At 59.8% G+C, this 57048-nt stretch carries 52 protein-coding genes and 1 tRNA gene (2 of these 53 running past the window's edge); 21 read left to right on the forward strand and 32 right to left on the reverse strand.

All coding sequences use genetic code 11. The annotated features are described in order from the left end of the window. From ltaE to lptF, 4 genes are all read right to left on the reverse strand, one after another. Positions 1–1009, reverse strand: partial view of a low-specificity L-threonine aldolase gene (gene ltaE / locus AC4HNJ_RS15505; protein ID WP_490480496.1) — the 5' portion only. 8 nt of this gene lie to the left of the window's left edge; only the first 1009 of its 1017 coding nucleotides appear in the window; the start codon lies at positions 1007–1009; the stop codon falls past the left edge of the window. 93 nt (positions 1010–1102) lie between these two features. Further along, positions 1103–1549, reverse strand: coding sequence for a putative toxin-antitoxin system toxin component, PIN family (locus AC4HNJ_RS15510; RefSeq protein ID WP_490480497.1), 447 nt, complete (start codon positions 1547–1549; stop codon positions 1103–1105). Further along, on the reverse strand, positions 1542–2633 hold the full coding sequence (gene lptG / locus AC4HNJ_RS15515; RefSeq protein WP_490480498.1) for an LPS export ABC transporter permease LptG: 1092 nt from the start codon (positions 2631–2633) through the stop codon (positions 1542–1544). Before lptG ends, AC4HNJ_RS15510 begins: the two co-directional genes overlap by 8 nt. Then, positions 2633–3736, reverse strand: coding sequence for an LPS export ABC transporter permease LptF (gene lptF, locus AC4HNJ_RS15520; protein ID WP_490480600.1), 1104 nt, complete (start codon positions 3734–3736; stop codon positions 2633–2635). The genes lptG and lptF overlap by 1 nt, the downstream gene beginning before the upstream one ends. A 96-nt stretch (positions 3737–3832) precedes the next feature. On the opposite strand from lptF, the gene AC4HNJ_RS15525 reads away from it, so the two are divergent. Together AC4HNJ_RS15525 and AC4HNJ_RS15530 are read left to right on the forward strand one after the other, a co-directional pair. Further along, the gene (locus AC4HNJ_RS15525; RefSeq protein ID WP_490480499.1) at positions 3833–5320 is read left to right on the forward strand and encodes a leucyl aminopeptidase; all 1488 of its coding nucleotides are present in this window, start codon (positions 3833–3835) and stop codon (positions 5318–5320) included. Between the two features lie 121 nt (positions 5321–5441). Continuing rightward, positions 5442–5864 carry a DNA polymerase III subunit chi gene (locus tag AC4HNJ_RS15530; protein WP_490480500.1) on the forward strand — a complete coding sequence of 141 codons (423 nt, stop codon included), beginning with the start codon at positions 5442–5444 and terminating at the stop codon, positions 5862–5864. Positions 5865–5869: 5 nt separating this feature from the next. Here AC4HNJ_RS15530 and AC4HNJ_RS15535 read toward each other — a convergent pair whose 3' ends face one another. Beyond that, on the reverse strand, positions 5870–9475 hold the full coding sequence (locus tag AC4HNJ_RS15535; protein WP_490480501.1) for a hybrid sensor histidine kinase/response regulator: 3606 nt from the start codon (positions 9473–9475) through the stop codon (positions 5870–5872). Positions 9476–9657: 182 nt separating this feature from the next. Here AC4HNJ_RS15535 and AC4HNJ_RS15540 point away from each other — a divergent pair, with 182 nt between their 5' ends. The 3 genes from AC4HNJ_RS15540 to AC4HNJ_RS15550 are packed head-to-tail and all read left to right on the forward strand — an operon-like array spanning position 9658 to position 11413. After that, positions 9658–10278 (forward strand): YceI family protein, encoded by a 621-nt coding sequence (locus AC4HNJ_RS15540; RefSeq protein ID WP_490480502.1) that lies wholly within the window; start codon positions 9658–9660, stop codon positions 10276–10278. Beyond that, entirely contained in the window at positions 10275–10856 is a 582-nt protein-coding gene (locus tag AC4HNJ_RS15545) for a cytochrome b (RefSeq protein ID WP_490480503.1), read from the forward strand. Before AC4HNJ_RS15540 ends, AC4HNJ_RS15545 begins: the two co-directional genes overlap by 4 nt. Further along, the gene (locus AC4HNJ_RS15550; protein ID WP_490480504.1) at positions 10853–11413 is read left to right on the forward strand and encodes a YceI family protein; all 561 of its coding nucleotides are present in this window, start codon (positions 10853–10855) and stop codon (positions 11411–11413) included. Before AC4HNJ_RS15545 ends, AC4HNJ_RS15550 begins: the two co-directional genes overlap by 4 nt. 89 nt (positions 11414–11502) lie before the next feature. Here AC4HNJ_RS15550 and AC4HNJ_RS15555 read toward each other — a convergent pair whose 3' ends face one another. Continuing rightward, on the reverse strand, positions 11503–11736 hold the full coding sequence (locus AC4HNJ_RS15555) for a glutaredoxin family protein (RefSeq protein ID WP_490480601.1): 234 nt from the start codon (positions 11734–11736) through the stop codon (positions 11503–11505). Between the two features lie 76 nt (positions 11737–11812). On the opposite strand from AC4HNJ_RS15555, the gene AC4HNJ_RS15560 reads away from it, so the two are divergent. Then, entirely contained in the window at positions 11813–13195 is a 1383-nt protein-coding gene (locus AC4HNJ_RS15560; protein WP_490480505.1) for an L-serine ammonia-lyase, read from the forward strand. Positions 13196–13421: 226 nt separating this feature from the next. Here the strand turns inward: AC4HNJ_RS15560 and AC4HNJ_RS15565 are convergent, their stop codons facing one another. The 5 genes from AC4HNJ_RS15565 to AC4HNJ_RS15585 form a co-directional block, all read right to left on the reverse strand. Beyond that, complete coding sequence (locus tag AC4HNJ_RS15565; protein WP_490480602.1) at positions 13422–14717, reverse strand: sensor histidine kinase; 1296 nt, start codon at positions 14715–14717, stop codon at positions 13422–13424. Continuing rightward, positions 14701–15387, reverse strand: a complete 687-nt coding sequence (locus tag AC4HNJ_RS15570) for a response regulator transcription factor (RefSeq protein ID WP_115494911.1) — start codon at positions 15385–15387, stop codon at positions 14701–14703. The genes AC4HNJ_RS15565 and AC4HNJ_RS15570 overlap by 17 nt, the downstream gene beginning before the upstream one ends. Before the next feature lie 342 nt (positions 15388–15729). Further along, positions 15730–16617, reverse strand: a complete 888-nt coding sequence (gene rimK / locus AC4HNJ_RS15575) for a 30S ribosomal protein S6--L-glutamate ligase (protein WP_490480506.1) — start codon at positions 16615–16617, stop codon at positions 15730–15732. Then, positions 16614–17063, reverse strand: coding sequence for an ATP-dependent zinc protease family protein (locus AC4HNJ_RS15580; protein WP_490480507.1), 450 nt, complete (start codon positions 17061–17063; stop codon positions 16614–16616). Before AC4HNJ_RS15580 ends, rimK begins: the two co-directional genes overlap by 4 nt. Before the next feature lie 56 nt (positions 17064–17119). After that, positions 17120–17193: transfer RNA gene (locus tag AC4HNJ_RS15585), tRNA-Gly, on the reverse strand. A gap of 223 nt (positions 17194–17416) precedes the next feature. Between AC4HNJ_RS15585 and AC4HNJ_RS15590 the strand changes: the two genes are divergently transcribed. From AC4HNJ_RS15590 to tviB, 6 genes are all read left to right on the forward strand, one after another. Further along, on the forward strand, positions 17417–19420 hold the full coding sequence (locus AC4HNJ_RS15590; RefSeq protein ID WP_490480508.1) for a DUF6600 domain-containing protein: 2004 nt from the start codon (positions 17417–17419) through the stop codon (positions 19418–19420). Between the two features lie 52 nt (positions 19421–19472). After that, positions 19473–19673, forward strand: a complete 201-nt coding sequence (thiS, locus tag AC4HNJ_RS15595; RefSeq protein ID WP_490480509.1) for a sulfur carrier protein ThiS — start codon at positions 19473–19475, stop codon at positions 19671–19673. Between the two features lie 46 nt (positions 19674–19719). Beyond that, on the forward strand, positions 19720–20520 hold the full coding sequence (locus tag AC4HNJ_RS15600; RefSeq protein ID WP_490480510.1) for a thiazole synthase: 801 nt from the start codon (positions 19720–19722) through the stop codon (positions 20518–20520). A gap of 172 nt (positions 20521–20692) precedes the next feature. Beyond that, the gene (gene trmB / locus AC4HNJ_RS15605) at positions 20693–21397 is read left to right on the forward strand and encodes a tRNA (guanosine(46)-N7)-methyltransferase TrmB (RefSeq protein ID WP_490480511.1); all 705 of its coding nucleotides are present in this window, start codon (positions 20693–20695) and stop codon (positions 21395–21397) included. A gap of 172 nt (positions 21398–21569) precedes the next feature. Next, complete coding sequence (locus AC4HNJ_RS15610) at positions 21570–23387, forward strand: SLC13 family permease (RefSeq protein WP_490480603.1); 1818 nt, start codon at positions 21570–21572, stop codon at positions 23385–23387. Positions 23388–23575: 188 nt separating this feature from the next. Further along, positions 23576–24859: a Vi polysaccharide biosynthesis UDP-N-acetylglucosamine C-6 dehydrogenase TviB gene (gene tviB, locus AC4HNJ_RS15615; RefSeq protein ID WP_490480512.1), complete on the forward strand. Its 1284-nt coding sequence runs from the start codon at positions 23576–23578 to the stop codon at positions 24857–24859. 48 nt (positions 24860–24907) lie between these two features. Here the strand turns inward: tviB and AC4HNJ_RS15620 are convergent, their stop codons facing one another. After that, complete coding sequence (locus AC4HNJ_RS15620; RefSeq protein ID WP_490480513.1) at positions 24908–25270, reverse strand: Rieske (2Fe-2S) protein; 363 nt, start codon at positions 25268–25270, stop codon at positions 24908–24910. Positions 25271–25346: 76 nt separating this feature from the next. On the opposite strand from AC4HNJ_RS15620, the gene AC4HNJ_RS15625 reads away from it, so the two are divergent. From AC4HNJ_RS15625 to yedA, 3 genes are all read left to right on the forward strand, one after another. Next, positions 25347–25622, forward strand: coding sequence for a hypothetical protein (locus tag AC4HNJ_RS15625; protein ID WP_490480514.1), 276 nt, complete (start codon positions 25347–25349; stop codon positions 25620–25622). Positions 25623–25693: 71 nt separating this feature from the next. Beyond that, on the forward strand, positions 25694–26587 hold the full coding sequence (locus AC4HNJ_RS15630; RefSeq protein WP_490480515.1) for a methylated-DNA--[protein]-cysteine S-methyltransferase: 894 nt from the start codon (positions 25694–25696) through the stop codon (positions 26585–26587). A gap of 150 nt (positions 26588–26737) precedes the next feature. Beyond that, the gene (yedA, locus tag AC4HNJ_RS15635) at positions 26738–27655 is read left to right on the forward strand and encodes a drug/metabolite exporter YedA (protein WP_490480516.1); all 918 of its coding nucleotides are present in this window, start codon (positions 26738–26740) and stop codon (positions 27653–27655) included. A 41-nt stretch (positions 27656–27696) separates the two neighbouring features. On the opposite strand, the gene AC4HNJ_RS15640 is transcribed toward yedA, so the two are convergent. Genes AC4HNJ_RS15640 through AC4HNJ_RS15655 form a run of 4 tightly spaced genes read right to left on the reverse strand, consistent with a single transcriptional unit; the run spans position 27697 to position 32184 of the window. Continuing rightward, positions 27697–29016 (reverse strand): ABC transporter permease, encoded by a 1320-nt coding sequence (locus AC4HNJ_RS15640; protein WP_490480517.1) that lies wholly within the window; start codon positions 29014–29016, stop codon positions 27697–27699. An 11-nt stretch (positions 29017–29027) separates the two neighbouring features. Beyond that, positions 29028–30191, reverse strand: coding sequence for an ABC transporter permease (locus AC4HNJ_RS15645; RefSeq protein ID WP_490480518.1), 1164 nt, complete (start codon positions 30189–30191; stop codon positions 29028–29030). A gap of 10 nt (positions 30192–30201) precedes the next feature. Beyond that, positions 30202–30888, reverse strand: coding sequence for an ABC transporter ATP-binding protein (locus AC4HNJ_RS15650; protein ID WP_490480519.1), 687 nt, complete (start codon positions 30886–30888; stop codon positions 30202–30204). A gap of 60 nt (positions 30889–30948) precedes the next feature. Further along, on the reverse strand, positions 30949–32184 hold the full coding sequence (locus tag AC4HNJ_RS15655) for an efflux RND transporter periplasmic adaptor subunit (RefSeq protein WP_490480520.1): 1236 nt from the start codon (positions 32182–32184) through the stop codon (positions 30949–30951). Positions 32185–32425: 241 nt separating this feature from the next. Between AC4HNJ_RS15655 and AC4HNJ_RS15660 the strand changes: the two genes are divergently transcribed. From AC4HNJ_RS15660 to AC4HNJ_RS15670, 3 genes are all read left to right on the forward strand, one after another. Further along, positions 32426–33112 carry a fumarylacetoacetate hydrolase family protein gene (locus AC4HNJ_RS15660; RefSeq protein WP_490480521.1) on the forward strand — a complete coding sequence of 229 codons (687 nt, stop codon included), beginning with the start codon at positions 32426–32428 and terminating at the stop codon, positions 33110–33112. A 62-nt stretch (positions 33113–33174) separates the two neighbouring features. Further along, a complete protein-coding gene (mscL, locus tag AC4HNJ_RS15665) occupies positions 33175–33573 on the forward strand; it encodes a large-conductance mechanosensitive channel protein MscL (protein ID WP_490480522.1) in 399 nt (132 codons plus the stop codon). Positions 33574–33688: 115 nt separating this feature from the next. Continuing rightward, complete coding sequence (locus AC4HNJ_RS15670; RefSeq protein ID WP_490480523.1) at positions 33689–35134, forward strand: M20/M25/M40 family metallo-hydrolase; 1446 nt, start codon at positions 33689–33691, stop codon at positions 35132–35134. 52 nt (positions 35135–35186) lie between these two features. On the opposite strand, the gene AC4HNJ_RS15675 is transcribed toward AC4HNJ_RS15670, so the two are convergent. After that, complete coding sequence (locus tag AC4HNJ_RS15675; RefSeq protein ID WP_490480524.1) at positions 35187–35663, reverse strand: MarR family winged helix-turn-helix transcriptional regulator; 477 nt, start codon at positions 35661–35663, stop codon at positions 35187–35189. Between the two features lie 57 nt (positions 35664–35720). On the opposite strand from AC4HNJ_RS15675, the gene AC4HNJ_RS15680 reads away from it, so the two are divergent. Next, a complete protein-coding gene (locus tag AC4HNJ_RS15680; protein ID WP_490480525.1) occupies positions 35721–36242 on the forward strand; it encodes an O-acetyl-ADP-ribose deacetylase in 522 nt (173 codons plus the stop codon). Here the strand turns inward: AC4HNJ_RS15680 and AC4HNJ_RS15685 are convergent. The 11 genes from AC4HNJ_RS15685 to AC4HNJ_RS15735 form a co-directional block, all read right to left on the reverse strand. Continuing rightward, the gene (locus tag AC4HNJ_RS15685; protein WP_490480526.1) at positions 36229–37956 is read right to left on the reverse strand and encodes a BatD family protein; all 1728 of its coding nucleotides are present in this window, start codon (positions 37954–37956) and stop codon (positions 36229–36231) included. The genes AC4HNJ_RS15680 and AC4HNJ_RS15685 overlap by 14 nt on opposite strands. Then, complete coding sequence (locus AC4HNJ_RS15690; RefSeq protein WP_490480527.1) at positions 37953–39890, reverse strand: tetratricopeptide repeat protein; 1938 nt, start codon at positions 39888–39890, stop codon at positions 37953–37955. Before AC4HNJ_RS15690 ends, AC4HNJ_RS15685 begins: the two co-directional genes overlap by 4 nt. After that, complete coding sequence (locus tag AC4HNJ_RS15695) at positions 39883–40863, reverse strand: VWA domain-containing protein (protein WP_490480528.1); 981 nt, start codon at positions 40861–40863, stop codon at positions 39883–39885. The genes AC4HNJ_RS15690 and AC4HNJ_RS15695 overlap by 8 nt, the downstream gene beginning before the upstream one ends. Next, positions 40856–41365: a DUF4381 domain-containing protein gene (locus tag AC4HNJ_RS15700; protein WP_490480529.1), complete on the reverse strand. Its 510-nt coding sequence runs from the start codon at positions 41363–41365 to the stop codon at positions 40856–40858. The genes AC4HNJ_RS15695 and AC4HNJ_RS15700 overlap by 8 nt, the downstream gene beginning before the upstream one ends. Then, positions 41362–42285, reverse strand: a complete 924-nt coding sequence (locus tag AC4HNJ_RS15705) for a DUF58 domain-containing protein (RefSeq protein ID WP_490480530.1) — start codon at positions 42283–42285, stop codon at positions 41362–41364. The genes AC4HNJ_RS15700 and AC4HNJ_RS15705 overlap by 4 nt, the downstream gene beginning before the upstream one ends. Positions 42286–42290: 5 nt before the next feature. Further along, on the reverse strand, positions 42291–43286 hold the full coding sequence (locus tag AC4HNJ_RS15710; protein ID WP_490480531.1) for an AAA family ATPase: 996 nt from the start codon (positions 43284–43286) through the stop codon (positions 42291–42293). 125 nt (positions 43287–43411) lie between these two features. Further along, positions 43412–45550 carry a type IV pilus secretin PilQ gene (locus tag AC4HNJ_RS15715; protein ID WP_490480532.1) on the reverse strand — a complete coding sequence of 713 codons (2139 nt, stop codon included), beginning with the start codon at positions 45548–45550 and terminating at the stop codon, positions 43412–43414. Between the two features lie 55 nt (positions 45551–45605). Further along, on the reverse strand, positions 45606–46139 hold the full coding sequence (locus tag AC4HNJ_RS15720) for a pilus assembly protein PilP (protein WP_490480533.1): 534 nt from the start codon (positions 46137–46139) through the stop codon (positions 45606–45608). After that, the gene (locus tag AC4HNJ_RS15725) at positions 46136–46801 is read right to left on the reverse strand and encodes a type IV pilus inner membrane component PilO (RefSeq protein WP_490480534.1); all 666 of its coding nucleotides are present in this window, start codon (positions 46799–46801) and stop codon (positions 46136–46138) included. Before AC4HNJ_RS15725 ends, AC4HNJ_RS15720 begins: the two co-directional genes overlap by 4 nt. Next, positions 46801–47514, reverse strand: a complete 714-nt coding sequence (locus AC4HNJ_RS15730; protein WP_490480535.1) for a PilN domain-containing protein — start codon at positions 47512–47514, stop codon at positions 46801–46803. The genes AC4HNJ_RS15725 and AC4HNJ_RS15730 overlap by 1 nt, the downstream gene beginning before the upstream one ends. Next, positions 47514–48572 (reverse strand): pilus assembly protein PilM, encoded by a 1059-nt coding sequence (locus tag AC4HNJ_RS15735; protein WP_490480536.1) that lies wholly within the window; start codon positions 48570–48572, stop codon positions 47514–47516. The genes AC4HNJ_RS15730 and AC4HNJ_RS15735 overlap by 1 nt, the downstream gene beginning before the upstream one ends. 248 nt (positions 48573–48820) lie before the next feature. Here AC4HNJ_RS15735 and AC4HNJ_RS15740 point away from each other — a divergent pair, with 248 nt between their 5' ends. Both AC4HNJ_RS15740 and AC4HNJ_RS15745 read left to right on the forward strand, forming a co-directional pair. Beyond that, positions 48821–51352, forward strand: coding sequence for a penicillin-binding protein 1A (locus AC4HNJ_RS15740; RefSeq protein ID WP_490480537.1), 2532 nt, complete (start codon positions 48821–48823; stop codon positions 51350–51352). A gap of 45 nt (positions 51353–51397) precedes the next feature. Continuing rightward, positions 51398–52075, forward strand: a complete 678-nt coding sequence (locus tag AC4HNJ_RS15745) for a hypothetical protein (protein WP_490480538.1) — start codon at positions 51398–51400, stop codon at positions 52073–52075. 181 nt (positions 52076–52256) lie between these two features. On the opposite strand, the gene AC4HNJ_RS15750 is transcribed toward AC4HNJ_RS15745, so the two are convergent. The 4 genes from AC4HNJ_RS15750 to recG form a co-directional block, all read right to left on the reverse strand. Continuing rightward, on the reverse strand, positions 52257–53552 hold the full coding sequence (locus AC4HNJ_RS15750; protein WP_490480539.1) for a citrate synthase: 1296 nt from the start codon (positions 53550–53552) through the stop codon (positions 52257–52259). Between the two features lie 235 nt (positions 53553–53787). Next, positions 53788–54033, reverse strand: a complete 246-nt coding sequence (locus tag AC4HNJ_RS15755) for a type B 50S ribosomal protein L31 (RefSeq protein WP_490480540.1) — start codon at positions 54031–54033, stop codon at positions 53788–53790. An 82-nt stretch (positions 54034–54115) separates the two neighbouring features. Then, positions 54116–55057 (reverse strand): nucleoside hydrolase, encoded by a 942-nt coding sequence (locus AC4HNJ_RS15760; protein ID WP_490480541.1) that lies wholly within the window; start codon positions 55055–55057, stop codon positions 54116–54118. A 33-nt stretch (positions 55058–55090) separates the two neighbouring features. After that, positions 55091–57048 carry the 3' portion of an ATP-dependent DNA helicase RecG gene (gene recG / locus AC4HNJ_RS15765; RefSeq protein WP_490480542.1) on the reverse strand. 157 nt of this gene lie beyond the right edge of the window, so the window shows 1958 of its 2115 coding nt (coding positions 158–2115); its start codon lies off the right edge, out of view; the stop codon is at positions 55091–55093.

Genomic DNA, 57048 nt, shown 5'->3' on the forward strand with positions numbered 1-57048 from the left:
TGAAGAAGGTCTTGAATGCTTCGATCACGCGTTCCACGCCAGCGTCATCCACATCCAGATGCGTGACCAGCCGCAATGTCGGCAAATAGCCAATGCTGATGCGGATCGATGCGTTACGCAGATGAGCATCCAATTCGCGCAAGCGTTCCGCCGGTACGTCGATGAACACCATATTGGTGTGCTGCCCGAGCAAACTGACGCCGGGAATGCCAAGCAAGCCGCCCGCCAAGCGCTTGGCCCGCGTGTGGTCATCCGCCAGCCGTGCCACGTGGTGATCCAGCGCATGAAGACATGCAGCGGCCAGCATGCCTGCCTGACGCCAACCGCCCCCCGCCACCTTGCGCCAGCGCCGCGCTTTGTCGATCAGATCCGCCGAACCGACCAGCACCGAGCCCACCGGGGCACCGAGTCCCTTGGACAGACAAACTGACACGCTGTCGAAATGCAACGCGATGTCGCGCACCGGCACGCCACTCGCTATGGCAGCGTTGTACAGCCGCGCTCCGTCCAAATGCAGCGCGAGACCGCGCTCACGCGCGAAGTCTCGCGCTGCACGCAAATAGCCGAGTGGCAACACGCGCCCATGCCAGGTGTTTTCCAAGGCAAACAAACGCGTACGTGCAAAATGCGGATCAATCGGCTTAATCGCCGCCGCGACCTTGTCCAGCGGCAACGTGCCGTCTATGTCGTGAGCAATCGGTTGCGGCTGGATCGAACCCAGTACGGCGGCGCCGCCGCCTTCGAATTTGTAGGTGTGCGCATCGGCACCGACGAGGTATTCATCGCCGCGCTCGCAATGCGACATCAAGGCAAGCAAGTTCGATTGCGTGCCGGAAGGCACAAACAGCCCGGCCTCAAAGCCAAGATCGTTCGCAAGCTGGCGTTGCAATGCATTGACGGTCGGATCTTCGCCATAGACATCATCGCCGACGTCGGCGTCCAGCATTGCCTCGCGCATTGCGCGTGTTGGCTTGGTTACCGTATCGCTGCGCAGATCAACCCAATGCATGACTTACCCCCGGTGCTGAAAAAATGGGAAACGACACTTTGCCGAATCGGACCGATGATCGGCAAGCCGAACAAGCGCTCCGAATGAATCGTCCTAGCTTATGGCGTCCTCCCATAACGCCGGCGGCAGGATCGCAAAGAGACCATCGCGCCGCGTACGCCGGGCAAGCCGCAGCAATGCATCGTCCCGGGTAAGCAATGCAACTGCACTGGACTGACAGGCCAGCTCAAGGAATTTTTGATCATCGCGATCCTGGCAACGCGGAAGCGCCACTCCCAGGGGACGCATTGCCATCTCGTCCAGGCAACGCACGTGGGTATCAAAAACACGGGCAGCCTGTCTTTGCTGCTCTGAACTCAACTTGAGCCGGGAATATGACAACACCGCTTGCCACTCGGAACGGCAGTCTTCCCGTGTAACAAGTTCGATCTCGCCCGCGACGGCAGCCCCTAATAGTGAAGTGCAGCGAGGATCGTCGAACACGAACATATCCAGGCACACGTTGGTGTCTGGAACAAAGCGGCACGCGCCATCATGCATTTTTGCGGAAGTAGAACCACGCCAGGGATACCAATAGCAACGCCGGCAGCACGTTTGCCATCAAAGGCGGCATGCCATACACCGTGCCGAAGCTCACAATGGCCTTTTGCACAAAATACCAGCTGATGGCGATGATCATGCCCATGAAAATGCGTTTGCCCAAACCGCCCGAGCGCAGCGCGCCAAACGCGAACGGCATGGTGCACAACACCAGCACCAGCACGTTGAAGGGATACATCACGCGCCCCCAGAACGGCGTTTCATAAGGCCGCGTGTTCTCGCCGTTCTTGCGCTTGTACGCGATGATGTGGCGCAAATCGCGCATGGCAAGATATTGCGGCTGCACCAGCGACTGCTGCAGCACCTCCGGATCGAGCTTGGAATCCCAGCGCTCGCTCGCGGATGTCTGGCTGTGCACGCCGCTGCTGTCCAGCGTTGTGGTGCGCACATGATCCATGACCCATTGTTTACCCACCTGCTCGGCCGTACGCGCCTGATCGAAACGGCTCAGTTGTTGACCGTCCGGCGTGAGTGTAAACACGCGCACGTCGATCAATTGCACGAGGGAATGATTGTCGGCGGTATGCTTGGCGTTGATGATGCGATCACCATCACGCGCCCACAGACCACTGCTGGTAAGACCGAGGTTGCCGCCGGAACGCAATCGCAACTGCAAGGCCTGCGCCTGCTGATCACCCCATGGTCCGACCGTCTCGCCCATGATCACCACGCCGACCACCAGCACGGCGACCACGCCAACCGCCGACACGGCGATGCGCAACCGTGACATGCCCGCCGCACGCAGCGCCGTGAGTTCGCCAGTGGATGCCAGACCGCCGAGGCCAAGCAGACCTCCGATCAATGCCGCAAAACTGAACATCTCGTACATGCGGCGCGGAATGGTCACCACGATGTAGAAGATGGCGTTGCTGAGCGTGTAGCCGTTGCGGCCGATGAAACCTAGCTGCCGCACGAACTGCATCATGGCATCCAGACCGATCAGCACCAGCCATACCAGCAGCATCGAACCAAGTACCGTGACGCCGATCAGCCAATCCACCCGCTTGACGCGCAAGCTTGCCATCAGGCCCTCGCTTTGCGCGGCGCGCGCGCAATGTACTGGCTGCGGAAATTCCAGGCGGCAATGGCAAACAGGCAGAAGCTGAGCAGCCACATCGGTGTCGCATGATGCCAATGTCCCTTGGCGAGCTGACCGCGACACAACGCTAGCAGGTTGTAATACAGAAAAAAGCCGAGCACGGCGATCAGCATGCGTCCATAACGGGGTTCACGCGGACTTTGTTTCGACAAAGGCAACGCCAGCATCAGGAGTGCAAGCGTCATCAGCGGCACCACCGTGCGCCAGGCAAACTCGGCGCGCGCATCGGGCGTGTTGGTATGCATCAAGGCGATCATGTCCAGATTGTGGATCGGATCCGATTCGTCGTCCGACTGGATCACCGAAAGCGCACTGTCGTTGCGTTCGTACTGCATGCGGCGCCAGTTATCGGCACCCAGCGGAATTTCGTATTGCCAACCGTCGTAAAGCGCCAGATAGCGGTTGCTGTTGTCGCTATTTGAATACAGTTGTCCGTGCATGCCAGTCGCCATCTTCATCACCAGGCTGCCATCCTTGTTGGTGCGTTCGGCAGCGATGAAGGTATGGCCGAGCCGCTGGCCGTCGCGGCTCAAGGTGTCGACCAGAATGATGCCGCCCTTGCCCGGCAATTCCGTAAAACGTCCTGCATCGAGTCCGGCGGCGATCACCGAACGATTGGCCGCCGCGACCAGGCTGTCGGATGTACGTGAAGCCAGCGGCCCCAGCCACATCGACACCATGCTGACCAGGACGATCATGACGGTCGCGATGATGACCATCGGCCGCACCAGTCCTCCCATGCCCATGCCGGATGAGGAAAGCACATGCATCTCACTCTCGCGATACATACGCCCGAACGATTGCAACACGCCCAGGAAGCCCGCCAGCGGCAACATGTTCGATAGCGTGTCGACCATGTTGAGGCCAAGCACCTGGAACATGACGCTGGCAGGAAAACTGCCCTTGGCGACTTGCTCGAGCACGTGCGCAAACGACGTGCCGGCCATGATGACCAGCAGCACGATCACAGTAGCGCCTATGGTTTGACCCAGTTCGCGCAGGAAGTACCGGTCCAGGATGCTTAGCATGCGATAGAATGACAAGTTCCATGCCTCTCCAGCCGCGGGAGGCAAACTCCTAGTCTAGCCGGTTCGACGCACGCCGGCTCCCGCAGGAACTTGACGATGACGCTTCAATTCAGCCTCGGCTCCGCCGCCCCCGAAACTGCCGACAGCCCATGCGTGGTCGTGGGCGTCTACGAAAATGGTTTGCTCACCAGCGCAGCAGCACGCGTGGACAGCGCTGCTCACGGGGTGATCAAGCGCCAGGTGGAAAGCGGCGATATCAGCGGCAAGGCCTGCACAAGCACCGTCTTGTTCACCCCTGAGGGCGTCCAGGCCAAGCGTGTGCTGGTGGTCGGCCTGGGTTCGCAGAAGACGTTCGACGCCGCGCGTTTCCAGAAAGTGAATCTTGAGGCGGCACGTGCGCTTACGCGTTTGCCGATCGACAGCGCCGTCTCGTTCCTCACCGAAGTAGACGTTCCCGGACACGACGCTGGATGGCGAGCACGCACGGCGGCTCTCGCCACCGACCATGCCACCTATCGCTACACCACTACGTTCAAGCCGCGCGAAAAGAGCGCTCACCCCGAACTGAGCAGCGTTACGTTCAGCGGCGACGAACAGGCGCAGCTTGGCATCGAGCAGGCGCGCGGAATCGCCGAAGGCGTGCGCTTCGCGCGCGAACTTGCGAACCTGCCTCCGAATATCTGCACGCCGGCCTACATCGCCGAACAAGCGATGACGTTTGCCCACAGCCAGGAGCAGGTCAGCGGCAAGGTGCTCGATCACGAAGAGATGGCTGCGCTCGGTTTTGGCTCATTGCTCGCCGTCGGCCGCGGTTCGGCCAACAAGCCCAAGTTGATCGTGCTCGAATACAAAGGTGGCACGGAAGATCAAAAGCCCTACGCCTTCGTCGGCAAGGGCATCACCTTCGATACCGGCGGCATCAGCCTCAAGCCTGGTCCGGGCATGGAAGAAATGAAATTCGACATGGGCGGCGCAGCCGGCGTGCTCGGCGCTTTTGTCTCGGCGGTAAAGATGGGTTTGAAGCTCAACCTCGTCTGCGTCGTACCGGCCGCCGAAAACATGCCCGATGGCGACAGCTACCGGCCCAGCGATGTGCTGACCAGCTTGTCGGGCATCACCATCGAAGTGTTGAACACCGATGCCGAAGGGCGCCTGATCTTGTGCGACGCGCTCACCTATACCGCCCAGACGTTCCAGCCACAGGTGATGATCGACGCAGCGACCCTGACCGGCGCATGCGTCATCGCCTTGGGCAAACATGCCAGCGGCTTGATGAGCAAGCATGACGATCTCGCCGAGGAACTGCTGAGAGCCGGCGAGCATGCGCTAGACCGCGCGTGGCGCCTGCCGCTTTGGGACGACTATCAAGCCCAGCTCGAATCCGGCTTCGCCGATGTCGCCAACATCGGCGGCAAGAATGCCGGTGCAATCACGGCCGGGTGCTTCCTGTCGCGCTTTACTGAAGGTCAGCGCTGGGCGCACCTCGACATCGCGGGTACGGCATGGGATGAGGGCCGCAAGGGATTGGCAACCGGTCGGCCGGTGCCTTTGCTGGCGCAATGGCTGATCGACCGCGCGGGTTGAACATGTTCCAAGCGCTGACGACGGAAGGCAGCGTGCGCGCATTATGCTCATCGCGCTCACGCTTTCGGCATCCAAGCGGTAAGCCAGTCTTCCGGCGACCGCTTCGGCCCCGGTGAGCCGTATGCCCCGTGCCGATTTTTATCTCATCGATAAACCGCGCTTTCGCGAACAACCGTTGCTGCTGGTATGCGAACTCGCGCGCAAGGCGTTCGCCGCCCAGCAACCCACGCTTATTCTTTCGCGCGACTTCGCGCAGGCCGAGGCCATCGACGAGCTGTTGTGGTCGTTCGACGAGGACGCGTATATCCCGCATCAGCTTGCCGGCGACGATGACGACGAACATACGTCCGTGCTGATCGCACCACCCGGCGTCGATACGTCTATACGCCCGCTAACGATCAATCTGCGCGAAGAATGTCCCGGGCAGTATGGAGAACGCGTGCTGGAAGTCGTTGCGGCCGACCCCGCCGAACGCGACGGATCACGCGTGCGCTGGCGCGAATATCAGCGGCTGGGCTTTCAGGTCAACAAATATGACATGTAACCCGGCTACGCCGTGTGCACTGCAGGCCGCATAGCCCGTGCAGCCTGCAAGGCCGAGGACAGCTCGGCACCGGTGATCGGCTTGTGCAGGAACCCGTCCACACCGGCCTCACGGCCACGCATGACGGCTTCCTCCCGGCCACGCGTGGTCATAGCGACGATCAGCAAATGTTCGCCGGGGCTTTCACCGTAACGGATCAACTGGGCAACCTGAAATCCGTCGATGCCAGGCAGATCGACATCCAGCAACATCACATCGCACGGCCCCGTCGTCAGCTCGGCAAGCGCATTCAAGCCATGGCTCGCACAACGCACACGATGTCCCTGATGCTCCAACATCCCGCGAATGGCATTCGCTGACGTGTCATCGCTTTCCACCAACAACACGTCCATGGCCTGCCCGCTCCAGGCGCGCGAATCGCCCAGCGTGGTATCGATGGCTTTCAGGACAGCCTGCAAAGGGATGCGCACTCGAAACGTGCTGCCCTCGCCCAGAGCCGATTCCAGCGTCATGGCACCACCCATCAGACCGACAAGCTCGTTGCAGATCGACAGACCCAGGCCACTACCAATGCTGCGTTGAGGCCCATCGTCTTGCTCGAAGCGGCGGAACAGACGGACACGGCTGGTTTCTGAAATTCCCGGACCGGTGTCGGACACCTCCACCGCTAACAGGCCATCGCCCCAGCCGACATGGATGCGCACGCCACCATGTTCGGTGAACTTGACCGCGTTGTTCACAAGATTGAAGAGCACCTGGCGAATACGCAACGCATCACCTACCAATGATGCCGGCACGCCCTCGTCGATGCTCAGATCCAGCGAGATCCCTTTGCCCTGCGCTGCGTTTTTCTGCAGGTAGACCACATCCTGCAGCAGCGACGGCAAATCGAAAGGCGCCAGTTCCAGCATCAGCCTGCCTGCTTCGATGCGCGCCAAATCCAAGGCATCGCTCAAGAGCTTCAGCAGAACGTGACTGGCGCGCTGTATGGATTCAGCGTATTCGCGCTGCAGCTCGCTCAACGGTGTCGCCAGCAACAGTTCGGCCATGCCCATCACGCCCGTCATGGGGGTGCGGATCTCATGGCTGAGCGTCGCCAGGAACTGACTCTTGGCCGCACTCGCCTGCTCCGCCACCTGATGACGTTGCTCGACCAATTGGATGCGATGGCGATGCGCCATCCGGCGGCGCCAAGCCAGCAGCGCCAGGAACGCCAGCAATGCGGCGCACACTGCGTAAAGCAGCCATGCCCACCATCGCAACCACGGCGGCGCCTGCACGGTAATGCGCCATGGAGCAGCCAACTGCACCCACCCGCCATCGGCCCCACGCGCCTTGATCTCAAGGCTGTAATCGCCGCTGCCCAGCCCGGCAAATTCGCGCTCGCCATGATTGTCCCGATCAACCCAATCGGAATCGAAACCGTCAAGGCGGAACCGATACTGGTTGGCCAGCGGGTTGACATAGGAAAACACGCGCGCCTGGATATGCAGCTGGCTATCCCGCCAGCCGATTTTAATCGGCTGATGATTCAGCGATAGATTCCGTTCGACGCCATTTCGCTGCACGGTGATTTGCGTAATGGACACCTGCGGCTTAACAGCCGGCATATCAATCTTGTCCGGATTGAAGCCGATGACACCGCCCACCGTGGCGGCATAGAGGTAGCCATTGGGAAGAAGGGCGTATCCGCGGCTGAACTCGCCATTGGTCAAGCCGCTCTGCATGCTGATCGCATGAAAATGGCCATTGCCGGGATCGAAGCGCCACAGTCCGTCGATGCTGAAGATCCATATACGCCCCAAGCAATCGACATCCAGATCCACCGCTTGCAGCGAAGGCCAGCCGTTATCGACACCCACGGTGCGATCCAGCGCCAAGCCATCGCCGTGCAGGTGGTAATGGCTGAGCCCATCATCGGTAACCAGCCATATGCCCGTGCGATCGAAGTCAAAGGCGTGGACGGATTTGCCCACCGGCACACCGGGAACCATGACGAAACGGTCGCGCGAACGATCGAGCCACATGAGGCCACCGTCGCTCGCATACCAGAATGTGCCTTTGTGCAGCGTCATTTCGCTGCCCCACATCACCTTCTCATTAGGCTTGTCCATGGCGACTTCAGAAATCGCCAGCGTGTCCGGATCGATGCGAAAAATGCCGTGACCAAAAGTACGTGCATACATCTTGCCGTCCAGCCCCGGCTCCACTTCCAGCGGCCGTCCCAGCCGCGTCATCTGCGGATCGACCTGTCTAAGGCGATCGTGCACATAGTCATACCGGTAGAGCGCTCCCTGCATGGCAATCCAGAGGCGCTGATGATCGTCTTCGGTCATGCCTTGCACGCGTCCACGCAAACCGCTGACTACGTGCTCGACCTTGCCCGTAACTGGATCGAGGCGGTCGATGCGGCCATCCCGCTCGCCCACCCATACATGGCGACCGTCCCGCCCTTGAGCCATGGTCGTGGCCATGGAGTCGCGCAGGCTGTCCGGATCATCGGGTATATGCGTAAAACGGCTGAAGTTGTTCCAACCCGGCGCCAGGTAAGCCACACCGCCATCAATCAGCGTCACCCACAGTCCACCTTCCCGATCGACCAGCATCTGCCACACCCAGGTACCCGGCAAGTCGCCATACAGCATCGGCTGGTTGGTCAAGGAGGTGACAGGACCCTTGGGGCGCGTCTGCAAGTACATGCCCTGTTGTGTACCGATCCAGAGGTGACCAGTTGTGTCCCTGATACTGGCCATTACGTTGGTGTCATGCGGAATCACCGACGCGCCGAACAATCGCGCCAATCCATCGCTGCCGACGACCAACAACCCCCGATCGGTGGCGATGCGTACCTCATCGCCATTACCCTCGATGCGCCATGCATTCATGGATTGATTCGGATCCGCCGGCTGGATGCGATCAAACGTGCCGTCCGTATTGCGACGGAACACGCCTCGATCGGAACCGATCCATAGCCGCCCTTGTGGATCGACATACAGGGCACCCACTGTGCCGAAATCGCCGGGATACAGTCCGATCAGGGGATTGACCACGTGCTCGAAACCATGCCCGTCAGGCTGCATGCGATCGAGGCCTACGCTGGTACCCACCCAGATTGAACCATCAGGGGTCTGTGCGATCACCCACACACGATCGCTGGCCAGACTTTGAAGATCGGAGGGATCGTGCCCCCAATGCGTGAACTTTCGAGTGACGGGGTCGTAGCGATTCAGTCCTGCATCCAATCCGCCGGCCCAGATCTTTCCCTTGCTACCCACGATCAGGGAAGAGATCTCGTTGCTGTACAGCGAATCGGGATCGTCCTCGACGTGCCGGAACACCTGGAAATGCAGCCCGTCGAAACGAGCGATGCCCCCCTTGGTGCCAAACCACATCGCTCCATCATGGTCCTGCGCCACCGCATAGACGGCACTGCTCGGCAAACCATCTTCCATGCCGTAGCGACGGAATTGAGGGGTAGGCAACGGCGCGGCATCGGGGGCATCAACCGCAGCCCGAGGCGTCGGGGCGGAGGCCACGGATGCCGAAGGTGCAGGCCCGCTGGGCATGGAAATACCCAGCAGGAAGGCCAGCCCCAACCAAGAAACCGCCACAATGGCCCCCCAAGGCACGTCAAGCGGGGCGGTACCCTACTGCGCCCCACGCGAGGATGCATCATGCCAAATCCCCACGACAACCGCATGTCTCTCGTGAAACAGCGTCGTTCTGTCCGGGCAACGATCCGTTCCCTCCCTTGCGCTGGCGACCCCGGCACGTTTCCGCCAGACTGCCGGGCATGAATCGCTGGCCTCTTCGCTTATTTCTGGCGTTATGCATGGTGGGCGTGTCGCTGACACAATCCGCCCGTGCCGCTGTCGATACCTACCGATACGATCCGGTGCACAGCCAAATTGTCTTCAGCATCGACCATGACGGTTTCTCCCGGCCATTCGGGCGATTGCATATCGCACACGGATGGATTCGTTTCGATCCTGACGACTGGTCTCAATCCAGCACGGAACTGGATATCGCCCTGGATCGCCTCGACATGGGCGATACAGCCTGGAATCAGGCTGTATGCAAAGCCTCGCTGCTGGACTGCAAGACATATCCGACGGCACATTTCGTCAGCACATCGGTGGAGCGCAAGGATGCGACGCATGGGGTGCTGCATGGCGTGTTGACGCTGCATGGCGTGAAACAGCCGCTGGACATCGCTTTCCGCGTCAATCGGATCGGCAAAACCATTTATGGGCTGCATACCATCGCGGGGTTTTCCGCTACTGCCATGCTCGACCGCACTGCCTTCGGCATCAAGAGCTTTCCTCGCGCGATCGGCCATGACGTGGCGGTCTGGCTGGAACTCGAAGGTATTCGCGACAGTCAGATGCCCACCAACGACAAGGAGCATCCATGAGTTTGCGTAGCGACAAGCATCAGTGGGGAGCCGTCAGCAAATGGTTTCACTGGATCGTTGCCTTGGGGATTCTCGGCAACGGCATCTGGGGCTTGCTGATGACGGAGATGTCCCCCTCGATGAGCAAGATCAACATCTATGCGCTGCATAAGTCGATCGGCCTGACCATTCTGGCGCTATTCGCATTACGGCTTGCCTGGCGCCTGTACGATGGCGCGCCGCCGGATGAACCCGCTCCGCGCTGGCAACGCATCGTGGCGCACGCCACTCACGTCTTGCTCTATGGCTTCATCCTCGCGCTTCCCTTGACCGGCTGGTGGTTCAATTCGCTGCATGGCTACCCGCTGCAGTGGTTCAAACTCTTCAATCTTCCTGCCCTCGCCGCGAAAAATGACGACATGGCGCGCATCGCCCATGCAGTGCATGAATATCTGTTTTACCTGTTGCTGCTGGTGCTTATCGGTCATGTCGGTGCAGCGCTGAAACATCACGTTTTCGACCGCGACAACGTGTTGCGCCGCATGCTGCCGTTTGGTCGCGTGCAGCAGAAAAAAACACCCTCTGGAGAGCTTTCATGACCTTCCGCACCCGTTTCGTCGCTTGTGCCTTGCTGCTGACGCTTGCCGTGCCATGTGTCGCCATGGCTACTGACTACACGCTGCAGCCCGCTAGCACCCTGGGATTTTCCAGCAGCTTCCAGGGCAGCAGCTTCGATGGGCACTTCGGCAAGTGGACGGCGGCCATCAGCTACGACCCCGCCAAGCTCTCCACCTCAAAATTCGATGTGACAGTCGACTTATCCAGCGTCAAGACCGGCGATTCCGATCGTGACAGTGCCTTGCCCGGTACTGACTTCTTCGATGTCGCGAAATATCCGCAAGCGCACTTCGTGACGACTGCCTTTCATCAGCAAGGCAGCCAGGTGATCGCCGATGGCGTGTTGACCCTGCGCGGAGTGACCAAGCCGGTGAGCTTGAACGTGGTCTTCAAGCCACAAGCTGGTGGCGCCACGCTGGATGTGAATGGCACCGTCAAGCGGCTCGATTTCGGCGTGGGCGGCGGCCAATATGCCGACACGTCGGTGATCGGACCTGACGTGAAAGTCACCGCACATCTGTTGCTCAAAGCAAAATAAGCTGCAGACAGAAGCAATTCGCGAGCGCTGGCTTCGAAGGTCTGCGTCAGCTCATTCGATGGCGGCGCTCGCAATCGGTGTTGTATCTGTCACGCTGCACTCATCCACCGCGCCACGGCTGCTACATCAAAAGGCCAATCCAGCTCCCGTCCCCTGCTCACATCGCGCAAGACCGGTACGCGCGTGCCGTAACGCTGCGCCAGTTCCTCGCTATCGTCGATCCAAACGCTGTCAAAATCGGGCACGCGCGCTTGCGCCAGCACGGCTAGCGCCTGGTCGCAAAGATGACAGTAATCGCGTTGATAAAGCACAAAATCAGCCATACGTGCGCGCACAGCATGCCCTTGGTGAGATGCCCGCGTAGAATAGCGAGTTCGCTCCCTTTACCGTAGAACCTCCATGGCTGTCAGCGCTTTTGACATTTTCAAGATCGGCATCGGGCCGTCCTCCTCCCATACGGTGGGACCCATGCGAGCCGCCGCCCGCTTTTCCGAACGCTGGCTGGAAGAAAAAGGCGTGCTCGATCGGGTCGATCGCGTGCGCGCGGAACTTTATGGCTCCCTGGCGATGACTGGGCGCGGGCACGGCACAGACAAGGCGGTGCTGCTCGGCTTCGAAGGCGAGCATCCGGATACGGTCGATCCCGACCATATTCCCGACCTCCTGAAACGCGTGCGGACGAGTCATCGCATTCGCGTCCTCGGCAAACACGAAATCGACTTCGACGAAAAACGCGACCTGGTTTTCAATAAGCGCCAAAAGCTTCCGTTCCATACCAACGGCATGCGCTTCACTGCCTACGATGCCGACGGCAATGAACTCGCCACGCGTGATTATTATTCCGTCGGTGGCGGTTTCGTCGTAAACCACGACGAAGCAGCGGAAGACCGCATCGTCGCCGATACCACTGAGCAGCCTTATCCTTTTGCCACGGGGCAACAGCTGCTTGCGCTGTGCGAGCAATACAGCATGACCATCGCGCAGCTCATGCTGGAAAACGAAAAGGTTTGGCGCAGCGAAGCGGACGTGCGCGTAGGGCTGCTGAATATCTGGAAAGCCATGCAAGGCTGCGTCGAGCGCGGCTTGCGCTCCCCGGGTGTATTACCCGGCGGCCTCAAGGTGGCACGCCGAGCGCCTGCCATGGCTGCGGAATTGCGTAACCAGCCAGAAGCATCGCTCAAGGATCCACTCACCATTCTCGATTGGGTGAATCTCTACGCCTTGGCAGTCAACGAAGAGAATGCCGCTGGCGGACGCGTCGTTACCGCTCCGACCAACGGTGCCGCCGGCATCGTGCCGGCCGTGCTGCACTACTATCATCGCTTTTGCCCGAAATCCGACGAAAACGGGATCGTCGATTTTCTGCTTACCGCAGCAGCCATCGGCATCCTCTACAAGGAAAATGCCTCGATTTCAGGCGCCGAAGTGGGTTGCCAGGGCGAGGTGGGCGTGGCGTGCTCGATGGCGGCAGGCGGCCTTACCGCGGCATTGGGCGGCAGTGTGTGGCAAATCGAAAACGCTGCCGAAATCGGCATGGAACACAACCTCGGATTAACCTGCGACCCGATCGGCGGCCTGGTGCAAATTCCCTGCATCGAACGCAATGCCATGGGCTCGGTCAAGGCCATCAATGCAAGCCGCATGGCACTGCGCAGCGACGGCAAGCATCGCGTTTCGCTGGACAAAGTAATCAAGACCATGCGCGATACCGGTCGCGACATGAAAGACAAGTACAAGGAAACATCACGCGGCGGCCTGGCCGTGAACGTCATCGAATGCTGATGCGTCTTCTCTAGGCTCATCCAACAATCATAGCCAGCGAAAGAACAGCGCATGGCGATGACAAACGCTTCTTATGTTCGTCATTCCCGCGAAAGCGGAAATCTGCTTGTATCGATTGGCTGCTTGCGCGCAAGCAGCCAATCATAAAAATCCGAGCGCGATGGTGCGCGGCATACAGCATGCGACGAGCAGCACCTTCTTCCAAGCAGCGTCTGAACGTGAAGCATCAAGCGCTGCTGCGGTCGAAAACAATACTGGCGATCGCGCCATTCGCATCCGTGCGCGGCCTGATCGAAACATCCCAGCCGTACAATTCGCAAAGACGCCGCACGATGGCCAGTCCGAGGCCGGCGCCACTTCCCCCGGCACCTTCACCGCGTACACCACGCTGAAATAGACGCTCTGCATCTTCTGGCTTGATGCCGGGGCCTGTATCGATGATGTCGATACGTCCTTTCTCCACCAGCACCGTCACGCGGCCCTCCAGCGTGTATTTGATGGCGTTGCCGATCAGATTGGTCAACGCCACCGACAAGACCGATGCCGGCGCATTGACGGTTATCTGGCTTTCCTGGAGCAGTTCGATTTCGATCGGCTTATCGCGCATCTGCGGGCGCTGACTTTCGATCACGTCGGCAGCCACCTTGGCGACCTCCGTCGTTTCGCCGCGAGTGGGCCCGCGACGTTCCGCGCGGGACAGCAACAATAGCGCCTCAATCAACTCGGTCGCCTGGCGCGAGGCGCGTTCAATACGCTTGAGGCGTTCGCGCAACTTGTCGGTGAGATCAGGCGAGCCTTGCAGCAGCTCGGTCGTGCTGGCGATCACGGCCAGCGGCGTGCGCAATTCATGACTTACGTCGGAGTTGAATTCGCGATCACGCTCGACCATCGCCGTGAGACGTGCCGAATACTCGTCGAGCGCCTGCGCCAGTTCGCCTACTTCATCGTCTGCAAAATGAGGAGCGAGCGGCTCGGCCCGGCCTGCCTTGCGAAAATCACGCAGTCTCTGCGCAAGCTCGCTCACTGGCTTGAGCACTTTCCGTGACAACCATAGGCCGATGGCGAGCGAGAGCAGGCTGAAAAGAATCACCGCAGCGCTCAGCGCCGTGATCAACTGCCGCTTGCCCAGATCCTCTCGGCTGATGTCATAGCGCTCGAATCCAATGATGCCGTCCTTGCGGCGTACCGCCAGCTTGTAGTGCTTGGTATGCCCGCTCGCATCGACCTCGTACATGTCATGCACGCCGGTATCCAGGTTTTGCCAGGCAAGCGGCATCTTGTACAGCGTGCGATCGCTCTTGATCCACGCTTCGAGCAACTCCGAATTGTATTGCTGGTTTGGATGGGCAATGACGCTATCGACGGCCTGGTCGATATCGTTTTGCACCGCCGCCGCGACTAATTGATCCTCGACTTTGGCGCGCACATACAGTGACGCCGCGGCAAACAACGCGCTCAGGCCAAATCCGAACAGCGCGAACGAAACAATCAGGCGGAACCGCAGCTTACGCCTGGACTGCATCCGGATCGACCATTCGGTAACCAATGCCATGGCGAGTGTGGATCAAAGCCTTCTCGAAAGGCTTGTCGATCGCCGCGCGTAATCCGTGGATATGCACGCGCAAGCTGTCGCTGTCAGGCAACTCTTCGCCCCACACTTTCTGTTCCAGGTCCTGGCGCGTGACGACAGACGGACTGGCTTCCATCAATGCCTGCAGCAATTTCAATCCGATCGGATTGAGCTGGATGGACTTGCCATCCCGAGTTACCGTCAACGTATCCAGGTTGTAGGTGAGATCGGCCACTTTCAGTACCCGGCTCTGCGGACCTTTGCCGCGGCGTGCCAGCACTTCCAGACGGGCCGCCAGTTCCTGCAGCGCGAACGGCTTGGTCATGTAATCGTCAGCACCCGATTCGAACCCCGTGAGCTTCTGTTCGAGCGCATCGCGTGCGGTCAGCATCAGCACGGGGGTTTGCTTATGCGCTTCATGGCGCAACTTGCGGGCGACGTCCAGGCCATCCATGCCCGGGAGGGTCAAATCGAGCACGATGACATCAAAATCATGCACGACGGCCAGATGCAGGCCGGTCACTCCATCTCCCGCAAAATCGACCACATGACCCCGATCTTCGAGGTAATCGCCGATATTGGTGGCAATATCGCTGTTATCTTCAATGACTAGAACGCGCATGCGCTTCTCCGCTACGCAGCCGGAACACGCCGGCGGTGTTTCAAGCTTAACGAGTGAAGGCCGCAAATGTTAAGCGCCACGCTGAACGCCCATCGCCGCCTCTGATTTTCGGGCAAAGAAAAGCCCGGATACCGCGACCATGCGTCGCCGCACCCGGGCTGAAGCTACTGCCCCGATACCGTCGTCTGCTGTCGCCCTTGCGATTGAAGTAGCGAGCAAACAAACAGTGGGGCCTTTATAGGGGTGGGGGGGTTACGCCGCAGTTAACCCGTACTCACTGCCAGGTTAATGAGCCTCGCACGTGCGTCGCGGCTATGTGAAGCCGTGATACAACGCAGCTCCTTATCGTGCAGGTTTGCCGGCGTTACGCTCCAGATGCTGGATGATGCACGCGGACACATTCACCCCCGTTGCCGCCTCGATACCCTCCAGCCCTGGCGATGCATTGACCTCCAACACCAGCGGACCACGGTTGGAACGCAGAACGTCCACGCCGGCAATGCCCAGCCCGAGCGCATCAGCCGCCCTCACCGCAATGCGTTTCTCGGCCGGCGTCAGTTTGGCTGCGATGGCCGTGCCACCCCGATGCAGATTGGCGCGGAATTCACCCGCGACCGCTTCACGCTGCATCGCAGCGACCACCTGACCGCCCACGACGAAGCAACGCAGGTCACTCCCCTTGGCTTCGGCAATAAACTCCTGCACCAGGAAGTTGGCGTACAGGCCACGGAATGCCTCCACCACGCTTTGCGACGCACTGCGTTTTTCGGCCAGCACCACACCGGTGCCCTGACTTCCCTCGTTGAGTTTGATGACATGCGGAGGATCGCCGAGCAGATCCAGCACGTCGGTCGTGTCATCCGGATTGTCGCCAAATACCGTCACCGGCATATCCAGCCCCTTTGCCGCCAGAATCTGCAGGCATCGCAACTTGTCGCGTGCGCGCAATACCGCATCGGACGAATTGGGGGTGTATACACCCATCATTTCCAGCTGGCGCAACACCGCGGTGCCGTAAAACGTGCTCGACGTACCGATGCGCGGGATTGCCGCGTCGATGTCATGCAAGGCTTTGCCCTTGTAGCGGATTTCCACTTCGCCAGGGGCGATCCGCACATAACAGCGCAAGGGATCGAGCACGCGCACCACATGACCGCGCTCGCGCGCCACTTCCACCAGACGCTGGGTGGAATACAGCCGCGCATTACGCGAAAGAATGGCAATTTTCATGGTCTGTCCATCATCGGCGCAGGCCTGGAAAGGGTGTAGGAAAGGGCGGGATCCACTGCGAATCGCCCGACCAAGGCCGTGCGCCCCAACAACATGGGAAATAGCATGTGCCGGCGATCCGTCAGATTTATGTCAACCTCGAAGCGCTGGCCGGCCAGCATCACCTCGGTACGGATAAACCACCGTTCGCTGCGACCACCACCTGTGTCGACCACTATGCGCCGGTCCAATGCAGGTGCTTCGCATTGCACCTGTCGCGCTGATCGGCGACCGAGCCCTACCATGAAACGCAGCCATGTCTGGCCATCGCGCACGAAAGTCTCCAGTTCGTCCACATGCAACGAACTGCTGCGAGCACCGGTGTCGAGCTTTGCCTTGAGCGCAGAAATACCGAACTGAGGCAACGCCAGCCGTTCCCGCCAACCGAGGGTAATCACGTCCGCCATGTCAGCAGCTCACGCTGTCGGGTTTGGAATTCTCGGTGGGGACCGGGGAGGGGAAATGGAGCGGGTGAAGGGAATCGAACCCTCGTCAGTAGCTTGGGAAGCTACAGCTCTACCATTGAGCTACACCCGCATCGCCGGACGATGGTAACCGGCGGCCCCGGCTTTTGGAATCCTGTTGCTGCAAGCCATGGCAACGCCGAGTGAATCCTAGATAGCGGCCACCTGAATTGCTCCGGATTCAACCTTTGCGGTCCATGTCCGCACAGACACAACGCGCTCATAATCGGGCCGCCACTCCTCCCCACTTCAACGGAAGCGCGACCGCTTTCGCGCCTTACAGCAAGGAGAGAATCATGCGCGTGCCTGAGAATGCCGTCTCCTTTTCGCGCTGCTGGCGGTTGCTATGGATTGTGGCACTCATGCTTTTCGTCGGGCTGGCCTATGCTCAGGATGAAAGCAGCCAAGGCGATGCCGGCGATCCACCCGCTCGCGTTGCCCGGCTTTCGTATGCGTCTGGCGATCTCGGCTTGATGCCGGCCGGCAGCACAGAATGGAGCGCTGCCGATGTCAATCGGCCGCTTACCAATGGGGACAAGTTATCCAGTGGCGCTGATTCACGAGCCGAACTCGAATTAGGCGGGGCCTCGCTACGGCTGAGCGGCCAAAGTGATATCGGAGTGCTCAATCTCAACGCCGACATTGGCCAGTTTGAGCTCACCCAAGGAACGGTGAGCTTGACGGTACGAAGCCTTGACGAGGGCTCGAGCTACGAGATCGACACCCCAACACTGGCTCTAGTGATCAGTCAGCCCGGCACGTTCCGGATAGACGTACCCACCGATGGCAGCTCCACCACCGTTACGGTGTTCGATGGCGGCGCGACGGTTTACGGCGAAAACCATGCCCAGCGGGAAGTATTCAGTGGCCGCAGCTATCAGTTCGCCAACGCGTCGTTGAATAACGTCATGGTGAGCGACATCGAAGGCCGCGATGCGTTCGATGCCTGGTGCAGTGAACGCGATGCTCAATACGCAAGCGCGAACCAGGTCGATTACGTGCCGGATGCGGTCGTCGGCGCGCAGGATTTGAACCAGTACGGCGATTGGCAAGTGGACGATGACTATGGCCCCGTCTGGTATCCCGACAACGTAGTTGCGGGATGGGCGCCGTACCGTTTCGGACACTGGGTGTGGATTGCCCCATGGGGCTGGACCTGGGTGGATGGACTGCCATGGGGTTTTGCGCCTTACCACTACGGTCGATGGATCTTCGTGCGCGGAAGATGGGGATGGATACCCGGGCCGCCGCATGTCCGTCCGATCTATGCGCCAGCCCTGGTAGCTTTCGTCGGCCTGGGCGCTGGTGGCCCGGTCGGGTGGTTTCCGCTCGGCCCGCATGAGGTCTACAACCCTTGGTATCGCGCCTCACGCCGTTACTACACCAACGTCAACCTCACCAACATCGCGATCGGCCGTCGCTATAACCGTGCCACCGTCATCGGGCATATCAATGGCCAATACAACTTTTACCGCGCCGGGCGTCCCATCACCGGTGTGACCTATGCCAATCGGAATTTGCCACATGCCTTCACCGCTGTTTCCGCGCAAGCGTTCGCCAGCGCGCGGAATGTGCAAAGCAGCCAGATACGCCTCACTCCGAGACAGATGGCCGCTGCCCCGGTCGCTGCATCGGCTGTGCCGCAGCGACCGTCCACGGCAAGCTTTGGGCGGCCGCGCAGCGTGAATGCACGCCCACTTCCCGCGGCGGGATTCAACCGCCCGGTAGTCGCGGCGAGAGCACCTGCTCCTGCGGCTCGAGCCGAAGGCGGCCTTCATACAAACCAGCCTGCATCCCACGTACGAGTACTCGACCTAGGCGTGCGTGGCTCATCCGCGCCAAACATTGTTTCGGGACATGCAATGCCGCAGACGCAGCGGCTGCCGCAGACGCCCTCCCGCGCTACAGCACCGCCGACCCTGCCCCGGGTGCCGCACTTCGAGTCCGCGCAACAAATTCATCCGGTGGAATCGTCTCCACGCTATGCACAGCCACAGCCGCAAGCGCGACCGAATCCCTCCGAGGAAGAACGATTACGGCAAGAACCCATCAACGAGCAGCAACGCTTCAATGCCGCTGAGCGATCGCACGAATACGTGCCCGAGCAGCCTCGCACCTCTATGCCTGCTCAACGCGCCCCCATCTCCAACCCTTCTTACCACCCCACGCCGTACCGGTACGAACAAGCGCAGCCCTATGCCCATCCGCCTGCCGGACATCCTGGGCAGGCACCTCATCCCCCAAGCGCGCCGCACCCCCACGGCTACGCACCACCGGCCAAAACCGACAATCAACACTGATCGTGAGGCGAGGCCCGGCCAATCGCCGGGCCTCTGCCGTTACAATGGATGGATGCATATCACCCTCAATGGTCATCCGCACGATTGCGCGGACAACATCAGCGTTTCCCAATTGCTAAACGACGCGGGATACGCAGGCCGGCGGGTTGCCGTCGAGGTCAATCACGAAATCGTGCCGCGCAGCCTGCATGATGGACATGCGCTGCGCGAGGGCGATCATGTGGAAATCGTGCATGCCATCGGCGGCGGTTGATCGCTTCCTTCTCCATTCCAAAGCACCCGCGGTCGCAGCTTCTGCCATGAATATCAAAACCTCCGACACTACCGATTCCCTGATCATCGCCGGCAAGCCTTACGGTTCACGCCTGCTGACCGGCACCGGCAAATACAAAGATCTCGACGAGACGCGCCGGGCTACCCTCGCCGCCGGGGCGCAGATCGTTACCGCCGCCATCCGGCGCGTCAATCTCGGCCAGGATCCGAACGCACCGAATCTGCTCGACGCGCTGCCGCCGAAGGAGTTCACCCTGCTGCCCAATACGGCCGGCTGCTACAACGCCACGGATGCTGTGCGTACCTGCAAACTGGCACGCGAGCTATTGGATGGCCATAAGTTGGTGAAGCTGGAAGTGCTCGGTGACGAACGCACCTTGTTCCCCGATGTCGTGGAAACCCTCAAGGCTGCCGAGCAACTGGTGGCGGATGGATTCGAGGTGATGGTCTATACCAGCGATGACCCCATCCTCGCCAAAAAACTTGAGGAGATCGGCTGCGTCGCTGTCATGCCACTGGCGGCCCCGATCGGCTCCGGCCTTGGGATCCAGAATCGTTACAACTTGCTGGAAATCATCGAGAACGCAAAGGTGCCGATCATCGTCGATGCCGGCGTGGGAACCGCTTCCGACGCTGCCATCGCGATGGAACTGGGCTGCGATGGGGTACTGATGAACACGGCCATCGCTGGCGCCAAGGATCCGGTCTTGATGGCGCATGCGATGAAACTTGCCATCGAGGCAGGCCGCGCCGCCTTTCGCGCCGGACGCATTCCACGCAAGCGTTTTGCATCGGCGTCCAGCCCCATCGACGGTACCATTGGCTGAAAAAGGTGAGTCTCTCGCAGAGAGAGCCTTGCCCTTACCTTCCTCCGGATATCGGGCAACTCACGGTCAAAGCGACCTTGAGCGCCCTGACAAAGCCACGCCTCGGCGTGTTCTCTTACGCCGGAACATCTGTCACCCACCCGCTCTCGGAAAGGTGCGCGTAACGACTCGCATGACCCATTCATCTGACAACGACACCCATCTTCGCCGTATCCGCAGCTTCGTGTTGCGGGAAGGCCGCATGACACCCGCGCAGCAACGTGCGTTCGAATCACACTGGGCACGCTTCGGCATCGATTTCACCGGCACGCTGCAGGATTTCGACGTGCATTTCGGACGCCACGCACCACGCGTGATGGAGATCGGTTTCGGTAACGGCGAAGCGCTCGCCTGGGCCAGCGAGCACGATCCGGTTCGCGATTACCTTGGCGTCGAGGTACACGGCCCCGGCGTTGGACGGCTGATGAACGCACTGGCTGCGCGTAACGCCACCCATGTCCGCCTCTATAAACATGACGCTGTGGAAGTACTGGAACGTGAAATCCCGCCTGGGCATCTTGCGGAAGTACGTATCTGGTTTCCCGACCCCTGGCATAAGAAGCGTCACAACAAGCGCCGCATCATTCAACCCGAATTCGTCGGTTTGGTCGCCAAGCATGTAGCGCCGGGCGGTCTCCTGCATCTGGCTACCGATTGGGGACCCTATGCGCAGCACATGCTTGAGGTCATGGAATCCGCTCCAGCATGGCGCAACGCCGTAGGCCCCGGCCAATATGCCGAGAAACCGGATTGGCGCATCGAAACGCATTTCGAGCGCCGTGGCATGAAGCTGGGGCATGGCGTCTGGGATCTGCTCTATCGCCGAACCGACCCATAGCGTTCCTGCGGCAAATGCGGGAACGGTTCACCAGTACGCCATAGCTGCCCCTTATACTTCCAGGCCAAACAGGGAAGAGCCATCGCGTGAAGCAACCGCTGTCCAATCGCCGCCAGCCTTGCCCGCCTTCCGATAGGGGCGACCCCTAGTGGCGCTTACCCTCACCCCGGAAATGATCCTTGTGCTTGGGCTGGTGTGTTTCACCATGCTTATGCTGGTGTTTGAGTGGATCCGCGCCGATATGGTGGCGCTGCTGGTGGTGGTAGTGATCGGGCTCACTGGCCTGATTCCATCCGACCGTGTCTTCAACGGTTTTGCCGGTAACGCGGTGATCGCCATCATCGCGATCATGATCATGGGTGCCGGGTTGGATCGGGCAGGCGTACTGGCCCTTACCGCACAGTTCGTGATGCGCATGGCTCGTGGCAAGGAATCACGCCTTGGGGTCGTGATCAATTCGGTCACCAGCCTGTTCAGCGCGGTGATTCCGAGCCAGGCGCTCGCCGCACTCATGATCCCGGTCACCAGCCGTCTCTCCGCACGTACGGGCGTGCCGATCTCGCGTCTGCTGCTGCCGATGGCGTTCTGCATTCTCACCGCCACCAACACCACGCTGATCGCGAACTCGCCGCTGATCGTTCTCAATGACCTGATCGCCAGCGCCAACGCCAACCTGCCTCCTGGCGCGCAGACCGTGCCGAAGTTTGGCCTTTTCAGCGTAACGCCGGTGGGCCTGGCGCTGGCCGTGGCCGGCGTCCTGTTCTTTTATTTCTTCACCAACAAGCTGTTGCCGGATCGGGAGGACGAACGGCAAAAAGTGACTCCCGGCCGCACCGAAAGCTACTTCGCCGAGACCTATGGCATCGTCGGGGAAACCGCCGAGCTGACAGTCACGGCAGAAAGTCCGCTGGTCGGCATGAGTATCGGCGAAGTCGAGCAATTGCATGGTGCGCCGCTGATCCTGGCGATCAAGAGTGGTAACGATGCGCGCATGGCACCCCCAGCCGATCAGGTGATCTGGGTGGGTTCGGTGCTTGGCGTGCTGGGGCCGCGCGAAGAAGTGAACCGCTTTGCCAACAACCAGCTGTGCCGGGTTTCGCCGCGCATGCGTCAATTAGGTGATTTGTTCAATCCGACTCGCGCAGGTATTTCCGAGGCGGTGATCCCGCCCAGTTCACGCTTCCTCAAACAATCGGTAGGCGAGCTTCGCTTGCGCAAACGCTATGGCATCTCGGTGCTTGCGATCACGCGCGGCGATCAGGTCTATCGCGACGATCTGCGCTCGGTGAGCCTGCGTACCGGCGACACGCTGGTGCTTCACTCCAGTTGGAAAGCCTTACAGGAAGCCTCCGAAGAAAAGGATCTGGTCGTTGTCACCGACATCCCGCGTGAAGAGCAGCGCCCGAACAAAATCTGGCAGGCCGTAGGTTTCTTTCTGCTGGCAAAAGGCCTGGCACTCTTCACCAACCTGGACCTTTCCATCGCCATGATGACGGGCGCGATCGGCATGCTGCTCAGCGGCGTGCTGAACATGGACGAGGCTTACAAGGCGGTGAACTGGAAAACGATTTTTGTCACCGCCTGCCTCATTCCATTGGGTTGGTCGATGGATTCCACCGGTACTGCCGCGTGGGTGGCGCAGGAAGTGCTACTGCATCTTGGACATGCGTCGCCCTGGATCCTGCAGACCTCGCTCGCGATTCTCACGCTGCTGTTCTCGCAGGTCATGTCGAACGTAGGCGCCACGGTGATGATGGTGCCGGTGGCGATCAGCGTGGCGGTTGCCACCGGCGGCAATCCCTCTGCTTATGCCCTGATTGTCGCGGTCTCGTCGTCCAACACTTTTCTGTTGAGCTCCGGCCACCCGGCCCTGATGATGGTGACCGGCCCCGGCGACTACAGCAGCAGAGACTTTCTGCGCGCGGGTGTGCCGCTGACGTTTATCGTGCTGGTGATCACCCTGGTGGTCATCAATCTCATGTTCCGCTAGTGGCTTGTGCTGAGATGGGGAAACATCTTGCTAGGTATGCCTGTTGTCCTTCATCCCACAAGAGGACTTTCAACATCGGAGCGCGTCCCGCAACCCTTCCTTTTGCTTCCACGTCAAAGCGCCGTCTGGATTTCCGCCTGCACGGGATTGACGACTTCGCCTCAACCTTCTGACCAGGCGGGACATCTGTGACCACGCACCCTCGGGATCCTCGTCTTGCGATTATCGGACTGGGTTATGTCGGCCTGCCGCTTGCCGTGGAGTTCGGGCGTTTTTTCGATACGCTCGGCTACGACATCGACGCCACACGCGTGGATGCATTGCGGCGCGGCATGGACGGCAATCAGGAAACATCGACGGAAGAACTGAAGGACGCCACGCAACTAAACTTCACTACAGACGTCGAGGCATTGCGCGAGCGCAATGTCTATATCATCACGGTCCCCACCCCGGTCGATGAACACAAGCGACCTGACTTCACGCCGCTGATCCGCGCCAGCCAGATGGTCGGCAGCGTGCTCAAGCACGGCGATGTAGTCATCTACGAATCAACCGTTTATCCGGGAGCGACGGAAGAAATCTGCGTGCCCGAACTGGAGCGCATGTCAGGCCTGCATTTCAACCGCGATTTTACTGTGGGCTACAGCCCCGAACGCATCAATCCAGGCGACAAACAGCGCCGCCTCACCACGATTCCCAAAATCACCTCCGGCTCCACGCCGGAAACCGCGGATTTCGTGGATGCGCTGTATGCACGCATCATCATCGCCGGTACGCACAAGGCATCGAGCTTGAAAGTGGCGGAAGCCGCCAAAGTCATCGAAAACACCCAGCGCGATGCCAACATCGCCTTGATCAACGAATTCGCACTGATCTTTCACCGCCTGGGCATCGATACACAGGATGTCCTTGCAGCCGCCGGCACCAAATGGAATTTCCTGCCGTTCCAGCCCGGCCTGGTCGGCGGCCACTGCATCGGCGTCGATCCCTACTATCTGATCCAGAAAGCGCAATCCACCGGTTATTACCCGGACATCCTGCTTGCCTGCCGTCGCATCAACGATGCCATGGGCCAGCATGTCGCCAGCGAAGTGATCAAGCTGATGGTCGGACAAGGGCATGCCATTCGTGGCAGTCGTATCTTGGTGCTTGGCCTTACCTTCAAGGAAAATTGTCCCGATCTGCGTAACACCCGTGTGATCGATCTGGTGCATGAACTGGAAAGCTTCGGCGCTTCCGTCGATGTGCATGATCCGTGGGCCGATGCGGATGAAGCACGCAAGAGCTACGGCCTGGCCCTGCTACCCCAGGTGGAAGCAAACGGAAGTTATGCAGCTGTCGTGCTTGCTGTGGCACACCATCAATTCAAGACGGGTGGCTCTTACGATGTCCGCGCACTCACCATGCCCAATGGCGTGGTCTATGACATCAAGGGTGTATTGCCGAAGGAACAGGTGGACGCACGGCTCTGAATCCGCGCTGCGCGGAAAGCCGTTGAGAAGCGCAAGAACGCCTGCTTCTCACCGCTCATTTTCCTCATCCGTTACCACGATGACGTCGCCCTGCTCCACCCGCACCGGCACCACTCGCAGGCTTTCGCCCCGGCACGGACCACCGATGCATTCGCCATTCTCCACGTTGAAGCTGGCGCCATGCGCTGCGCACACCAGCATGCCTTTGGATAGCAGGAATTTGCCCGGTGCCCAGTCCAGACGTCGCCCTGCATGCGGACAAATGTTCAGCCAGGCGTTCACGCGTTCGCCTAGTCGCAGCAGGATCACGCTCTCTTCTCCACCAGGCAGCATGGCATCCACGGCCATGGCTTCGCCTTCGGGCATGTCTTGAAAGCGGCAAAGGCGGCGGGGAGATGCAGCAGTTTCCATTGGCACTTGCCTTGGAGGCGCTATGGCCTCATCGTTACACACGTAAGTCCTTGATTTTACCATACGGATTTTTAACATGCGCATCGTTCTACCGTTGATGCACCGCCGTCGTCACCCGCTCGCGCAGGCGCTGTCGGTGGTGTTGGGCCTGTTCGTCATCGGCGTATTGATGGTGTTTGGTCTGGTCGTAGCCGGCGTGCTGATGGTCGGCGGCGCACTATGGCTGGTATGGCGGCAATGGAAGCACGGCCGTGTCTCGGCCCCCGCGCCTGCTCAGCAAAGCCGTGAACCGGAAGTGCTGGAAGGTGAATACGTAGTCATACGCCACTCGCGTCCGGTCGCCCATCACTGAGCGCAAGATCCGGATAGCTGTCCCTCGGCGGTGTCTCTAACCTTGGTGGCAAATTCCATTCGGATACCGCCATGCGCAACAACCTAGCCACCCTTGAAGCACCGCTGGAGCATGTCCGTGCGCTGATCGAGCATGCCACGGAAGCGCCAAGCCTTACCGCCCTCGCCGATGCAGCCAAGCTTAGTCCGAGCCATCTGCAACGGGCTTTTCGCCGTCGCTACGGCATGAGCCCAGCCGAATACCATCGTGCACGCCGGTTTGGTCAATTCAAGACCGCGCTACGCAACGGTGCGGCGGTGACGGATGCGGTGTATGACGCGGGCTTCGGTTCTGGCAGCCGTGTTTATGAGCACACCAATCGCCTGCTCGGCATGACACCCGCCAGCTATCGCGCCGGCGGTACCGGTGCTCACGTCCGCTACACCACCACCAGCACGCCACTCGGACAGCTACTGGTTGCCGCCACCGCCAAAGGTATCTGCTCCGTGACCTTAGGCAGCAACGACCAGGAACTGGAGCAACGGCTTGCCGATGAATTTCCAAAGGCTTCCCGCGAGCGCGTCGACAATGGCCGGGAAGAATGGTTGGACGCCGTGATCGCTCGCATCGCCCGCGAGCTGGGATGGAGCGATCGTGAGGCACCCGAGATGCCTCCTCTCGATGTTGCAGCGACAGCGTTCCAGTGGCGTGTATGGGAAGCGCTTACGCGCATTCCTGCCGGCACCACCAAGAGCTATGGCGAACTGGCGACCGAACTCGGCAAGCCAGGCGCTGCCCGTGCCGTTGGGCAGGCCTGCGGTAGCAATCGTCTTGCTCTTCTGGTGCCGTGCCATCGCATCGTTCGCGAAGATGGTTCGTTGGGTGGCTGGCGCTGGGGGGTGGAACGCAAGCGTGCCTTGCTTGCCTCGGAAGGCCAACACCACGCAAACGACAGCATGCTGCTCACAGCAGATTCATTCCGCTAATTAGCCACCTGCGCGATGGCCGGTACGCGTATGCGGCCATCCCAGCGCATCTGCGTTTTGATCCGATATCAACATGGCCTTGCAAGGCTTTCGCTATGGCGAAACCTGCGGCCCCGGTATTGTGCAGACTTCGCCCCAACAGACATGCCAATGACCGAGTCCGCCACCAAGGCCGTTCCCGCGACAGATACGCAAACGCACGCAGGCAGGTGGATACCGATCGCCATGCTTGCGCTCTATCTCGTATGGGGCTCGACCTATCTCGCCATTCGCATCGCATTACAAAGCTATCCACCGTTCTTGCTTGCAGGTGTTCGCTTTGCCCTGGCAGGCTCGCTGTTGCTCGGCTACCTGACGTTGCGGGGCACACCCATGCCGACACTACGTCAATGGCGAAATGCCGCGTTTACAGGAATCTTGCTGCTGGGCCTGGGTAATGGTCTGGTGTGCTACGCGGAAGAGCGTGTCAGCTCTGGTATTTCGGCGGTGGCGGTGGCCAGCATGCCGCTGTTTGCTGCTGTTTTTACGGGCCTCTATCGCGAGTGGCCTTCGCGCCGGGAGGCAACAGGTTTGCTCATCGGCTTCCTAGGCGTCGTGGTGCTCAATTTCGGCAGTTCGCTCTCCACTTCGCACATCGGTGCGGCGGCTTTGCTGACCGCTGCGATCGCCTGGGCGTTCGGTTCGGTCTGGAGCCGCCGCCAGGACATGCCATCCGGCATGATGAACACGGCAGCACAAATGCTCTGCGGCAGCGCGGCCCTGCTTATCGGAGGATGGCTGGGTGGCGAAACGTTACCAGCGCATCCCACCCTCCACGCAACTCTCGCCGCCGGCTATCTGGTGGTGTTTGGATCACTCATCGCGTTCAGCGCGTACCTCTACGTACTCAAGCACGCACGCCCAGCGCTGGCGACCAGCTACGCCTACGTCAATCCACCGGTTGCCGTGCTGTTCGGCGTCATGTTGCTGGGAGAAAAAGTAGGACCGTATGACCTCGCAGGCATGGCCATCATCCTGATTGGCGTCGGCATCATTACGTTCGCCCGACAGCGGCAAGGGAATCGCTGAATGGTTCGGGCGCAGGTTTTCACCGGCGCCCGCCTTCTGCATCAGAGTTCTCGCAACGCCGTCGTCACAGGCAGACGCGCCGCGCGCACCGCCGGAAACAAGCCGCCAATAAAACCAATTGCCAATGCCCATTTCAGACCTTGCCAGAGCAGCGCGGGCGAAACGTGGAAAGCAAAGGTCAATTGTCCTACCGTTCCCGCCGCCATGGTCGATGCTGTGTAACCGTTGAAAATCAACCATGCGATCGCGCCACCAAGCACACCGCCAAGCAAGGCAAGCAGCATTGTTTCCAGCATGATCGCCACCACCACCGGCAGACCACGAAAGCCAATGGCGCGTAACGTAGCAATTTCGCGGGCGCGCGCGGCGACCGCGGCAAACATCGTATTCAGCGCGCCGAACACGGCACCGATCGCCATGATCAAACCTACCGTGATGCCCATGATGCGCATGACCTTGCTCATGCCTTCCGATTGCTTGCTGAAGTAATCCAGCGTGGTATCCACATCTACCTTCAAGCGTGGATCAGCGGCCAACGCGGCCTTGAATGCCGGGAATGCTTGGGGGTCAGTCAACTTCACTGTCACGGATGCCCGGCTGCTACCACGTCGATAGGTAGAGGCGACCGTATCGGCATCACCCCAGATCTCCGAATCCAACGCATCATTGGATGCGAATACACCGACGACAGTCCAGACCTGGTTGCCCAGCTTGATCTCGTGCCCAGGCACCAATCCGGCAAACTGGCGCTGCGCGCCCTGCCCTACGATCAATTCACGCATGCCTGGCGTGAACTTACGGCCGGCAGTGATCTTGATGTTGGGACGGACTGCCCACGCCTCATCGCCTACGCCGCGCAGTTGCACGCTGCCTTCATCGTCCGGTGACGTAGCGTTTTTGAGCGGCAGATTCGCCGCCACTACGATTTCGGGCGAAGCAATCGGCCTGCCCCGACTGTCGCGCGCAATACCTGGTGCTTGCGGCACGATCACGACGCTGTCGTGATCCATCACTGACATTACTTCACTCGCCGAGCCGCCACGCATCACGATCGCCGTATCGTCGCTGCCCGTCTTGCGCAAGGTTTCGGCATAACCCTGCCCCATGGCGAGCAGAGCCACCAGCACGCCCACCACGCCGGCAATGCCGATCACCACTACCGAAGACGAACCCAGGCGCTGACGCAGTGTGCTGACGCCCACTGCAGTCACCGAAGCTGCTTGCCTGCCTCGTCGTGACAACAGCATCCACAAAGCAAATAAGACGGCCAGTGCCAGCACAGCTGGCCAGGGCAAGACGGTCCAGATGACTAGGAAACACCCCAGTGCCAGCAACAGACCCAGGTTAAACAGAATGTTCATGAGCATGCTCCTCAGCGTCCTGCCAATGCATCGACAATGTTGAGCCGCATCGCTCGCCACGCAGGCAGAGCTCCCACGGCCAGCCCAATTGCCAACATCAGTGCGATGCCGAGCAACCAGCTGCCCGTTCCCACCGTCGGCAGGTTCAGCAGGCCCCCACTGCCGGCGCTGACACCCGGGATCAACAACGATGCCAGGGCAATACCAACCACGCCGCCGATCAACACCAACAGCAGCGATTCCGCCAATACCATGGCGAGCACGCCTCGATTGGAAAAGCCGATGGTCTTGAGCACTGCGAGTTCGGAGGTGCGCTCTCGCACCGCCTGCATCATGGTGTTGCCGGTAAGCAGCAGCAGCGTGAAGAACACCGCTCCCATGATGGAACCTACGATCAAACCAATATCTGCCAGCTGCTTCATCCAGGAGGCGGACGCAGCGGCTTCTGTCTGAGTGCGCGTTTCATGGTCGGAATTGGCAGACAAGGCATCGATCGCCCGCGCGACCTTGTCCGCCTCGTTTGCATTGTTCACGTTGACCACGTACCAGCCAACCTGTCCTCGATTGAACGGCGTGCCTTCGTCGAAATACTTCCAATGCATCAAGATGACCTGGTCGTACCAGCCGATGCTTTTGTCCTTCGCATGCATCACGCCGACGATATCGAACTTCCAATTCTTGCTGCCGTCGTGCTGAGGAAAAATAGTCGATTGCAGCGGTATTTGGTCACCCACCTTCCAGTGGTATTTGTCGGCCAGCACCTGGCCGACAAGGATGCCGGTCTGGGTCGTGGCAAAAGCCTTGCGCGCCTCATCGCTCACGGCGACTTCGGGATACTGATCCAGATAGTTATCACTCACGGCAAAACTGAATATCTGGTTGTGCGGATCCTGATAAGCCCCGCCAAACCAGTTCGCATAGGCCACAGACTTCACCCCGGGCACCTGCGCGATCTGTGTCTCCAGCCCCTGCGGCAGCGTCTCGATGAACGATAGCTTGGAGCCTACTTGCAAACGTCGCGCACCGTTGGCGCTTGCGCCGGCCTGATCGAACGACGTGCGTACTGCGTCGAGCATACCGAACAGAAGAAACGCGGCGGCAATGGAGACCAGGGTGAGAATGGTGCGTGTCTTGCGCCTGAATAGCGCAGCCCAAATTAGATGGAAATATTTCATCGATATCTCCTCAGGCCGTGACCTGCTCGACCAGCGTTCCCTTGTCGAGATGCAGGATGTGATCGGCGTACTCCGCTGCCTTGGGGTCGTGCGTCACCATCACGATGGTCTTGCCATGTTCGCGATTGAGCTGGCGTAGAAGACCCAAGACTTCTTCGGCCGACTGACGATCTAAATCACCTGTCGGTTCGTCGCAGACGAGCAAGGTCGGATCGGACACAATGGCGCGCGCAATCGCTACGCGTTGCTGTTGGCCGCCCGACAATTCACTCGGTTTATGCGAAGCACGTTCGGCCAAACCTACCAATTGCAACGCAATGGACGCATTTTTGCGGCGCTGCGCGGCAGAAAGCCTGGTCAGCAGGAGTGGCAGCTCGACATTCTTTTGCGCGCTCAGCATGGGCATCAAGTTGTAGAACTGGAACACGAAGCCCACATTGGAAGCGCGCCATCGTGCCAGTGCACTCGCGCCCAATTGATCGATGTGCTGACCCGCCACGGTGATGCTGCCGCCTGTCGGCGTATCCAGGCCGCCCAGCAAATTCAGCAGCGTGGTCTTGCCCGAGCCGGAAGGTCCCATCAACGCCAGGAAATCGCCCTCGGCGATATCGAGATTGATGTGGTGGAGCACTTCGACCTTCTGCCTGCCGCGCTCGTAGACTTTGGAAAGATCGCGAATTTCGATCAACGTACCCATGGCTACAACCTCCCGAGTGAAACTGTTATGGCCGTATCGCAACGCGACCGGCATACCTAATCATTGGGTTTCTACGCTTACGCTTGCGCCATCACGCAAATCGTCCGGCGGCGACAGCACTACCGTGTCGCCGGCGCTGATAGAGGCTGGAATCAGACGCATATCTCCGTAATCCTGCGGCGATGGCTGCACCGTCCGGCGTATCGCCTTTCCATCGACGACGATGAAAATGCTGTCATTACCGTCGCGTTTCACGACCGCCTTGGCCGGCACCAGCACACCCTTCGAGACTTGCACGGCAGCCGCCGGCTTGGTTTCAAGGAAAGACACGCGCACGCCCATGTCCGGCACGATGCGTGGATCCTTCTGCTCCAGTGCCACGCGTACTTTCACCGTCGCCTTGCCACGATCCGCAGCGGGCACGATGGCGATCACATGGGCAGGAATCTTCCAATCGGGATAAGCATCCAATACGGCCTCGGCCGGCATATCCGGTTTGACGCGCCCGATGTAGGCTTCATTGACGTCCACGTCCACTTCCAGTGAATCCATGTCGACGATGGTGCCTATGCCGGTACGCGTGAAGCCGCCGCCAGCGGAAAACGGCGAGATGATTTCACCGACTTGCGCATCCTTGGTGGTAATCACGCCATCAAATGGCGCTCGCACGGTGCAGTACCCATAATTGACCTGCGCCTCGACGACTTCTGCATCGGCAGCAACAGCCTGCTTTTGCTGTGAAATCAACTGAGCGCGGGTGCTATCGACAAGTGTGTGCGCCTGCTCGGCCACTTGCTTGGCAACCAAGCCTTGCTTGGCCAGGACATCGTCGCGAGCGGCATCACGCATGTTCTGCGCCAGCTGTGCCTGATACTGCGCGACCAATGCATGGGCCGCCTTGGCCTGAGCAATAGCTGTGTCCAACGCGGCTTTGTACTGACTGTCATCCAGCTTCGCCAGTATCTGACCCGCTTTGACGCGGTCGCCTTCTTCGATCAGCACCGCTGTCAACGTGCCGGTGATCTGCGCCGATACCGTAGCCTGGCGTCGTGCGGTGACATAGCCTGTTGCTTGTAGCACGGCACCTGCGGTGGGTTGACTGGACATCGCAACAGCCTGGGCGGTGTGCACGGGTATGGGTCGGTGATGCAACCACCACCAGCCCCCGGCAACCGCAGCTGACGCCAGGACGATAATGCCCACGCCCCATAGCCAACGATGTGCATGTCCGTCGCCATGATCCTCACGCTGATGGCGTTCGATACGAAGTGCCTTCAAGAGATCGCTATCGCTCACGCATCTTTCCCTTTGTCCCCGATGGGCGCACGATAACCGCCTCATGCGGGGCTCGCCACGTGCGGTCATCAGCCCTCGCCAATGACAGCTGTCATGTCCTACGACGTATGAGACACCGTTCGATCGACATGAAAGATGTACCCATTGGCACCCCTAATCGCCCATGGCGGACGCATCCCTCCCATACCTGCCATGGCATTCTTCCTGTCACCTGGCCTGGTATAGCTGTTACGCTCCGCGCATGCGCTACCTCATCGATCCCCCTGTCGTCCCCAGTATTCCTGTCATCGGAAGCGATGGCCGCTTCCCTATTCGCCGTGTGTTCTGCATCGGCCGCAACTACGCGGAGCACGCGCGCGAAATGGGCGCCAGCGTGGATACCTCGGCACCCATGTTTTTCTGCAAACCCGCCGATGCGGTGGTAACGGACGGAGCCGACGTTCCCTATCCGCAGGCGACCGCGGATCTTCACCATGAAGTGGAAATGGTGGTGGCGCTGAAAACAGGGGGCAGCCATCTGGATGCCGCGCAGGCCCTGCAGTCGATTTTCGGTTACGGTGTCGGACTCGATCTGACTCGCCGGGACCTGCAGGCCATCGCCAAGGCGAAAAGCCATCCGTGGGACGTCGCCAAAGCGTTTGATCATTCCGCGCCTGTCTCGGCGTTGCGAGTGGCCAGCGAAGCAACACCCCATGCGGATACGCGCATCAGCCTGCAGGTAAATGGCAGCCTGCGACAGCAGGGCAGACTTGGCGAGATGATTCACAGCGTCGCCAACATCATCGTGGCCCTCTCCGCATTGTTCGAACTGAAACCGGGCGACCTCATCTTCACCGGTACGCCGGCTGGCGTCGCCGCACTGCAACGCGGCGACCGCTTTCACGCGGAGCTTGAAGGCATCGCCATGCTGGAAGGGCAGATCGTGTGAAGCCCTTCTCCCGCATGCGTTAAAGTCATGCCGCCATTCCGGCACAACTCGGGAGACGACACATGAGCATGCTGCGGGAGTTCAAGGAATTTGCCATGCGCGGCAACGTGGTCGACATGGCGGTCGGTATCGTGATCGGGGCCGCATTCGGCAAGATCGTAACCTCGCTGGTCAACGACATCATCATGCCGCCGATCGGCTGGCTTACCGGCGGTATCGATTTTTCGGACATGAAGTGGGTGATCCGGCCGGCCGACAACAGCAATCCCGCCCATAAAATCCCCGAGGTAGCCGTTGCCTACGGCAGCTTCATCAATACGATCATCGCCTTCGTGATCGTCGCGTTCGCTATTTTTATCCTGGTCAAGGTCGTTAACCGGTTCCACACCAAGGCCGCTGCAGCAACCCCACCCGACGTTGCATTGCTGACAGAAATTCGCGATCTGCTGAAGAACAAGTAGCAAGCAGCGATCTGCAATCCCTACGTGGTTTGCCCTGGAAGCGAGGCATGACTTTCGGCCTAAGCACGACCTGATGCGCGCCCCATAATTCAGGATTCGTCATCAGGAGCTACCGATGCATCGCCCCTCCCTTACCTTGCTTGCTACCGGCTTGCTGCTGGCATCCGGATTTGCCAACGCCGCGGACGTGCCCACCACTATTCCTGCCGCCGCGGTGCAAACAGCCGAACAGTTGCGCGACAAGGCCATGCATGACGACACGGCCTACAAGATCGTCGAATCGCTGACCACGGAAGTGGGTCAGCGTCTGGCCGGTGGCGTCAACGACCCGCGTGCCCGCGCCTGGGCGATTGCCAAGTTCAAGGCGCTTGGCTTCGACAAGGTCTATACCGAGCCGGTGACGTATCCGTTGTGGGTGCGCCGCAGCGAGCATGCCGCCATCGTGGCACCTTTCCCGCAACCGCTGGCGCTTACCGCGTTGGGTTATTCCCCTGGCACGCCGAAAGGTGGTCTTACCGCACAGGTTGTGCAATTCGCCAATCTGGATGCCTTGAAGGCAGCGGATCCGGCCAGCGTGAAGGGCAAGATCGTCTATATCGGCGAGCGCATGCAACGGTACAAGGACGGCCGCGACTACGGCCGCATCGGCTCGCCGATTCGCATGCAAGGGCCCGTGATCGCCCAGGCGAAAGGCGCGGCGGCCTTCCTATTGCGCTCGGCCGGTACGGATGCCGATAGCCGTACGCCGCATACAGGCGTGACCGGCTTTACCGATCCCGCCAAATCGATCCCTGCCGCGGCCCTGTCCAACCCGGATGCCGATCAACTTGAACGCGTGCTTGCCTACGGCAAGCCGGTCACCGTAAGGCTGGACCTGGACTGCGGCATCGTTGGCCAGTACACCGGTGCCAATGTGATTGGCGAGATCACTGGGCGCAAATACCCTGACCAAGTGGTTGCAATCGGGGGTCATCTCGATTCCTGGGATCTGGGCACTGGTGCCATCGACGATGGCGCCGGCGTAGCCATCGCCGCTGCGGCAGCCAAACTGATCCATGATCTGCCGCAGCGTCCTGATCGCACCATCCGGGTGATTGCGTTCGCCAATGAAGAAATGGGCCTGTGGGGTGGTCGTGCTTACGCCGCGAAACATGCCACCGAAGTGAGCAAGTTCCAGTTGGGGACGGAATCAGACTTTGGTTCTGGCCCGGTGTGGCGAATGAGTGCCAGCGTGAAACCCGAAGCACGCGGCGCGATCGAACAGATCGCCAAAGTACTCGCGCCGATTGGGGTGAGCTATGACACCAAGCGCCCCGGCGGTGGCGGTTCCGATCTCTCGCAGATGCATGGCAAGGGCATGGCGGCGTTGAGCCTGGCGCAGGACGGTACGCACTACTTCGATTGGCATCACAGTGCCAACGACACACTGGACAAGATCGATCCGCGGCAGCTGGCGCAAAACGTAGCGGTGTACGCGGCCTTCGCGTACATGGCGGCAGAGGCAAATGGCGATTTCGGTTCTGCGCCTGGCGCCTTCGCCCACGACGGTGCGGAAGAGTAACGAAAGCGCTTCGGTTATTCGAACAAAGGCGGCCACGGCCGCCTTTGTTTTTTTATGCGGCGCTGTCTTCGTCCTGCTCGGACGGTGTTTCGGAGGCGTCGAGCGATTGCAGGTTTTCCTTCAGGCGGGTCATCACTTCCATCGCCTGGGATAGCTCTTCGTAAGTGATACCCGTAGTACATTCGCGACGAAGATCGCGGGCGATACGTTCCATATCGTCAATCACGCCGCTGGCCTGGGCAGTGGTGTAGAGACGCCATGCGCGGCGATCTTTCGGATCTGGCCGGCGCTCCACAAAACCCGCGGCCTGCAGGCGATCAATGACGCGGCCCACGGCGATCGGTTCCATTTCCAGGAACTCAGCGAGTTCCGTCTGCCGCAAGCCCTCCCGGTGATACAGCACCTTGGTGGCTCGCCACTGTGCACGCGTCAAGCCGAATTTCACCGCTCGGCGGTCAAAATGCTTGCGGAACAGCAGCGTAATGTCGTTCAGCAAGTAACCGAAGGAAATGTCTTCCGTCTTTGCCATGATGCGCAATGCTCACTTGTCACATTGCTCAAGCATAAGCCGAAACGGGCTGAACCAATGCCTATCGCCGTCATCACCGCCGATCTGACCCAGCTCGCGCTGGATGCCATCGTAAATGCCGCTAATCCCTCTTTGTTAGGTGGGGGCGGGGTGGACGGTGCCATTCACCGCGCGGCCGGGCCAGCCTTGCTGGAGGCCTGCAAGGCTTTGCCAGAAGCAGCCCCGGGCATCCGCTGCCCTTCCGGAGAAGCCCGCCTGACTCGCGGCTTTGCGCTCCCAGCACGGTATGTCATCCATACCGTGGGGCCGGTGTGGCATGGCGGCCAACGAGGAGAAGCGGAACTGTTGGCGCGATGCTACCGGTCATCCATGGCCCTCGCCTCGGAACATGCGCTGCAACGCATCGCCTTTCCGGCCATCAGCTGCGGCATCTACGGCTATCCGCCCGACCAGGCGGCCCATGTGGCGATCGCTGCAGTGCGCGAAGCCTTGGTCGTGCATCCCCAGCTCGACGTGCAACTCTGTTGCTTCGATAGCCGCATGTCCGCCGTTTGGCAGGCCGCGCTCAGTCAAGCTTGAAGGGATAAAGCGGTGGCAACGGTGAATCGTGCGTAGCAGCATCCTCGTGACGCCACACAAAACCTTTGGCAAAGACTGCGGCAAGATCGAACTTATCTTCTCCATGCATCGCCGCGTATTGCTGTCGCTGCAGTAGCTCGATGGCGCTGCGTTGCTCGGGCGATGCCAAAGCATCGGCCAGCTGGCCGAGCGTTCGCAAACCAGGCCGCTCGGCATTGGCCCACGCCAACAGACTGCGTGCCTGAGCCGCTCGATCGTTGCCCTTCGCCGCGTCCAGAAATGCCTGGCGCAGAGCACGTTGCGAATCTGGCGCACGTTGAAGCACCGCTGTAGAAGGCCTCTTTTTGCGGCGCCTGTACCACCAGCCGAACAAGCCCGCGCTGATCAGCCACAAGGCAATACTGCCAATAGCCACCCAGCGCCAACGAGTCTGTAAAGGAGATGATAGAACGACCTGCGCAGGTATTGGAGCACTGGCTATCGCGGAGGACGGAATACTGCTTGGTGCTTGTGTGCCTGAGGCGGATCCTGCAGGCGCATTTGCTGCAGCCATGACTGTAAGCGTATGCGCCGGCAACGTGGTTACCCGCTTCTGCCCACTTTGCACGTCGTACCACGTCAGCGTTGTCGCCGGAATGGTCAATGTGCCGGGATGCTGCGGGAAGATTGCAAAGCTGCGTTCGCGACGCCCTGTCAGCCATTGCCCATCGTCATGTGTGCTATCGACGGTTTGATCCGGGTAAATCGTGGCACCGTCGATGGCTGGCAGGCTCGGCTCTGGTAGAGCATCAGCGGGCAGCCCCTGTGCCTCTACACTCATACGCAGATTAAGTGGCTGGCCTACGGCGACCTTGCCATCACTTGGGAAACCTTCCAGGCTCAATGTCAGCGAACGCGCTGGCAACCACTCCGTTTTACCCCAATCGGATGGGATCGCTTGTACATCGATCGCGACGGCGGGCGAGTCGGCCGTGACGGGTGTTGTGTTACCGAACAAACCGCCTGGCCCAAAGAAATTTCCTGGATCGTTTGGATTGCCCGGGTCGACTGCCTCGCCCTGAAACTCGATCGAAGGCACCGACAAGGTTCCGGCATGCTGCGGAATCAGCGCATAACGGCGCTCGATGACGTGATAACGCCGACCATTGCGCTCGACGTCGTAGTCGGTATCGCCACCGAGTTTTCGGATATCCGCTCCATCAATATGAGGATCGGCGAGGCTTCCGCTGTTGAGATTGACGTCGAAGAAAAGCCGCACCGTGTAGAGCAGTTGCTGGTCGACATAAGCATGGTTAGCACTGGCCGATGCCTCGACAAAAACATCTTTGTTGCCGGCCGCCTGTGTGGACGTATCAGGCGGCCCGACGTGAAGCGTCAGCGGTTGCGTCTGGCTGCCGGCTACCGTCAGCGACGGAATCTGCAGATCGCCGGCATGCTTGGGACGTAAGGCCACCCCGATGATCAGTTCGGCAGTCTGCTGACCATTGACGATGCTCAAGGTGCTATTGGTCGAAGTACCCAATACCTCGAAGTCTTGATCGAGCGCGCTCAGATCGGGGGTGCTGGCATTCATGGCACCGTTGATGCGCAGGTTCAAGGTCACGGTTTCACCGAGCCGGACGTCGTTGCGATCCAGCGATGCCTGCACACTGGCCGCCCAGGCGCTGCTCCATGGCAGCAGCAGACAAAACAGCAATAGCCAGCGGTACTTCATGGCTGGTCTCCTCCGACCGGTTGCGCTCCCATGCGTTCACGGTATTCAAGTTCAAATTTTCGTCGCAGCAAAGCGCCTGGATCATCCGGCACTCGCTGGAGGTCGCGACGAACATCGCTCGGCAGCTTCGACAGGGGATCGTCGCTGTCCTCGACGCCAAGCTCGTGCGCGGGGGTTTTATCGGTATTCTTTCGCGAAGCTGCCAGCGCCTTGTCCATTTGTGATTGCAATGCTTGCTGAGCTTTGGCCGTTTGCGCCTGATCGGTGCTGGAAGCGGGTGTTGGCGATAGTTTGGATGCGTCTTGTCCAGCGCTTGAATTCAAACCGTGTTGGGTGTCCTGATCTTGCTGAGGATTCGCAGCGGCCGAATTCTGCGATCCATTTTTTTTCGCGTTGCCGGACTGGTCCTCGTGTTGTCCCTGACTGTCTTGTCCTTGGCCACTCTTATTCGGCTCACCCTGCCCGGCATTTTTCTGCTGCCCGGCGGATTGGCCATTCTGACCATTCTGCTTTTGCTGACCGCTTTGCCCGCCCGACTTCTGTTGTTGTGACGAGGGTGATTTTTGCTGCTGGCGCATCGCTTCTTCGACGATCTTGCGATTGGTGCGCGCATCGTTGTTGCGCGGGTCGAGTTGAAGCGCGTGATCGTATGCCTTGATGGCTTGGGGATAGCGTCCCAGTTGCGCCAGCGCATTCCCCAGGTTGTATTGCGCATCTGCGCCTTTGGCCTGCTGAAGTGCTTGCACAGCCGATGCATAATCCTTCGCACGATAGGCGGCGGCACCACGCCATGCCGGATCTTGCGCCAGGCGCTGCGCTTCGGCGGCGTGCCCCTCCTTTAATGCCGCGGCGGCTTGTTGATCGGGACGCCGCCACCAGTCCGGCCAGCCAGTGGCCTTGACGGTCGTTGGCAATAGCAACGGCAACACCACCCACGGCAAGAACAACACCCAGCCACGCCGGAATGCCATGACCACGACCAGCAGCAGTGGCATAAGCAGCCACGGCCCCTCGTCCTGCCATGCATCACTGCTTACCCCGCGTACGGCGTGGGTACTATGCGGCGACTGCAATTCGGTGTGCAACGCGGCAATGTCACTGCCATTGTCTGTCATCGCTACGTAACGGCCTGAACCGGCTTCCGCCAGTGCACGCAAGTCGTCATCCTTGCGGCGAGCAATAACCATATTGCCCTGATCATCGTGCAGGAAACTGCCATCACCTTGCGGCACCGGTGCACCTTGCGACGTACCGATACCCAGCACAGAAACGCGCACGCCGGACGCTGCAGCAGCACGCCCCGCGGTTTGTGCTGCGGTATCGGCGTCATCCGTGATCAGTACGATCGAGCCATGGCTCAGTTTGGCATCCCGGATCAGTTTCACGCCTTGCTCGATCGCTTGTGCAGCGTTGTCGCCATCGACCGGCATGACATCGGGGCTCATCGCATCGAGCAGGCTATCGAGACTATGAAAATCGCTCGTCAGCGGTGCCACCACGAAAGACTGCCCCGCATAACCGATCAAGGCATTCATGCCATCGCGATTTGCGGAAAGCAGATCATGTGCCTTGTACCTCGCGCGTTCCATCCGGTTAGGTGGCACATCCGCTGCGAGCATATGGCGCGACAGGGAAATCGCCACGACTTGCGCGGCGCGATCGGCAAACATCGGTTGCGCGATACGGCTCCAGGTGGGGCCGGCCATCGCCAATACAGCCAGGGTCCATCCCAACGTCAGCAACCCCGAAGGCAGGCGAGTATGCCGCGCATGACCGCTTACCAGGTGAGGCAGCAGTTCTGGATCTACCACCTGCTTCAAGGCTCGCTGCAATGGGTCGCTGCGCCACCCCAGCCACGCGAGCAGGGGGAGCGCCAACAAACCCAGCAACCACCACGGCTGCAGGAAATGGAATTGACGAAGGGCTTCACTCATAAGCCGAGCCCCGCCACCGCGACCAGAGCATACCGAGTGCCAGGCACAGCATGCCTACGACAAGTGGCACGCGAAACAATTCGTGTCGCAAGCGGAAGGTGGGACCACGCTGTGGCATGGGCTCCAAGGCATCGATCGCGCGATAAGCATCGGCTAACTGATCACCATCCGTCGCGCGATAAAACTGGCCGCCGGTTTCATGCGCGATGTAGGTGAGCATGTTCGCGTCCAGGTCGGCCGAGGGATTGATCACGCTGTTCCCAAAGAAGCCGGGAACCGTCATGCGAGTCGCGCCGACGCCGATGGTATAGATGCGCACGCCAGCAGCCTTGGCTGCGCGCGCGGCTTCCCGCGGCGAGATACTGCCGGAGTTGTTTACACCATCTGTCAACAAGATCAGGACGCGAGCCTGCACCGGCAACGCCGCCAGGCGCTTCACGGCTACAGCAATGGCATCGCCGATAGCCGTCTCGGTACCAGGCAGGCCCACCGCTGCACTCTGCAACTGCGCTCGAACGGCGTTGAGATCGTAAGTAAGCGGCGTAACGAGAAACGCATGCGTACCGAACAGCACCAACCCGAGTTCATCACCGCTACGACGCGAAATAAAGTCGCTGGCAATCGCCTCCACGGCGTCGAACCGACTCAATGACTGACCGCCCAGTTGCATGTCGGGGGTCTGCATGCTGCCGGAGAGATCGACGGCCAGCATCATCGCGCGTCCACTATGCATATTGGCTTGCGGCGGGCCGATAAGTTGAGGTCTCGCCGCAGCAACAAGCAGACTCAGCCATCCCAGTGCCAGCAGCCAGAAGGAAGCACGACGCGCGGTCGCTTTATATTCGCTTGCCGTCCACGTGAGTGAATAAGGCAATCGCAATGCCTGCCCGGGTGAATCCGGTTTGAGCGCACGCCAGACCAGCCATGGCAATGGCAACAGAAAGAACATCCAAGGCCACGCGAAGTCAGGCATGTCCGACCTCCGCACCCAGCTTTTTGGAGTGGCGTATTGCCGCCAACACCCAACGCCGGGCGGCGGCCTCCACGGCATGGCGATCGAATGGCGCATGCGGCTGATACATGCGTGCTTCCAACGTCATCAATACATCCAGCGTTGCTGCGTCCACCGGCACCTTTGCCAGCGCGTCTCGCCACGATTCACCCTGCAGGTGATGTGCTTCCGCGGCATAACGGCGAGTCATACGGCGCAAAAATTGATGCACGGCGGAAGCATAGACTGCCTCATCCCCATGGCGCACAGTCAACTGCTCAAGTTCAGCGAGCATTTTTGCCTGCTGCCGCTTTCGGTACCGCACCCGGCGATAAAGCATCAGTGCCACGGCGACCGAGGCCAGTACCATGCACAACACTACCCACCACCCTGGAGCCAAGGGCCACCACGATGGATTCGGCGGCAGATGGATATCGCGCAATGGCAGGCCACCTGAGGCTTGCGGATAAGCCATTTTGCTCATCGCCGGCCTCCCGCATCCCGCAGCAGGGCAGCCAGCGCATCCAACGGATCAGCTGCCGTGTCGATGAGACGATAGGGAATGCCCAGCGCCGTTGCCATGGCAACCAGGCGGCGATGACCTGCTGCAAGCTTCTCTTGAAAATCGTCGCGCTGGCGCTTGGACTGCAGAATCAAACGATGACGTTCACCACCCTGTTCGACAGGGTAGGTGCCCGCCGGTATCGGTTCGCACTCAATGGCATCAACGACAATGAGAATGCGCACAGCCGTATGCCGCATCATTTCGATCAAGCGACGATGAGCAGCCTCATCGCTGCTTTGCCCATCGCTTATCAGTAGAACGCGATTCGCTCCGTGCCGGAGTTTGATCACTTGCGCCAGCGCCTGTGAAAGCGGTTCGGCTTGCGTTGGATAGAGCGTATCCCCTTGCGCCAAGGCACCACACACATCCAAAGCACCACGCACGCCGCCACGTGGACGTTGCAGATAACCGTTTTCACCAAACGCCATCAGTCCAACACGCTCTCCTGCTTTGATGGCGTACCACGCTGCCATGGCGGCGCTACGGGCCGCCTGCACCGACTTGAAACGTGCACGCGTGCCAAAGCGCATGCCGGGATGTTGATCGAGCAGGATCAGTAACTGCCCTTCCCGTTCTTCCTGAAACAGCTTGGTATGCAGCCGTCCACTGCGTGCGGTAAGCCGCCAATCCAGCCGCCGCACATCGTCACCGGGTTGATAGGCCCGGGATTCCGCGTAATCCATGCCGCGACCATAGAGACGGCTGGAATGTGTACCCACCCGGGTCGCGCGGCTGTCCTGCGGTGGCAATCGCAACCGCGCCACGCGGGCACGCAAAGCAATCAGCTCGGCAAGGGAAACATGGACGCGTCCATCTCCATCAACTTGATTCGATGTCACGGCGCTCACGGCAACGGAACAAGATCCAGCAGGCGATGAATCACTTTTTCGCTGCGGATGCCTTCGGCTTCGGCTTCGTAGCTCAGCAACACGCGATGCCTCAGTACCTCGTATACGATGGCATGCACATCTTCGGGCAGCGCGAAATCGCGACCGCTCAACCAGGCATGCGCACGGGCGCAACGGTCCAGGGCAATCGTCGCGCGTGGGCTGCCACCCCAGGCAATCCAGCGTTTTAGCTCCGGACCGTAGCGTCCGGCATCGCGCGTCGCCAATACCAATTGTGTTATGTATTGCTCCAAAGCCGGCGCAATATGCACGGCCATAACTGCTTCGCGCGCAGCAAACACCTCTTCTTGGGTGACGACCGCTTCGATAGAGGGCACGTGATGCGCAGGCTTGGTCGCTTGCTCGCGCGCAAGACGCAGAATGGCCAATTCAGCCGCAGCGTCTGGATAGCCAATCGTGACATGCATGATGAAGCGGTCCAGCTGCGCTTCGGGCAATGCGAAGGTGCCTTCCTGTTCGATGGGATTTTGCGTCGCCATCACCATGAATAGCTCGGGCAAGTGCCAGGTATTACGCCCTACCGTGATTTGACGCTCGGCCATCGCTTCCAGCAACGCCGACTGCACCTTGGCCGGCGCGCGATTGATTTCATCGGCGAGCACGATGTTGTGGAACAACGGGCCACGCTCGAATTCAAAGGCTCCTGACTGCGGGCGGAACACGTCGGTGCCGGTAAGATCCGCGGGCAATAAATCCGGCGTGAACTGGACACGATGGAAATCCGCGTCGATACGCGTCGCAAGGGCCTTCACGGCGGTGGTCTTGGCAAGTCCGGGAGCGCCTTCAACCAGTAGATGACCGTCCGCAAGCAAGGCGATCAACAGACAATCAATAAGCCGAGGTTGGCCGATGATCTGCTGCCGCAAATCGTCACGGAGACGAGAAAAGGCTTGCTGCAGATGCCCGGACGCGTGGGCTTGTGGCATATCCATCCGAAAATCCTGTACTGCTTGGTGCCGGTGAGACCGCAAACGGGCCGAAAAGTTTGGCAAGAAGCCATCCTAAACAAAAAAGGGCGGCACGTGGCCGCCCCTTCTATGCCGTAGGAAGTACTGCACTATTGCAAACTGTCGCTCAGGATACGCGGTGTCACGAAGATCAACAGCTCGTCCTTGTCGTTGATGCGCTGCGTACTACGGAAGAGGAAGCCCAGACCCGGGATATCGCCTAGCCCCGGAACCTTGGAAACGGAATCCGTCCGGCTGACTTCGTAGATGCCGCCGAGCACTACAGTCTGTCCGTTGTCGACCAGTACCGATGTGTTAAGCGAACGCGTGTCGATGACCGGCACCTGGCCACTACCTGGCACGGTGATGTAGTGATCGAGCGAATCCTTGTTCACGTTGATAGCGAGGAAGACCCGGTTATCCGCCGTGATCGTCGGCGTCACCTTCAACTCAAGCACCGCATCCTTGAAAGCCACCGTTGCGGTTCCGCTTAGACCGCCGCCACCGGCACTGTTCTGATAGGTGACGTAGCCAATCTCCTGACCTTGCCGAATGTCCGCTTCTTGCTGATTGGCGGTAATCACGCGCGGACTGGAAACCAGCTGGCTGCGCCCCTCGGCCTGCGCTGCCGAGAGCTCAAGGTCAAGCGCGTAGTTCTTGCCGAGGATGGCCGCCGCAAGCGTCGATGCCGTACCGGTAGTGGGGCTTGCAGGCAGGTTCACATTGAGACCGTTTGCGACGCCCGTGGTCGCTGCAGTACTACCTATCTGCAAAACTTGCCCACTTGGATTGGTCTGGCTCCCGCTGACGCCCCAACGCACGCCAAGATCCCGCTCGAAATCGTCCGTCGCAATCACGATGCGCGACTCGATCAATACCTGTTGTACGGGGCGATCGAGCTCCGCTACCAGCTTACGCAGCTCAGCCGTTTTTTCAGCCGTATCGTTGATCAGCAGCGTGTTGGTACGTTGGTCGAACGTCACACTACCGCGCGGGGAGAGGAAGCCGCGATGCTGGCTGGATTCACCGGAACCACCGCCACCGCCACCAGCGATGCTCTGCATGCTACCCGTGGTGAGCAGCTTGGCGATGTCCGACGCTTTGCCATAGCTGATGGGAATATAAGTCGTGATCAGCGGCGCCGTATCCTGCGCTTTGAAGCGTGCATCGGCCAGGCTTTGCTCGTAGTCCGCCAACTCCTTCTGCGGTGCGATCCAGATCACGTTGCCGTCGCGGCGCTTGTCCAGGTCTTTGGCACGCAGAATCACATCCAGTGCCTGATCCCAAGGCACATTGACCAGGCGCAGCGTCACGCTACCGCCCACCGTGTCGGAGGCCACCAGGTTCAAACCAGAAACATCCGCCAGCAGCTGCAATGCCGATCGCACCGGGATGTCCTGAAAATTGAATGTTACGCGGCTACCGGTATAAACAGGTTGTGCTTCGGAAGCGGGATTGGTGTTGTTCGCGCCTTGCTTCTTCGGCGTCACTTCAACGACGTACTGATTGCCCGCCTGGTACGAAGATGTCTCCACGCTTCCGCTGAAGGCGATATCGATGTGCACGCCGCTCGGCGTTGCATGCGGCGAGATGGATTGCACCGGCGTGGCGAAATCAAGCACATTCAATCGCTGCGCCTGGCTGGAAGGCAGTCGCGCATTGCTGATGTCGACTGCAACCGTGTCGCCCTCGCGACGCATGTTGCCAGTCGCACCGGGTCCACTGAAATTGATCAGCACCCGACCCGATCCATTGGCGCCGCGCTGGAAATCGATATTGGTGATGGCCGGCCCGTTCATCGCAGACGGAAGGGCCTTGGACGGATCGATGGTGGCGGCGGTGGTCACAGGCTGCGTTTGCATGCCGTTATTGACGACCAGCACCAGGCTGTTGCCCTCGACGCGAGACTTATACGAAGACGGCTGCAACAGTTCGACCACGACACGCGTACGGCCACCTGCCGATACTGCCGACACACCCGATGTAGTGCCCACGCCGATATCCTGATGACGTGCCGCGTCGTTCGCCGTATTGGCAAAGTCGATCGCGATGCGCGGCGGATTGTCGGTAGTGAAGATGCTGGGCTGCGGAACCTGGCTGTTGTCGAAGTTCATATGCAGCTCGACCTGGCCACCGGGCAAGGTCTTGTAGGTGATGTCCTGCAGCGTGCTCGCCGCAGCAGCGGCAGTGGCCCATATGGCCGTCCCCAGGACCAACACGGTGATCAGGCAACGTCTGGCCAGGTGCATGGCTCGGCTCCGGACTGGTTTGATTGAATTCGTCATTGCATCAGCCCCTGTATTCCTATTTCGCGCTGAGCGCGATGCTTGCCGGACGTTCCATCCAGCCGCCATTGCCATTGGAAACCAGTTCGACCAGATCGACTTTGTCAGCGGAAACCGCTGTGACACGGCCGTAGTTCTCACCCATGTACTCATTCGTGTGCACGCGGTGAATCACACCGCCAGGGTCTTTGATCAACGCCTCCATCGTGGAACCGCTACCGATCGTGCCCACCATCCTCAAGCTGTCCAGCGAGAATGCTTCGAGCGGCTCGCGCGGGCGCCCTGCATCCGGACGAGGACCGCTGTTCTCGTTCAGCTCATCCTCACTGGGACTGAAGGGATCGCGTTTGTCCTGGTCGGTATAGGTGAATGTCTCGAACGTCCTGATCACGGGCAGCGGCGGAATGGGTGCGCCACGTTTGGCCTTCTGTTGTGCGACCCAGTCACGCAGATCGGACATCCCGCGGGTGCAGCCACCAAGCAACAGCGCTGCAGCGATCAGCAGGGACAGCTTCGCCAAACGGGTAGGCTTCATGGCAGTCATGACCCTCATTTCCGCCTCCCTGGTTTTCTCGCTTTGCTGTTCGCCTCTGCCGTTTCCGAGTCATCGAGATAGCGATACGTCTTTACTGTGCCTTGCAGCACCAATAACTGATTTGCGCCGGGTTCGGCGCCCTTGCCGGGCGGATTCAGTGGTGTCAACGACACATCATGCATGGTGAGGATCACCACGCGTGGCAATGAAGCGACGCCACTGATGAACGTACCGAATTGATGGTACGTGCCAATCATCTTCAGCTGGATCGGCTTCTCCGCATAGAAGTCCTTCGGGATTTCGGTTCCAGGCTGGAATAGCTCCTGCTGCAAACCCGCGGCCAATGCCGTTTGTGACACATCAACCAGCAATTCCGGCATCTCCGTCTTGCTGGGTAGCTGGCGCAGCAGCTGCCTCAACATGTCCTTCATTTCATCCAGCTGCTGCTGGAGTGCTTCCAGGTTGACCGATTTGGCCTGCTTTTCCGTGAACTCCTGCTTGAGCTTCTCTTCCTTGCCGGCCAGGTTCTGGAGCGTGTCCTGCTGATCGCTGATGACGACGTACCAGCCGACAAACAAAATCACCAGAAAGAGCAGCACGGTAAAAAACGACTTGACCGATTTTGGCCAGCCGCCGATGTTGTTGCGATCAAGGCCGCGCAGATCGTCGAGAAGTTTCATTACTTCGCCCCTCCCGTGACCGTCATGCCACTCGGTTTGGCCGGTGCATGCGCTGTTGCGGGGGGTGTCACAACCGGCTTGTTGGCCTGTGACGTCGCGTGAGCTGCCGGAGCTTTGGTGCTTGAGGACGCTGGCACCAGGATAGATTCCTGCCCATTGCCACCGTCGTCCTTGGGTTTCTGCAAAGTGACCGTCAACCCGAATTTGTAAGGCATGCGCGACCCGTCATGGCTATTTTCGGTCTTGCTCAGATCCGCCTGCCCCATCCACGGAGACACCTCGATGTTACGCATGTACTCGGCGACGCTGGCGTTGGACTGCGCCACACCATCAAGCACCATCCTGTCTCCTGCCTGCTTGATCGACGTCAAACGCGCGCTTCCGGGAATGGTTTTCACCAATTCATCGAACAGATGCACCATTTGGGAACGGTTGGCCTGCAGCTGCTCGATGATTTGCTTGCGCGCGAGCAACTGTGCGCGCACTTTTTCCAGATCGTTGATTTTGGTGAGCCGCACATCGAGCTGTTTGATCTGATCTTGCAGGTAGGCGTTGCGCTCGTTCTGGTTATCGACGCGCATCCCCATCCAGAAGCCCCACAGAAACAAGACGCCGATTGCCGCTACTACGGCGGCGCCAAGCTGCATGAAGAACTCGCGCTGGCGAATCTTGCGACGCTCTGTGCGCCATGGGAGCAGGTTGATGTGTGCCATCAGTCGAAACTCCTCATGGCGAGCCCGACCGCAATCATCAACGCCGGCGCATCCTGGGTCAGCGACTGCGCCTGCACCCGGCTGGACAGCGACATGCGCGCCAACGGGTTAGCTACGACGCAAGGCAGCCCCAGTTGTTCCTCCAGCATCGAATGGATGCCCTCGATCGAAGCACAGCCACCGGCCAACACCACTTGGTCGACCTTGCTGAACTCGCTACCGGCATAGAAGAATTGCAGCAATCGGCTGATCTGCTGCACGAGGGATTCCTTGAAAGGCTGCAGCGCTTCGGTCTCGTAGGACTCCGGCAGGCCGCCCTTGCGTTTGGCCCGTCCGGCTTCCTCATAGGACAGGCCGTAACGGCGCATGATTTCGTCGGTAAGTTGTTTGCCGCCAAAAACCTGCTCGCGCGAATAAATCGTGCGCTGATTCTTCAGCACGGACAGCGTAGTCATGGTGGCGCCGATGTCTACCACTGCCACCAGCGCGTCACGGCCCACGTTCAACTGGTCGGCGATCAGCGTGAAAGCGTTCTCCATCGCGAAGGCTTCGACATCGATCACTTGCGCGGTGAGGCCGCCGAGATCCAGGGCAGCGACGCGCATATCCACGTTTTCGGTGCGCGAAGCGGCCAGCAATATATTGTTCATCTCGGGGTTGTCGCGAACTGGACCGAGCACTTCAAAATCGAGACTGACTTCCTCGATGGGATAAGGGATGTACTGGTTAGCCTCGACCTGGATCTGTCCTTCCAGATCTTCATCGGACAGTTCGGCCGGCATCGGGATAATGCGGGTAATCACGGCCGAACCTGCTACCGCAGCCGCTGCGTGCTTCACCTTTGCGCCCGAACGGGCAAGCGCACGGCGTACTGCCTCGCCGACTGCCTCTACCTCGACAATATTTTTTTCGACGACGGCATTCGGGGGCAGTGGCTCGATCGCATAGTGTTCCACGCGATAGCGGCCTCCGGTCTGGCTGAGTTGCAGCAGCTTGACGGCGGTCGAGCTGATGTCGACGCCTACCAGCGGCGGCTTCTTGGGTGTGAAGAGCCCCACGATGATTCCCCCTTGACCCCTGGCGCTTCCGCCAGATACTGGCAGGATTGCCGGGCCATTAGATCGAAAAATTAACGCAATAGCAACGGCCTACACGATCTTCTTCGAGACCTTTGGCGTGATGGCCGGCACATTTGGACCAATCCGCCAGGTGGGCTGATTAAGGTTTTGATAATCCGCTGCTGATGCTGTCCATACTGCTACATCTATACTCTGGGCTGTTTTGACTTAGGTCTCGCTACAACCACATGACGAGAATTCTCAAGGGACTCCTGCGCTGGCTGCTGATCCTGGGATTCAGCGGGCTCCTGTTGATTACCGCTGCCATCGGGGTGGCCTACTGGCTGGTTTCCCCCCGCATTCCCTCGGTCGCCGTGCTGAAGGATTACCACATGCAGGTACCGCTGCGGGTGGTAAGCGCGGACGGCAAGCTGATTGCCACCTTCGGCGAAACCCGCCGCATCCCGGTAACCATGGACCAGGTACCCGACAAGCTCAAGCATGCTGTGCTGTCCGCGGAAGATGCTGATTTCTATAGCCATCCCGGGGTCGACTGGCGTGGCGTCATGCGCGCGGGCTTGCATGTAGTGCTGTCCGGCGGCAACAAGACTCAGGGTGGCTCGACCATCACCCAGCAGGTCGCCCGCAACTTCTTCCTCAGCCCGGAGAAGCTTTACTCACGCAAGCTCATCGAGATGTTCATCGCCTTGCGTATGGAGAACGAGCTGACCAAGGACCAGATTCTGGAGCTGTACCTCAATAAGATGTTCCTCGGCCATCGGTCCTACGGCGTAGCGGCGGCCGCGGAGTATTACTACGGCAAGCGCCTGGATCAGCTCACGATTGCCCAGTGTGCGTCGATTGCCTCCACATTTCAGTTGCCCTCCGCGGTCAACCCCTTGACCAACATTCCTCGCCTGATCGCCCGCCGCAACTGGGTACTCGGCCAGATGCTGGAGCATCGATACATCAATCAGGCCCAGTATCAGGAGGCTATCAACGCTCCCGATGACGCCGCACCGCACGAACAACCTATCCAGGTGGAGGCCCCGTATCTTGCCGAAATGGCCCGTCTGCAGGCCTTGGACCGGCTGGGTAACGATGCGTTGACAGAGGGTTACGTCGTCAAGACCACCATTGTCAGCGCCCGCCAGGATGCTGCTGTCGCCGCCGTGCGTGACGGTCTGTCCGCTTACGATCACCGGCACGGCTGGCGCGGGCCGGAAGCGCACGAACAACTTTCCCCTGGCGCCACCACTGCGGACTACAGCAACGTCCTGTCCAGCTATATGGATGTCGATGGCATGACGCCCGGGCTGGTGATCGACTCGTCTGCCACCCAAGCCTCGGTTTACTTGCCAGACAAACAAACCATTACGCTGGGCCTCAGCGCAGTGGATTGGGCGCGTCCCTATATCAACGACAGCCGGATGGGCCCAGCCCCCAAGACCGTCGATACTGTGCTGAAGCCCGGCGACATTGTCCGGGTGATCCGCAATGACAAAGGAGACTGGGAGCTTACTCAGATTCCAAAAGCGCAAGCGGCCCTGGTGTCGCTCAATCCCGAAGACGGCGCGATCGAGTCACTGGTCGGCGGCTTCAATTTCCAGCGCAGTAAATTCAATCGCGCCGTGATGGCTGCCCGCCAGCCGGGCTCAAGCTTCAAGCCCTTTATTTATTCGGCCGCCTTCGAACGCGGCTTCACACCCGCTTCCATCATCAACGACGCCCCGCTGGCGCTGCCGGACCCTTCGCAGCCAAACGGATTGTGGACACCAAGCAACGATGACGACAAATTCGCCGGGCCCATGCGTCTGCGCGAGGCGCTGATCGAGTCCAAGAACCTGGTCTCCGTACGCCTGCTGGATGCAATTGGCGTCAGGTACGCGCGCGAATACGTCACCCGCTTCGGCTTTCCGCTCGATGCGCTGCCGAACAATCTTTCGATGGCACTTGGCACGGCATCGGTCTCGCCGCTCAGCATGGCACGCGGTTACGCCGTCTTCGCCAACGGTGGCTATCTGGTCACACCCTATTTCATCAGCGAAATCGATGATCGCGACGGCAAACCTGTGTATGTCGCCAATCCGGCACGCGCCTGTGCCGATTGTCAGGAACGCCTGCTGCAGAACAGTCCTCCGGCAGCGCCGCCCGCAAGCATGCTGACCAATGGTGTGGCAGCAAGCTCAACCAATGCTCCAGCTCCCGCTACCAGTGTGGCCATGGCTGGAGAAACAACCCTGCCTGCGGACGCGCACAACGGTGCGGCAGCTCCGGTGTTGGCCCCTCGCGTGATCGACATCAGGAACGACTACCTGGTGACATCCTTGATGAAAGATGTGATTCAGTCGCCGATGGGCACCGGCTACGCCGCGAAGGCACTCAACCGAACCGACCTTGCTGGCAAGACCGGTTCGACTAACGATCATCGCGACGGCTGGTTTGTGGGATTCAACGGCGATCTATCGACAGCGGTCTGGGTCGGTTTCGATGATTTCGACTCGCTGGGCAGAGGTGAATTCGGTGCCAGGGTGGCGCTACCCATCTGGATGAGCTACATGGGTGACGCGCTAAAAGGGGCACCGGAAAAGTCGCTACCCATGCCGCCTGGTATCACCACCGTGCTCATCAACCGTGAAAGTGGCCTGCCCACATCTCCCGGGGACCCCAACGCCATGCAGGAAATCTTCAAGGTCGAAGATGTCGATCGCCTGCGTAATCAAGCCCAGCAACAACAGCAACAAAACCAGGATCAGCAACAGGCTAACGACATCTTCTGATTTTCCGGTAGTCTAGCGTTGCACGATGCAGCAGAGGGTCGCAGCATGGCACGAGGCGAACACCATCGCATCCACGCGCAAGACCGTGTACAGCGCAACCGGTTGCGCGTCGCCCAAGAGGCGGCGCGCCTGATGAGCGAACATGGCATCCGCGACTTCCATCGCGCCAAGCGCAAGGCTGCTGAACGACTCGGTGTGCTTGACGAGCAGGCGCTTCCCCGCAACCACGAAATCGAACAGGCTCTGCGCGAGCATCAGCGCCTGTTCCAGGCGGACAGTCAACCCCAGTTATTGAGAGAACGACGTGAAGCCGCCGTCGAGGCCATGCGTTTTCTGGAGCGGTTCGAGCCGCGTCTGGTCGGCTCAGTCCTGGACGGCACGGCTGATGCACACTCCGCCGTCTGCCTGCATGTCTTCAGCGATGACCCGGAAGCTGTCGGCATCTATTTGCGCGAACACGGCGTGCCATTCGAGATGCAAACGCGCCGACTGCGCATCAGTCGCGACGAGCAGGCCGAGTACCCGGTACTGCTGTTTGCCGCCGACAGGCTTCCATTCGATATCACGGTGCTTCCCCATAACGCGATTCGGCAGGCACCGCTTGATCGTGTCGACGATAAGCCGATGCGGCGCGCACCGCTGGCATCTGTCGAAATCCTATTGGCTGAAGAAGACAACGAACAAAATGATTTCGAACGCAAGCTGGCAGCCGTGCTTAGGTAAGCAACGACTTCTTTGCCGTTTGACTCGCTATCACCAGGAGCGGTAGCAAGCATTCATTTCGCAGCTGGCATGCCCCCGCTTGGGCCTGCTGCAAAACCGTTATCACCCCACTCATCGCAATGATATGCGACAAAAAAACGCCCGGGTAACCGGGCGTTTTTTATTTACATCGGATGCCAACTCAGCGTTTGTCGATACCCATGTAGTCACGCTTACCCGAACCGACATACAGCTGGCGCGGGCGACCAATGCGCGAACCTGGCGTTTCGTGCTGTTCGATCCAGTGGGCGATCCAACCCGCCGTGCGTGCAATGGCGAACATCACCGTGAACATCTCGGTCGGGATACCCAGCGCCTTATAGATGATGCCGGAGTAGAAGTCGACATTCGGATACAGTTTGCGCTCGACAAAGTAATCGTCCTTCAGCGCCGCCTCTTCCAGCTTCATCGCAACATCGAGCATCGGGTCATTGACACCCAATTCAGCCAGCACCTTATGGCACATCTCACGAATGATCTTCGCGCGCGGATCGAAGTTCTTGTACACGCGATGGCCAAAGCCCATCAGGCGGAAAGTGTCGTTCTTATCCTTGGCCCGCTTGACAGCCGTTTCCACGTTAGCCGGCGAACCAATCTCTTCCAGCATCTTCAGCACGGCTTCGTTGGCACCGCCGTGTGCAGGACCCCACAATGCGGTGATACCGGCCGCGATCGACGCATACGGATTCGCACCCGTGGAGCCGACCAGGCGCACCGTGGAAGTGGAGGCATTCTGCTCGTGATCGGCATGCAGAATGAACAGCAGATCCAGTGCCTTGGCACAAACGGGGCTAAGCTCCAGCGGCTCGCTCGGCACCTCGAACATCATGTGCAGGAAACGATTGACGTATTCGAGGTTGTTACGCGGATAACGGAACGGCCAGCCGATCGAATAGCGATAGCAGGCAGCAGCTATGGTGGGCATCTTCGCGATCAGGCGGATCGCGGCCAGATGCCGGTCCTCCGGATTATCGACATCGAGTTTGTCATGATAGAACGCCGACAGCGAAGCTACCGAAGCCGCCAGCATGGCCATCGGATGCGCGTCATGATGAAAGCCTTTGAAGAAGTCCTTGTGCGACTCGTGCATCATCGTGTGATGCGTGATGTCGTTTTCGAAGGCAGCGAACTGGTTCTTGTTCGGCAAGTCGCCGTTCAACAACAGGTAAGCGACTTCAAGGAAGCTCGACTTCTCTGCAAGTTGCTCGATCGGATAACCGCGATACATCAGCACGCCCTGGTCGCCATCGATGTACGTAATGGCGCTCTTGGTGCTTGCCGTGCTGCCATAACCGGGATCGTACGTGAAGTGGCCGGTGTCCTTGTACAGCGGCGCAATGTCGACGCAGGCGGGCCCCATCGTGCCGGTCAGCAATGGGAGTTCGCTGCTACGGCCGGTGGACTCATCTACCAGCTTGACGGATTTGGAATCGGACACGGAAACCTCCTACGCATGGGTCGCCACCGGGGCAACCGCAAAACGGCAACCAGCCGGCGAGGGAAAGGCGCATCGACGTGGGGAAGCGGCGATGCATCCCACGCATTATCGCACATCGACGTCCAAACGATCCGGTGGTGCATGGTCCGATTGACAACAAGAAAACGCACAAGGCAGGCGCATTGGCCTGCCTTGTGCGGAAAATCAAACCTGCCGGCGACGGCAGTTCGCAGCATTACTTCTGTGCGTAACGACGGCGGAACTTGTCCACGCGACCGCCGCTATCAACGACCTTCTGCTTGCCGGTATAGAACGGATGCGAGTGGCTGGAGATATCCACCTTCACCAGCGGGTACTCGTTGCCGTCTTCCCACTTGACGGTTTCCTTGGTCGCAATCGTCGAACGCGTCAGGAACGCGAACTCGGACGAAAGGTCCTGGAATACCACCGGACGGTAATTCGGATGGATATCGGCTTTCATGACAGGCTCAAAGCGGTGGAGAAAAGAGCGGCATTATAACGATTGCCTCAGGACCCGGTCAAGGTAAGGCATTCTGCAAGCTTCAGGCCTCACCCCCGTCCCCCAGCGCCCGCCGCACCATGGCCGTGAACTTCATCTGATCCAGCTCCAGCACCACATTGGCCCGCGCCGGCAGCCCCAGCCGATCGCCCCAATCAACCACCGTCGCGCCGCGGGTCAGGCGACCATCCAACTCTACGCCCACATGACAACGTTCACTGCGCGCCACTACGGACGCGTCGATCGCAACCGCCATAGCCAATGCGTCGGCAGCAATGATCCGCCGCCGGCCACGGCGCCGATTCGTTTCGCGCGCCACTCGGAACACACGCCCGAAGAACTCGGCGCGATGATCCCCCTGCGCTAGCCATTGGTCGAACGCATCCTCATCGAAAGCGTGCCGCAGGGTCAGCTCCCAATCGACTAGATCGAAGTCAGGGAAACCCTCGAAGACCACGTGTGCCGCCTCCGGATCAAAACCGACATTGAATTCAGCCGGTACGCGTCCGGTATTACCGTGGCCAGTGACCGCACCGCCCATTACCACCAACCGCTTCACACGCTTCGGTAAGGAGGGATCTAGCTTCAACGCCAAAGCGATATTGGTAAGCGGCGCCAATGCCACCAGTGTCACCTCGCCAGGATGCTCATGAGTCAACCGCAGCAGTGCAAGCGCTGCATGCTCATCCGCCACTCGCATCGTCGGCTCTGGAAATCCCACATCACCCAGACCATCGCGTCCATGTACGAATGCCGCATCCTCCTCGGGCAGACGTACCAGCGGATCCGGGCAACCAGCAAAGACAGGCGTGCTGGCACCGACCAGATCCACCAGCGTGCGTGCATTGCGCACCGTATGCGCCAAACCGACGTTGCCCGCTGCAACGCTAAGGCCAAGCACATCGGCGTGGGCGTGCGCCATCAAAATCGCCAACGCATCATCGACGCCGGGATCGGTGTCGATCAGAAGTAGTGGTTTGCTCATGATGTCTCGGGATACCGATCAATTAGGGCTTGTTCACGCGTTTACGTATCGCACTGCACTGCCGATCCAGCGCTCGATCAGGCGAGCCGCCTGTGCGGGATGATGCGCAAGCATTTGCTCGCCAACTTGCTGCACGGCAGGCAGGAGATGGGCATCCCGCGACAGGTCGGCCATGCGGAAACTCAATTGTCCTGTCTGTCGCGTTCCTAGCACTTCGCCGGGCCCGCGCAATTCCAAATCCTTCTCCGCGATACGGAAGCCGTCATTGGTTTCGCGCATCACCTGCAAGCGCTCACGTGCAAGCTGTCCTAACGGTGGCTGGTAAAGCAGCACACAATTGGAAGCCACGGCGCCCCGTCCTACACGTCCACGCAATTGATGCAATTGCGCCAGGCCAAGCCGCTCACTGTTTTCGATGACCATCAGGCTGGCATTAGGCACATCCACGCCCACCTCGATCACGGTAGTGGCAACCAACACGGCCAGTTCGCCAGCCTTGAAAGCATCCATGACCGCTTGCTTTTGCTTGGGCTTCATACGCCCATGGATCAGCCCAACGCGGCAATCCGCCAATGCATGCGTAAGCTCCGCGTGTGCCGCTTCCGCGGCCTGAGCGCGGAGCTGCTCGGATTCCTCGATCAAGGTGCAAACCCAATATACCTGGCGCCCTTCCATGCACGCAGCATGGATACGCTCGATCACCTCCGCTCGTCGGGCATTCGAGATGGCAATGGTTTGCACCGGCGTACGCCCCGGAGGCAATTCGTCGATAGCCGAGATGTCCAGGTCGGCATAAGCGCTCATCGCCAAGGTACGTGGAATCGGGGTCGCGGTGAGTACCAGCTGATGCGGCACGAGTTCGCCTTCCAGCCCTTTGTCGCGCAAGGCCAATCGCTGCTGCACACCGAAGCGATGCTGCTCATCGACAATCACCAGACCCAGATGGGCAAACTCAACACCCTCCTGCATCAGAGCATGCGTGCCAATAACTACCGGGGTGCCCTCTGCCACATGGCGCATCGCCTGCTGGCGCGCCTTCCCCTGCTGCTTACCGGCCAGCCATTCCACTGCAATGCCAAGTGGTTCGAGCCAATGACGAAAGTTGCGTAAATGCTGTTCCGCCAGCAGCTCCGTCGGCGCCATCAAAGCGACCTGATAGCCAGCTTCCACTGCTGACAATGCGGCAGCACAAGCGACGGCCGTCTTGCCGGAGCCCACATCCCCTTGCACGAGGCGAAGCATGGGGCGCGGCGGGCGGATATCGGCAGCCACCTCACTGATAACCCGCTGCTGCGCCGCGGTGAGATGAAACGGTAGCGACGCCAACCAACGACGTCGCAATTCGCCACTCCCATTCAAGACCGGCGCGCGCCGTTCGCGCACGGCCGCACGCAATCGCTTGAGGCTCATATGCTGGGTAAGCAATTCTTCGAATGCCAATCGCTGCTGCGCCGGATGGCGGCCGGAGATCAACTGATCCAAGCCAGCATCGGGAGGCGGCCGGTGCACATAAAGCAACGCCTCATGGAGCGACGTGAGTCCACATTCAGCGCACAAGGTCGTAGGTATCAGCTCCAGCTCTGCCTCGACTGGAAGATGCTGCAGCGCCTTGGCGATGACAGTGCCCAGTCTTTTTTGTCCAAGCCCTTCCGTGGTGGGATACACCGGCGTGAGACGTTCATCGAGCACAACGTTCGCGTCTTCCTGCAGCCGCTGGTATTGCGGATGGACCATTTCCAGACTGCCTGCACCCTGTCGCACTTCTCCATAGCAAAGCAGGCGCACCCCGGGGCGGAGTTGCTCGGCCTGCGCGCGATTGAAATGGAAGAAACGCAGCAACAAGGTGTGCATGACACCGTCACCGATCGCCACCTTGAGCTGCGGGCGGTAACGATAGCCTTTCTCCACCGCTTCCACGGTGCCTACCACCTGCACGCGCGCGCCTGGGCGTAAATCGGCCATCGGCGTCAGATGCGTGCGGTCCTCGTAAC

It is taken from the genome of Dyella sp. SYSU CM1112 (assembly GCF_058216415.1).

Coding starts and splice junctions, on each gene's coding strand:
- AC4HNJ_RS15510 (WP_490480497.1), bottom strand. CDS start 1,549: ATGCATGATGGCGCGTGCCGCTTTGTTCCAGACACCAACGTGTGCCTG.
- lptG (WP_490480498.1), bottom strand. CDS start 2,633: ATGGCAAGCTTGCGCGTCAAGCGGGTGGATTGGCTGATCGGCGTCACG.
- lptF (WP_490480600.1), bottom strand. CDS start 3,736: ATGCTAAGCATCCTGGACCGGTACTTCCTGCGCGAACTGGGTCAAACC.
- AC4HNJ_RS15525 (WP_490480499.1), top strand. CDS start 3,833: ATGACGCTTCAATTCAGCCTCGGCTCCGCCGCCCCCGAAACTGCCGAC.
- AC4HNJ_RS15530 (WP_490480500.1), top strand. CDS start 5,442: ATGCCCCGTGCCGATTTTTATCTCATCGATAAACCGCGCTTTCGCGAA.
- AC4HNJ_RS15540 (WP_490480502.1), top strand. CDS start 9,658: ATGAATCGCTGGCCTCTTCGCTTATTTCTGGCGTTATGCATGGTGGGC.
- AC4HNJ_RS15545 (WP_490480503.1), top strand. CDS start 10,275: ATGAGTTTGCGTAGCGACAAGCATCAGTGGGGAGCCGTCAGCAAATGG.
- AC4HNJ_RS15550 (WP_490480504.1), top strand. CDS start 10,853: ATGACCTTCCGCACCCGTTTCGTCGCTTGTGCCTTGCTGCTGACGCTT.
- AC4HNJ_RS15555 (WP_490480601.1), bottom strand. CDS start 11,736: ATGGCTGATTTTGTGCTTTATCAACGCGATTACTGTCATCTTTGCGAC.
- AC4HNJ_RS15560 (WP_490480505.1), top strand. CDS start 11,813: ATGGCTGTCAGCGCTTTTGACATTTTCAAGATCGGCATCGGGCCGTCC.
- AC4HNJ_RS15565 (WP_490480602.1), bottom strand. CDS start 14,717: ATGCAGTCCAGGCGTAAGCTGCGGTTCCGCCTGATTGTTTCGTTCGCG.
- AC4HNJ_RS15570 (WP_115494911.1), bottom strand. CDS start 15,387: ATGCGCGTTCTAGTCATTGAAGATAACAGCGATATTGCCACCAATATC.
- rimK (WP_490480506.1), bottom strand. CDS start 16,617: ATGAAAATTGCCATTCTTTCGCGTAATGCGCGGCTGTATTCCACCCAG.
- AC4HNJ_RS15580 (WP_490480507.1), bottom strand. CDS start 17,063: ATGGCGGACGTGATTACCCTCGGTTGGCGGGAACGGCTGGCGTTGCCT.
- AC4HNJ_RS15590 (WP_490480508.1), top strand. CDS start 17,417: ATGCGCGTGCCTGAGAATGCCGTCTCCTTTTCGCGCTGCTGGCGGTTG.
- thiS (WP_490480509.1), top strand. CDS start 19,473: ATGCATATCACCCTCAATGGTCATCCGCACGATTGCGCGGACAACATC.
- AC4HNJ_RS15600 (WP_490480510.1), top strand. CDS start 19,720: ATGAATATCAAAACCTCCGACACTACCGATTCCCTGATCATCGCCGGC.
- trmB (WP_490480511.1), top strand. CDS start 20,693: ATGACCCATTCATCTGACAACGACACCCATCTTCGCCGTATCCGCAGC.
- AC4HNJ_RS15610 (WP_490480603.1), top strand. CDS start 21,570: ATGATCCTTGTGCTTGGGCTGGTGTGTTTCACCATGCTTATGCTGGTG.
- AC4HNJ_RS15620 (WP_490480513.1), bottom strand. CDS start 25,270: ATGGAAACTGCTGCATCTCCCCGCCGCCTTTGCCGCTTTCAAGACATG.
- AC4HNJ_RS15625 (WP_490480514.1), top strand. CDS start 25,347: ATGCGCATCGTTCTACCGTTGATGCACCGCCGTCGTCACCCGCTCGCG.
- AC4HNJ_RS15630 (WP_490480515.1), top strand. CDS start 25,694: ATGCGCAACAACCTAGCCACCCTTGAAGCACCGCTGGAGCATGTCCGT.
- yedA (WP_490480516.1), top strand. CDS start 26,738: ATGACCGAGTCCGCCACCAAGGCCGTTCCCGCGACAGATACGCAAACG.
- AC4HNJ_RS15640 (WP_490480517.1), bottom strand. CDS start 29,016: ATGAACATTCTGTTTAACCTGGGTCTGTTGCTGGCACTGGGGTGTTTC.
- AC4HNJ_RS15645 (WP_490480518.1), bottom strand. CDS start 30,191: ATGAAATATTTCCATCTAATTTGGGCTGCGCTATTCAGGCGCAAGACA.
- AC4HNJ_RS15650 (WP_490480519.1), bottom strand. CDS start 30,888: ATGGGTACGTTGATCGAAATTCGCGATCTTTCCAAAGTCTACGAGCGC.
- AC4HNJ_RS15660 (WP_490480521.1), top strand. CDS start 32,426: ATGCGCTACCTCATCGATCCCCCTGTCGTCCCCAGTATTCCTGTCATC.
- mscL (WP_490480522.1), top strand. CDS start 33,175: ATGAGCATGCTGCGGGAGTTCAAGGAATTTGCCATGCGCGGCAACGTG.
- AC4HNJ_RS15670 (WP_490480523.1), top strand. CDS start 33,689: ATGCATCGCCCCTCCCTTACCTTGCTTGCTACCGGCTTGCTGCTGGCA.
- AC4HNJ_RS15675 (WP_490480524.1), bottom strand. CDS start 35,663: ATGGCAAAGACGGAAGACATTTCCTTCGGTTACTTGCTGAACGACATT.
- AC4HNJ_RS15680 (WP_490480525.1), top strand. CDS start 35,721: ATGCCTATCGCCGTCATCACCGCCGATCTGACCCAGCTCGCGCTGGAT.
- AC4HNJ_RS15685 (WP_490480526.1), bottom strand. CDS start 37,956: ATGAAGTACCGCTGGCTATTGCTGTTTTGTCTGCTGCTGCCATGGAGC.
- AC4HNJ_RS15690 (WP_490480527.1), bottom strand. CDS start 39,890: ATGAGTGAAGCCCTTCGTCAATTCCATTTCCTGCAGCCGTGGTGGTTG.
- AC4HNJ_RS15695 (WP_490480528.1), bottom strand. CDS start 40,863: ATGCCTGACTTCGCGTGGCCTTGGATGTTCTTTCTGTTGCCATTGCCA.
- AC4HNJ_RS15700 (WP_490480529.1), bottom strand. CDS start 41,365: ATGAGCAAAATGGCTTATCCGCAAGCCTCAGGTGGCCTGCCATTGCGC.
- AC4HNJ_RS15710 (WP_490480531.1), bottom strand. CDS start 43,286: ATGGATATGCCACAAGCCCACGCGTCCGGGCATCTGCAGCAAGCCTTT.
- AC4HNJ_RS15715 (WP_490480532.1), bottom strand. CDS start 45,550: ATGCACCTGGCCAGACGTTGCCTGATCACCGTGTTGGTCCTGGGGACG.
- AC4HNJ_RS15720 (WP_490480533.1), bottom strand. CDS start 46,139: ATGAGGGTCATGACTGCCATGAAGCCTACCCGTTTGGCGAAGCTGTCC.
- AC4HNJ_RS15725 (WP_490480534.1), bottom strand. CDS start 46,801: ATGAAACTTCTCGACGATCTGCGCGGCCTTGATCGCAACAACATCGGC.
- AC4HNJ_RS15730 (WP_490480535.1), bottom strand. CDS start 47,514: ATGGCACACATCAACCTGCTCCCATGGCGCACAGAGCGTCGCAAGATT.
- AC4HNJ_RS15740 (WP_490480537.1), top strand. CDS start 48,821: ATGACGAGAATTCTCAAGGGACTCCTGCGCTGGCTGCTGATCCTGGGA.
- AC4HNJ_RS15745 (WP_490480538.1), top strand. CDS start 51,398: ATGGCACGAGGCGAACACCATCGCATCCACGCGCAAGACCGTGTACAG.
- AC4HNJ_RS15755 (WP_490480540.1), bottom strand. CDS start 54,033: ATGAAAGCCGATATCCATCCGAATTACCGTCCGGTGGTATTCCAGGAC.
- AC4HNJ_RS15760 (WP_490480541.1), bottom strand. CDS start 55,057: ATGAGCAAACCACTACTTCTGATCGACACCGATCCCGGCGTCGATGAT.